This is a genomic window from Enterovibrio nigricans DSM 22720 (assembly GCF_900167155.1).
Classification (GTDB): Bacteria; Pseudomonadota; Gammaproteobacteria; order Enterobacterales; family Vibrionaceae; genus Enterovibrio; species Enterovibrio nigricans.
This window is the reverse complement of sequence record NZ_FUXU01000003.1, coordinates 1-57671: the sequence shown is the minus strand read 5'-3', so window position 1 is coordinate 57671 and position 57671 is coordinate 1. Positions and strand designations below refer to the sequence as shown.

Genomic DNA, 57671 nt, shown 5'->3' with positions numbered 1-57671 from the left:
TGTTGCGATACTGCACCATGAGCAGGCTCATTTTCCAGTGCTAACGCAACGCTTGAAGCGATGTCCCAGCTTAGTTCTTTCGGGGCATCTCCGCGCATTACATCTCGGGTGGCAGCATAACTTTTCCATGTTTGCTGCATTTCCAGATCCAGTTCTATACCGTCAAGGGACGTTGAATCTGTCATATCACCGTCGAAAAACGCAGAAATATTCTCTTTTCCAGCCATTTATTTCACCGTTATTAACAGTTAACTCTGTTACTGATTAATCAATGGACGAACACGCTTATCTACCGCTTCCCTGGCACGGAATATGCGCGAACGCACCGTCCCTACCGGGCAGTCCATTACTTCTGCGATTTCTTCATAGCTCAAGCCATCAATCTCTCGCAGCGTAATCGCCGTTTTCAAATCATCCGGCAGCGCTTCGATGGTACTGAAGACTACCTCTTTCAACTGTTCTGACAACATAAGGTTCTCAGGGTTCGAAATTTCTTTCAGCGCGCCACCATTTTCATAATTTTCTGCCTCTTCGGCATCAATATCACTAGAAGGCGGACGGCGTCCCTGAGCCACTAAATAATTTTTTGCTGTATTCACAGCAATACGATACAACCAAGTATAGAAGGCGCTCTCGCCTCGAAACCCGGGTAAAGCACGGTACGCTTTGATGAAGGCTTCTTGTGCCACATCAGGTACATCACCACTGTTACTCACATATCGGGAAATCAGGCTACACACCTTATTCTGATACTTGATGACCAACAGGTTAAATGCTTGCTTATCGCCACTTTGTACGCGCTCTATCAGGGCTTGATCAGTTAACTGCTCGCTCATTCGAGCGTTTACTCCTTATTATTGATACCAATATGTCTCTGCTACTTGACCGAGTCTGCATGGATTCAGTCAACGTAATGTCAGCATTTGGTATTTCTTTTCGCTCTTCGCCACTGTCTGCTACTTCATCGTTGAGTCGCTAGCCGTAAAGATTGAGCACGAAGGTATGAGTGACAAAATAAATGAAAGTTCCCGAATTTACAGAGAATCGTTTGATGATCAGATCTCTCTCGCAAAGTCTATCAGATTGTCGCCCCTTCCTGTATCCAAAGTCCTTTTGCGCATTGCGCATCTTTACGCCTTCCTCCCTCTAGAATGATTGGTGTACACTGACGCAATAACTATATCTCGTTGTTTCAAAGACGTGTGCGCTCAGATGCACTTCATGGCTTTGAGAGAAAGGAATGCGTATCAATGAGTACTCACAAAGAACACATCTGTGACGTTTTGGTCATCGGCAGTGGCGCATCAGGGTTGTCACTCGCTTTGCATCTTGCGTCCACGCAAAAAGTGATGGTCTTGAGTAAAGGACCGCGCAATGAAGGCGCGACGTATTATGCTCAGGGCGGTATTGCCGCTGTTTTTGATGAAAATGACTCCATAGAATCACACGTTGAAGACACACAAATCGCAGGGGATGGCCTTTGCAATGAAGATGTCGTGAATTTTATTGCAGAGAATGCCAAGGAATGCGTTCAGTGGTTGATCGATGGCGGTGTACCGTTCGATCTCGATGAAGACAGCAAAGAGGATGAACCCAAATTCCATTTAACACGGGAAGGCGGCCATAGCCACCGACGCATTTTGCATGCAGCAGATGCGACCGGGATGGCGGTACAAACATCGCTACAAGACAACGTGTTGCACCATCCGAATATCAATGTATTGGAGCGTCACAATGCGCTCGATCTCATCACTCGCAAGAAAATCGGCATCACTGGCGCAAACCGCATCCTAGGTGCCTACGTCTGGAACCGTGACAGAGAGGCCGTTGAAACCATTCGCGCGAAGTTCGTGGTGCTTGCAACCGGCGGCGCTTCAAAGGTATATCAATACACATCCAACCCTGATGTCTCCTCTGGCGACGGGATTGCAATGGCATGGCGTGCAGGCTGTCGGGTAGCCAATCTTGAATTTAACCAGTTTCACCCGACCTGTTTGTTTCATCCAGAAGCCCGAAACTTTTTACTGACCGAAGCACTGCGTGGAGAAGGCGCTTACCTTCGCCGCCCAGATGGTACACGTTTCATGGCCGACTTTGATGCACGTGCAGAATTAGCACCGCGTGATGTTGTCGCGCGTGCTATCGACTACGAAATGAAACGTTTGGGTGCAGACTGTATGTATATCGACATCAGTCATAAAGACCCCGAATTTGTCATCAAGCACTTCCCGACTATCTATGAAAAGCTGATGACGTATGGCTTTGATTTAACCAAGCAAGCTGTCCCTATTGTCCCTGCCGCTCATTACACCTGTGGTGGTGTGATGGTAGATAAAAATGGTCAAACCGATTTGGAAGGTTTGTACGCCATTGGCGAAGTCAGCTACACCGGCCTTCACGGCGCAAATCGCATGGCTTCAAATTCATTGTTGGAATGCGTTGTGTATGCTTGGGCTGCCGCCCAACATATTGGAGACAATGCAGCCAAAGCTGAAATTCCCCCGTCATTGCCACACTGGGATGAAAGTCAGGTAAGCTGCTCAGATGAAGAGGTGGTACTTCAGCACAACTGGCACGAGTTACGTTTGTTTATGTGGGACTATGTAGGCATCGTGCGTTCAACCAAACGACTGGAGCGTGCGCTTCGCCGTATTGAATTGTTAAAACAGGAAACGCACGAGTATTACAGTAATTTCCGCGTGTCTAACAACCTGTTAGAAATGCGAAATCTACTCCAGGTTGCCGAGCTCATGGTGCGATGTGCCATGGCGCGCAAAGAGAGCCGAGGCCTTCACTACACCATCGACTACCCCGATAAGCAGGAAGAAAGCGGCCCAACGATTTTGGTGCCTGACTTCCCTTGTTAAAAACAACGTCGTAGAGCTTAACGCAGCCTATGTAAAAAGCCCTCACGCATGAGGGCTTTTTCTTGTCTTCTGATTTTAACGTTTTGATTTTTACGCTTTGAAAGCCGAAATCGCAAACGCCAATTCTTTACTCTGCTCTGCCACCCTTTCAGCCGCCATCGCATTATCGCTGGTCGACGCGGTATTTTTAGCCGTGATCTCCTGAATAGAATGCACATTCAGGTTCACTTCTTTCGCCACCATACTCTGCTCTTCAATGGCCGCTGCAATCTGCGTGCTCATATCCATAATTTGCTGCATGTCATGCATGATGTTATCCAGCTCATTCGCAGCATCTTCTACATGTATTACAGACTCTTCACTGTCTTGCTGGCACTCGTAAATACGCTCAACAACCAGATTGGTTTGCTGCTGCAATGACGCAATCATGGTAGCTATCTCATCCGTTGATTTATGTGTGCGCGTTGCCAACGAGCGAACCTCATCTGCTACCACTGCAAAGCCGCGCCCTTGTTCCCCTGCTCGCGCAGCTTCGATGGCCGCATTCAGTGCCAACAAGTTAGTTTGCTCTGAAATATCTTTAATCACATGAACAACGGTTCCAATTTGCTCAGAGAGCGAAACCAAGCTCTGGATATCTCGGTTGGCATCACCAAGTCCTTGTGACAATGTGGCGATCGCCGATCGGGTGTTTTGCACCGTAGCATGACCTTTGCTTGCACGTTCCAGACTGTGAGAAGCATTCTCTGCGGCTCGCTCTGTCGCGACTTGCTCCATGGTCTGAGTTAGCGTTGTGATGCGGCGTTGGATAAAACGGTTCAGCCAAATACTGAGTGCGATCAGTACTATCGAGACAAAGGTCAACAGGGTTACTACGATTTTCACCACCGAATCTGACGCCTTTTCAAGCTCCTGTGTAAGCTGGCTGCGCATTGCATCAAAGTCGGCTTCAACCTGATGTGATTGTTGACGGATTGCTCCAAGAAGCCCTGATTTATGGTCTAAGCCCACTTTATTGCTTAAAGTGTAGTACTGCTCGATTAAGGCTTTTTGCGCCTTAAGGTTTGGCGCACTCCCTTCCACCAAGCGGTTCCATGTTTCAAGGTATTCGACATATCGATTTTCACTGATATCAGCAACGAACAAGCGCGCCAATGTGACAAGGTAGTCGGCATTGGGGTTGTCTGATTGTGCCAATACGTTTTCGTTTACTTGCGTAATCTCGCCGCGTAGCCCTGATTCACGATCTAGCCCGAGCTCCCGATAACCGTCAGACAACCTTAAAAAGCCCTTTTGGTAGTTGTCCATCGCTTGATCAACCGCTCCGATTTGAGGAAGCGTTAAGTCTAACTCTTCAGCGTATTGGCGCAGTTGAACTAAGTCGCTTTTAAAGCTCTCTCCCTGTTGCTCAAATGTCTCAATGTATTTCGCATCAAGACGCGCCAGGAAGTCTTTTTCGTTTCGTCTTAAATTCAATAGCCTCACTTCAAGATCACCCACCAGCGTCAGCTTCGTTTTAAGGTCAATCATACGATCAGACGCTTGCCAGCCGATTAATGCGAAAAGCACAAGAGAAGCTGCCGAAAAAGCAGTAAGTAAATAGAGTTTGGTTCGAATATTCATGGCATTTTCCCATAAGACTTTGGGGGGATTGCCCTGTTATCGGTCTAGGCGTTATATTTTTTAGGAATGGTATACAGTAAAGTTATGATACGTGAACAACGTCACTCTTTTAACTCTAAACATATTCGACTGAGATGACGAAAGTCTTGTTCTGAACAAGCATCGTACAGAAGCGGGATCCGTTTTATCTCACCCGTTCGATGCACATCCAACACAAACCCAACAGGGCTTTTAAATACGACAGACCTAACATGATAGTCGCAATGTTCCCAGTGACAGTGCCCATCGGTATGTAAGGAAAAGTCGCCCACAACCGCCAATGCGGCATGTGCGCTATGCTTTAGCTCTTTAGAGAGAAAGGCTATCAATAAGACTTTGATCTCTAATGGCCACACACCCGTAAACAACAACAGTGCTGCCACTGACATGTAGCCAAACACCACACTTCGTAACAGAAATGTAGAAGGAGTAAGGTGTGTATTAACGAAGTTTGCTGCGGTTATGCTCGACAATTTTGTCTGCCATTGCCGCAAGTTCAGGTTTTTCGCTGCGACTCTGTCCCATCATCCATGTAAAAAGGTCTGGGTCATCACATTCAAGCAGCGCAACAAAGTCCTGCTTTTCTGACTCCGTTAACGCGTCAAAACACTCTTCGAAAAACGGCATTATAATGACGTCAAGCTCCAACATGCCGCGTCGGCAGGCCCACTTGATTCGCGCTTTACCTTCTGCGCCCAGCATGATTACCTCTGAAATTACATCATAAAAACTGGCACAAATAGTATCAGTGGGTTGCCAGCCTTGCTATCGCTCCCTCAGTGAATCTTGTAAGCCTGTGATCTGACCCCATATCAGTGGTATATAGACGGCAGTCGCATTAACATAAGACCACTAACTTTAAAGCGAGAGACACCATGACTCACTGGTATTCAACGCACAACTTTTCTCGACTTCCACTTTCTTCGGACAGTGCCCTACCAGCACTGTCGGTGATCGCGCTGGATAATCTTGCACTTATTACTGCTGTTGGCGCAGACACCATCAGCTACCTGCAAGGCCAACTGACGTGTGATTTGATTTCGCTGGATAAAACCCAATCTACTCTGGCCGCACATTGTGATGGCAAGGGTAAAGTCTGGTCTGCGATCCGCTTGTTTCGTCACAACGACGGCTTTGCTTACGTTCAGCCGAAAACAGTGGCAGAAAAGCAGCTCACCGAGATTAAAAAGTACGCCGTGTTTTCCAAAGTTACTTTCGACCTCAGTGAGCAAGTACTGATTGGTGTTGCCGGAGAGAAAGCAGACATCGCCGTACAATCACGCTTCACCGGTGACGGTAACGTCCGAGCAACCCAAACAGGCACCGCGGTTAAAATCGAAGATAATCGCTGGTTATTGGCCATTGATGCGACGGAAGCTGACACCTTGATTCATGAAATCGGTGATCGCGGTGTCCTTAGCGACAGTTCTCTGTGGGACTTACTGGAGCTTCGCGCAGCCATTCCAGCGATTGAGCTGGTGAACACCAACGAATTCATCCCGCAAGCCCTTAACTTGCAAGCCCTTGACGGTATCAGCTTTAAAAAAGGCTGCTACACAGGCCAAGAAACAGTGGCTCGCGCCAAATACCGAGGCATTAATAAACGTGCGGCTTACCTGCTTGAAGGTGACGCATCCGACGCGCCAAAAGCCGGTGATGTTTTCGACCGCAGCGTGGGTGAAAACTGGCGTACCGGAGGTACTGTGCTTTCAGGATATCGCTTTGACGATGGCAAAGCACTGGCCATGGTTGTACTGCCAAACAACTTGGATGAAGACAGCATGTTCCGCCTGCCAGACACCGATATTCTTTGGCAGAAAGTGGCGATGCCATATAGCCTCGAAGACGATGCCTGAGTTTAACCATGTCTGAGATCGATACTCCCATTCTCTCCATCCTAAGAGATGCCAACATTGCATACCGCATTTTGCCGCACCAACGTGCGGCAACATCTGTACTGGATGCAGCGGAACAACGGGGCGTAAACCCAGATCAAATGGTTAAATCCATGCTATTGCGGGACATGGGCGGTGTATTGGCACTGGCTTGCCTACCTGGAACCGCTTCAGTAGATCCTCGCAAGGTACGAGACATACTAGGCTGTCGCCGCATGACCTGCGCTGACAGTGGGCATGTCCAAAGTATCACGGGCTATTCGCCGGGTATGGTTACACCACTTTCCGTGATGGGGTTTATGCCAATCTTCATTGACCCGTCTCTCGAACAATATGAATTCGTCAACATCAGCAGTGGCTCGCCGATGGCGGGCGTAGAACTGAAGTTTAGCGACCTTGTTACGCTGTGCTCGCCCACAGTTGCAGATATTCGCCGAGAAGCGAAAGAGGACTGAGCAATGAAACGGGTCAACTGGCGCAGTGTCGACTTAAACCTGCTTGTGGCATTTTCCGCATTGATGGAAACGCGCAGCGTCACCCGAGCAGCCGAAAAGCTGTCCATCGGCCAGTCAGCGATGAGTCACAATCTGTCTCGCCTTCGCACCTTGCTGGATGACCCGCTTTTTCATCGTCAGGGCAATGAAATGTTGCCCACCTCTCGCGCCTTCGAGCTAGAGCCCATCATCAATCAGCTTCTCGAAACCATTGCGCTTGATGTGCTGACACCTGTGCAATTTGACCCGCAGCAATACCACGGGCCGGTTCGTATTGGACTAACCGATTACGCAGAATTGGTGTTTGCGCCTGTGCTGTTTGATGTCTTTCGCGAGCAAGCCCCAAACTGCCAGCTGAGTTGTCGCCCTGTCGATAGAGCAAGTTATAAAGAAGCATTGAAAGCCGATCACGTGGATGTGGTACTCGGTGCCGTCGAAACTGAAGACGCGTTATTGATGATGGAAGATCTCTACACAGAACAGCACGTGTGTCTTTTTGATCCCGCATCTACAGGGTTAGCCAATCCTATATCGTTGGCAGATTACACCTCTACCCCCCATGCGCTCGTGACGGTCGATGGGCAACTTAGCAGCCCCGTAGATACAACGTTGAAAGCACTCAACTGCGATCGACAGGTTGTCATGGGCTCACAGCGATTTCTTACCGTCAGGCATTTGCTGTCGGGGCGAAACCTGATATGCACGGTTGCAGAGCTCATGGCCAAATTGGACATGTTCAAAGACACACTGGAGATCAGCCCTACGCCGGTTGATGTGAGCTGTTTTGATATTCGCCAGATTTGGCATAAAAAAAATGTCACCAGTGCTAAAAACACATGGATACGACAAACCATTCATCAGACGGTCATTCAACAAGTGCAGGATTTACGTGCCAGATAATCGGACTGCTCACAACATTGATGGAATGTGACACCCACCTTATTCATTGACTTGCATAGGCGAAATTTGAACTAACTGTCTGTCATGTCACATTGTCGTCACACCCTCGTCGTTATAATGCCGCGCGCCAGAATTTCAGACGTTTTTACTGGGATTTTGGAAGTTGGCTATACAAAAAACGATAAAGGAATAATAAATGCGGATGTTTAATCGATATGTCCCAACCATGATTGCAAAGCACGTTTACCGATTATTTAAGGGACGTATTTCCATCCATGGTCGAGGAGATTTCGAGTTTCATCAGGGATTGGTGCAATCTCAATCAAACGCAGATATTCAGCATTACCAGACCGTTAAGGAAATCAATGCTGAGATCCGCCGCTTGAAAGAGCAGTGATTGGCGTTAGAAAACTTCGCTTGAACAAAAACACCGCGCTGATACGCGGTGTTTTTTATCGCAACAGTCCAGCTCAGCGCTATTCTTCTTCGTCGAGAGTGTCTTGGTAAGACTCGGCATCCAACAGCTCATCGAGCTCAGCGTCATCGCTAATGCGGATTTGAAATAACCACCCATCGCCATACGGATCAGAGTTTACGAGCTCTGGTTGCCCTTCAAGCTCCTCATTGATTGCCACTATCTCGCCCGTCAGTGGCGTATAAATGTCTGACGCTGCTTTCACAGACTCTGCCACAGCACAATCATCACCCGCATCCACCGTATCACCGACATCCGGCAAGTCCACAAACACCATATCACCCAACATTGCCTGTGCATGATCGGAGATACCAATTGTATATACTCCGTTACCTTCCGGTCTTACCCATTCATGGGAGTTGGTGAACTTCAGCTCAGATGGGATATTGCTCATAAGTCGGATTCCTTCTAAAAATCATGCTGCAGACTGTCTGTAATTATTAATAGCTTACATTTCTAGTTAGGCAAATTAGGAAAGCATTGAGCACTAAGCAAGAAAAATCAGCGTCCGAAAATCAATAATTTTAACTCGGTCAAGGGATTGCAACATTACCCTGTATTGGCAAAAAAGTGGCAACAAAAAAACGCCAGCTCTAAATCCAGAAACTGGCGCTTATTTAGATGGCGAGTTTAGCCTTCGCTTTTTGCCATATGTACATCCATTTGCGGGAATGGAATTTCAATGCCTTCTTTATCAAGCTCCTCTTTGATGGCTTGCAGAAGATCAAAATACACGCCCCAATAATCAGACGTACGTACCCAAGGGCGTACCACAAGGTTGACGGATGAGTCTGCCAGCTCAACGACGCCAATCGTTGGCTCAGGTGTTGAAAGCAAGCGAGATTCTTCTGACAGAACACGGGCTAATACCTGCTTGGTTTTATGCAAGTCAGCACTGTATGACACGCCAACCACGTAATCGATACGGCGGGTGTCATGCTTTGAATAATTGGTGATTGGGCTAGAAATGATCGCACCATTCGGCACAACAACCATCTTGTTGTCAGGTGTGGTCAATACCGTAGAGAAAATCTGAATGGAATCCACAGAGCCTGAAACACCGCCAGCCTCAACATAATCGCCAGATTTGAACGGACGGAACGTCACAATAAGCACACCCGCAGCAAAATTGGACAGTGACCCTTGCAGTGCCAAGCCTACGGCTAAACCCGCAGCACCGATAACCGCCACAACCGACGCGGTTTGAACACCGAGGCGCCCAAGTGCTGCAATGATAACGATAACGAACAACAGGTAACGAACAAAGGTGTGAACAAAACTCACAACGGTTTCATCAAGCTGTTTTTTACGCATCATCCCAGCGATGCCATTTGCAATCGCTTTAACGACCCAATTACCAATAATGAGAATAAGAATGGCAGCGATAATATTCACTGCATATTGGAGTAGGAGTTCCTGATTTCCGTTGAACCAACTCATGGCTTCATTTGTTGCATTTTCCATTGCGATTTCCTTGATGTTGTAATGGCTTTACATTGATCAATCCGAGATCAGACCACAGAATATCTAACATACCTGACTCATCCACTCAGATATAAAAACAGAGCAGAGTGTACAGTTTAAGCAGCGAAATCCAGTGTCTCAAATGTAGAACAACAGGGTTCCATCCTTCTTTAATGCCGAAGGATCGCATAAAAAAAACCTGCCAGTTGGCAGGGTTTCATCAAAACAGTGCGTGTTATGCCACTTGTCTTGGTTCGGAATTCACTTGTTCTTTTGCGTTTGCATAGTAATGAACGTCCATTTGCGGAAATGGAATCTCAATACCTTCCTTGTCTAATTCTTCTTTAATCGCTTGAAGAAGGTCAAAATACGTTGACCAATAGTCAGCAGTGTTCACCCAAGGACGAACCACGAAGTTTACAGAAGAGTCCATCAGGGCATGTACACCCACTGTAGGTTCAGGATCTTTCAGCACACGCTCGTCAGCCATCACAACACGCGTCAGCACTTCTTTAGTTTTTTGCAAATCCGCTTTGTAAAACACACCAATAATGAAATCAATACGACGCGTTTCGTGACGCGAGTAGTTCGTGATTGGGCTAGAAATAACTGTGCCATTTGGCACAACTACCATCTTATTATCGGGTGTAGTCAGTACAGTAGAGAAGATCTGGATCGACGCCACAGAACCTGCAACACCACCAACTTCTACGTAATCGCCCGACTTGAATGGACGGAAGGTTACAATCAACACGCCCGCAGCGAAGTTTGACAGTGAACCTTGCAGAGCCAGACCAATCGCCAAGCCCGCGGCACCAATCACTGCAACGATTGACGCGGTTTCAACACCTAAACGGCCCAGTGCAGCAATCAGTACGATTGCAAACATCACGTAACGCGCCATGTTCTCGATAAAATCGACAACAGTTTGGTCAAGGTTACGTTTTTTAAGCACGGTTCCCACTGAGCCCGCCACTTTCTTCACTACCCAGTGGCCAATCAACAAGATCAAAACAGCGGTCAGGATATTCATCGCATACTGAACCATCAGTTCTTGGTTTGAAGCCAGCCAGTGCATTGCTTCATTTGCTGTTTTCTCAACAGCGTGCGCAGCATTTTGCTCAGTCATTTTTTTTCTCACTTCTAAATAACTAAACCATCTCGATATCCAGCGTAAAAAAGACACGCTATCAAGATGGTTTAGGGACTTCTCACTATGGCCTGAATTTCAGCCATAAAAAAACCCGCTAAATTTAGCGGGTTTTATCATTTTTTGTAATAAGTTTTTTAACTAAACTTAAATTACAGAACGTCAATCGCGTTCAAATCAGCAAATGCTTTCTCAAGACGAGTAACCATAGAAGCTTGACCTGCACGTAGCCATACGCGTGGATCGTAGTACTTCTTGTTTGGCGCAGATTCGCCAGTTGGGTTACCGATTTGACCTTGTAGGAAATCACGGTTTTCAGCTTCGTAAGTACGGATACCGTCCCACGTTGCCCACTGAGTATCAGTATCGATGTTCATTTTGATAACACCGTAGCCGATAGACTCTTGGATTTCTGCTTCAGAAGAACCAGAACCACCGTGGAATACGAAGTTCAGCGCATTAGGTGCGATACCGAATTTCTCTGCACAGTAAGCTTGTGAGTCACGCAGAATGGTTGGAGTCAGTACAACGTTACCTGCTTGGTAAACACCGTGTACGTTACCGAAAGATGCTGCGATAGTGAAACGTGGGCTGATTGCGCTCAGTTTCTCGTAAGCGTATGCAACGTCTTCTGGAGAGGTGTATAGCTCAGACGCGTCCATGTGAGAGTTGTCTACGCCGTCTTCTTCACCGCCAGTACAACCCAGTTCGATTTCCAGCGTCATACCCATTTTTTCCATGCGAGCCAAGTACTCAGCACAGATAGCGATGTTCTCTTCCAGTGACTCTTCAGACAGGTCAATCATGTGAGAAGAGAACAGTGGCTTGCCAGTTTCAGCGAAGTGCGCTTCACCCGCGTCCAGCAGACCGTCAATCCATGGCAGCAGTTTCTTCGCTGCGTGGTCAGTGTGCAGGATAACTGGGATACCGTAAGATTCAGCAACAGCGTGAACGTATTTTGCGCCAGCAACTGCACCAAGGATTTGTGCACCTTGACCATCTAGCTTAACACCTTTACCAACGAAGAAGCCTGCGCCACCGTTAGAGAACTGAACAACCACTGGTGCTTTAACTTTAGATGCAGCTTCCAGAACACCGTTGATTGAGTCAGTGTTTACCACGTTTACCGCTGGAAGAGCGAACTTGTTCTCTTTAGCAATTTCAAACACTTTCTGAACGTCGTCACCAGAGATAACGCCAGGCTTTACAAAATCAAAAATCTTAGACATAACAATAGTCCTATTTACTCTGTTGTCTTTGAAGAAATTAGTACCGAGCTGGCTCTATCCTGGCCAACTCAGCTAAATCGGCAAACGTTTGCGATCAGCGCTGCGCATTGTACCCAAACGTGATTCCAAACACATTAATTTTTGTCTTTGGAAATGCATCTAAGTCATTAAAACATGGAGTTAGACGCATAAAAAACGGGGGTAATAACCCCCGTCTATCATTACGCTTTCGCGCGAGCTTCCAGCATTTCAACCGCTGGCAGAACTTTACCTTCAACAAACTCAAGGAAAGCGCCACCACCAGTAGAGATGTAAGACACATCTGCTTTAATACCGAACTTGTCGATGGCTGCCAAAGTATCACCACCACCTGCTACAGAGAAACCTGCAGACTCAGCGATTGCTTTAGAAATGCCCGCAGTACCTGCTTCGAAGTTTTTGAACTCGAATACACCAACAGGGCCGTTCCAAAGGATAGTCTTCGCGTTGCTGATGATTTCAGCCAGTGCCGCAGTTGAGTCTGGACCCAGGTCGAAGATCATGTCGTCATCTTGTACTTCAGAAACGTGCTTGATTTCAGCTTCCGCGTTTTCATCGAATGCTTTCGCACATGCAACGTCAGTCGCAACAGGAATTGCACACTCTTTCATCAGTTTCTGAGCAGTTTCAATCAGATCCGCTTCGTACAGAGATTTACCCACATTGTGGCCTTCTGCCGCGATGAAGGTGTTTGCGATACCACCGCCAACAACCAATTGGTCAGCGATTTTAGAAAGAGACTCAAGAACAGTCAGCTTGGTAGAAACTTTAGAACCACCAACGATAGCAACCAGTGGACGCTCTGGGTTGTCCATTGCTTTACCCAATGCTTCCAGTTCAGCAGCCAGCAGAGGACCCGCACATGCGATTGGTGCAAACACACCTACACCGTAAGTAGATGCTTGTGCACGGTGCGCAGTACCGAATGCGTCCATCACGAATACGTCACACAGTGCAGCGTATTTCTTAGACAGTTCGTCTTCGTTTTTCTTCTCGCCTTTGTTAAAGCGAACGTTTTCCAGAACAACCAACTCACCTGCGTTCAGCTCTAGGCCATCGACGTAGTCTTTTGCCAGCTTAACGTCACAATCCAATGCATCGTTCAGGTAGTTAACAACAGGTTGCAGAGAGAATTCTTCCGCGTACTCGCCTTCAGTAGGACGACCAAGGTGAGAAGTCACCATTACTTTCGCGCCAGCTTCCAGGCAGTGCTTGATAGTTGGCAGAGACGCAAGAATACGCGCGTCAGAAGTCACTTTACCGTCTTTTACTGGTACGTTCAGATCAGCACGGATAAACACGCGTTTGCCAGCCAGATCCAGATCGGTCATTTTGATTACAGACATTTTCGTCCTCTCTCTAAGTTGCAAAAATTAAAAATTTGCTTGTGCTTTCTTTACTGCAGAAAGCCGTGGCTCAAGCCTTCGAGCCACCAGTAACTGTTGCCATGGCCAACGCCGTATCTAACATACGGTTGGCAAAACCCCACTCGTTATCACACCATACCAACATCTTGATTAAGTTATGATTACTAACCCGAGTTTGAGAACCATCAACGATGGCGCTGTGAGGGTCATGGTTAAAATCTATCGAGACAAGTGGCGCCTCGGTATAGTCGACAATGCCGCTTAATGTACACCGAGCAGCATCTTCGAGTGATTGATTTACGTCATTAACTTTCACTTTTGTGTTAACTGTGACACTTAAGTCCATTGCTGTGACGTTAATTGTTGGCACTCTAACCGAAATAGCTTCAAATTTGTCAGAAAGTTTCGGAAAGATTCTTCCAATTCCCAAGTGCAATTTGGTATCAACCGGAATGATGGATTGACTCGCTGCGCGAGTTCGGCGCAAGTCTGAGTGATACGCATCAATCACTTGTTGATCATTCATGGAAGAGTGAATCGTGGTAATGGTGCCTGACTCAATACCGAACTGCTCATCAAGAACCTTGATGACAGGGACAATGCAGTTGGTGGTACAGGAACCATTAGAAACAATGCGATCAGAGGCTTTCAGGGTTTCTTCATTCACACCAAAGATAATGGTGTTATCCAAATCATTGCCCCCCGGGTGCGAGAACAACACTTTTTTTGCCCCCGCATCAATGTGTGCCTGTCCATGCTCACGATTGCCAAACACACCGGTGCAATCGAGCACAATATCGATGTCTAAATCGCGCCAAGGCAGTAAATTGATGTCGCGGAGGTGAAGAATGCGGATATTGTCATCACCGACAAACAGGTATTCCTGACTGTTCGTGACTTTCTTGAAGAAGCGGCCATGGCTGGAGTCGTACTGCAGAAGGTGAGCCATAGCGTCAGGCTCTGCGAGCTCATTGACCGCAACGACTTCGATTTGATCTCGTTTGTGACTTTCATACAGTGCACGCAGTACACTGCGACCAATCCGGCCAAATCCATTAATTGCAACGCGTAGTGCCATGTTCCCTGACGTTCTTGATTTGCTAATGATATGCGGCCACAGTCTATCTCAAGCACGTGAAATACGCACGTACAATGTGATTCGTCTCTCACACATCATACTGAAAAAAATAGCGAGCAAAGCTCGCTATTTATGACATAATCATCAGAAAGACTATTCCGCTGGGTCAATAATTTCTCACACTGACCGTTGGCAAAAGTCTTACATCAACCACTTCCACCAGATAAACAATGCAAGGAAGCCAAACAGGTAGATCAGACCGGTAATTGACAGCCACTTCATCGGCGTGCTCAGTGACAACGCCTTTGGCAAATTTGTTCGCGTCACTAAAATGTAGTTTAGCAATGCAAACACTGGCGTCGTGACAAATGCCATGACCATAGCAAAATCCAACATCGGGATAAGCGCCTTACCCCAAAACATAATGATGCCCATCGCCACTACCGACACGGCAAAGATCCACCATTGCAGTACGCGTGGGTGCTGTGTTTCCTGCTTGAGCAATAAACGCTGGGACTCTGCCACCACACGAGAGTAACCATCAATCACGGTGATCGTACTGCCAAAGATGCAGAAAAAGGCAATCACCGCAATCAGGTAACGAGACCACTCTCCTATCGTTGATGAGTATAAACTCACGAGTTGGTGCGAGAAGCCGACTCCCGATTTAGCAAATTCCACGCCAGAGCCATGCAACACCAATGCTCCCAGCGCGAGGAAAACAATCGCCAATATCGCGGTGCCAATATAGCCGACATTGAAATCAAACAGTGCAGAGCGTGCCGTGACTTCCTGCCGACGCTGCTGACTTTTCAACCACATCGACGTGATGCTGGACACTTCAATCGGCGCGGGCATCCAACCCATGGTCACGACCAGAAAACCGATGGCTGCCAACGTCCACGGTGATGGAGAGATTGCCACATCTGAAACGGGTGACGGATTAACAAAAGCAATCGTCACGGCGGCAACTGTCGCGACAGTCAGAACGGCCATAATCACTTTTGATAGCACATCGAGTGCTTTGTAATGACCCGCGAATAAAATGCCTAAACAAACCACCACGACAACCGCGGACAAGACAACAGGCGATAACGTAAAAGGAATGAAGTAGCTTAGCAAACTGGCACTAAACAGTAACAGTGCGGCGATATTTACCACGGCAGAAAACAAACAAAGAAGCGCAAATACCCAAAGATACGGGCGTCCTAGCTTGGCATACCCTTCAACAAGGCTCTCGCCTGTCCCTAATGTGTATTGGATGCCCGCTTTAAAAAATGGATATTTAAAGAGATTGACCAGCAGAATGAGACCTGCTAATTGCCAACCATAAATAGCGCCAGCCTGCGTTGACGCCACCAAATGTGAACCACCAACGGCCGCTGCGGCCATCATGATACCCGGCCCCATTGACCGGATTAATTGGCGTAAGGTCTGCGCACCACCTTGTGCCGAGGAAAGGGAGTTTTCCATTATCGTTCCTTGTAAGAATTATGTTGTGTTTGGGTGTCTCTGTTTGTCTTTTTGAGTGATTTATCATTGTCAAGACACATAACAAATATCACAAAAAAACACAGCGTCAACATAAAGTTACAGGCTTTTCAATAGAAATCTGAGGGCGACGATTTCACCTGCCAATTCAGATTGTTTAGGTATAAAAAAACCCGCAGACAATGTCTGCGGGTTTTGTGTAAAGCGTAGCCCGAATTACGCGAGTAATTCTTTCGCCGTCTCAACCACGTTTTCAGTGGTGAAACCAAACATCTTGAACAGCTGATCAGCTGGCGCAGACTCACCGAAGGTGGTCATACCGATGATGCGACCGTCAAAACCGACGTACTTGTACCAGAAGTCAGCGATGCCCGCTTCAACAGCAATACGTGCTGTTACGTCGGAAGGCAGTACTGCTTCGCGGTAAGCTGCATCTTGCTTATCGAACACATCAGTCGCTGGCATTGAAACCACGCGAACTGCTTTGCCTTCTGCTGAAAGCTGTGCTGCTGCTTCTACTGCCAGTTCAACTTCTGAACCGGTTGCGATCAGGATAAGCTCTGGCTTACCTGCACAATCTTTCAGGATGTAACCACCCTTCGCGATGTCAGCCACTTGCTCTGCACTGCGATCTTGTTGTGCCAGATTCTGACGCGAGAAGATCAGCGAGGTTGGGCCGTCTTTGCGCTCAATCGCCAATTTCCAAGCAACCGCAGACTCAACTTGGTCACATGGACGCCATGTGCTCATGTTTGGCGTCAGGCGCAGTGATGCGATTTGCTCAACAGGCTGGTGCGTAGGACCGTCTTCACCCAGACCGATTGAATCGTGGGTGTAAACTTGAATGTTCTGCACTTTCATCAGTGCTGCCATGCGCATTGCGTTACGTGCGTATTCCATGAACATCAGGAAGGTTGCGCCGTAAGGAACAAAACCACCGTGCAGCGCGATGCCGTTGATGATCGCCGTCATACCGAACTCACGCACACCGTAGTGAATGTAGTTACCTGATGCGTCATCTGCAGTCACCGCTTTTGAACCAGACCACATGGTCAGGTTTGACGGTGCAAGGTCAGCGGAGCCGCCCATGAATTCTGGCAGCATCGCACCGAACGCTTCAAGCGCGTTTTGTGACGCTTTACGTGATGCGATGTTTGCTGGGTTCGCTTGCAGGTCAGCAATGATTTGGCTTGCTTTCGCTTCCCACTCAGCTGGCAGGTCACCGTTCAGGCGACGCTTAAGCTCAGCAGCTTCTGCGGGATATGCCGCTGCGTATGCATCAAACTTGGTGTTCCAAGAAGCTTCTTTTGCTGCGCCCGCTTCTTTGGCATCCCATGCGCCGTAAACGTCTGCAGGGATTTCAAATGCTGGATGTTCCCAACCCAGGAACTCACGCGCTGCTTTGATTTCTTCTGCGCCCAGTGGTGCGCCGTGGCAATCGTGTGAACCCGCTTTGTTTGGTGAGCCGAAACCAATGATGGTTTTGGTACAAATCAGAGTAGGACGACCTGTTTCCGCTTTCGCCGCTTCAATCGCTGCGTTGATCGCGTTTGCGTCGTGACCGTCTACTGCTGGAATAACGTGCCAGCCGTAAGCTTCAAAACGCTTCGGCGTGTCGTCAGTGAACCAGCCTTCAACATGACCGTCGATAGAAATGCCGTTGTCATCCCAGAATGCAATCAATTTGCCCAGACCAAGGGTACCAGCCAGTGAACACGCTTCGTGAGAGATACCTTCCATCAGACAGCCATCGCCCATGAACACGTACGTGTTGTGGTCAACGATGTCGTGGCCTTCGCGGTTGAATTGCGCGGCCAGTGCTTTTTCAGCCAACGCCATGCCCACTGCGTTAGTGATGCCTTGACCCAGAGGGCCAGTGGTCGTTTCGATACCCGGTGCGTAACCGTATTCTGGGTGACCTGGGGTTTTCGAGTGCAGTTGACGGAAATTTTTCAGGTCGTCGATAGACAACGCATAACCGGACAGGTGCAGCAGAGAGTAAATCAGCATAGAGCCGTGGCCGTTTGACAGCACAAAGCGGTCACGGTCAGCCCACTCTGGGTTTTGTGGGTTGTGGTTCAGGTGGCCACGCCACAGGACTTCGGCAATGTCTGCCATGCCCATAGGGGCACCTGGGTGGCCTGAATTGGCTTGTTGTACACCGTCCATGCTGAGGGCACGGATCGCATTAGCTAGAACCTTGCGAGAAGACATGTCTGCTCCTGACTTCTTTAGACGTTTTGTGTAATACACAATCCGGCACAATACTTAAATCGAATTGCCGAATCGTAAAACTTGGCGGGCGAGTATTGTCGCAAGTCTCTCACGGCTCTGCAAACGATTTACATGTCTGATTTCAGAGCTTTTGCGGTGTTTCACGGTCAGTTTTTATTCATCTAGTTGTAATCATTGACCTAGGCACGCAAACGATTACTTGAGAAAACCGCGATCTATGTCTGGTTGCTTTTAAAAATCACCAGAGTAGAATAGACGTCCAGATGGAAAAGCATCCATCCATTTATACATATAAACGTATATACGATATCAACCTTAAGGGAAACGTTATGGCTAAGCACCTGTTTACTTCTGAGTCCGTGTCAGAAGGTCATCCAGACAAAATTGCAGACCAGATTTCTGATGCGGTTCTTGACGCGATTCTGGAGCAGGATCCAAAAGCGCGTGTTGCTTGTGAGACTTACGTAAAAACCGGCATGGTGATGGTGGGTGGTGAAATCACGACCACTGCATGGGTTGATATCGAAGAGCTGACGCGTCAAACCGTACGTGAAATTGGTTATGTTCACTCTGATATGGGCTTCGACGCGGACTCTTGTGCCGTTCTGAACACTATCGGTAAGCAATCTCCAGACATCAACCAAGGTGTTGACCGTGCCGATCCTAAAGAGCAAGGCGCAGGCGACCAAGGCATCATGTTTGGTTATGCATGTAACGAAACCGATGTTTTGATGCCAGCACCTATCACTTACTCTCACTTGCTTGTTAAGAAACAAGCGGAAGTACGTAAAAGCGGCAAACTAGACTTCCTGCGTCCAGATGCAAAATCGCAAGTGACCTTCCAATACGACCAGGGAAAAATCGTCGGTATTGATGCGGTTGTTCTGTCTACGCAGCATTGTGATTCAGTCACTACCGAGCACCTGCGTGAAGCGGTTATGGAAGAAATCATTAAGCCAGTACTGCCTTCAGAGTGGCTGAACAAAGAAACAAAATTCTTCATCAACCCAACTGGCCGTTTCGTTATCGGTGGCCCAATGGGTGACTGTGGTTTGACTGGTCGTAAAATTATCGTTGATACCTACGGCGGTGCCGCACGTCACGGTGGTGGTGCATTCTCTGGTAAAGATCCATCAAAAGTTGACCGCTCTGCAGCTTACGCAGCGCGTTATGTAGCGAAAAACATCGTTGCTGCGGGCCTAGCAGATCGCTGTGAGATCCAATTGTCTTACGCAATCGGTGTAGCAGATCCAACGTCTATCATGATCGAAACCTTCGGTACTGAGAAAGTGTCTCACGACATTATTATCGAAGCAGTTCGTCAGCACTTCGACCTGCGTCCATACGGCCTGCAAGAAATGCTGAACCTGCTGCAACCTATCTACAAGAAAACAGCAGCATACGGTCACTTCGGTCGCGAAGAGTTCCCATGGGAAAAGACCGACAAAGTGGCAGCACTACGCGATTTTGCTCAAATCAAATAAGCAAATCCAACATTCAAAAGGGAAGCTCAGGCTTCCCTTTTTCATTTCTATTCCCTACTCTGATGGCGTTATCTCAGAGCCTCAAAACCATGAACGAACTCCACTACCGAATTACGCAACGCGTCAGCGAATGCATCGCTATCGCCAATCAGCAATTAGGCTGTGACATGCCCGTACCTGCGATTCGGTTTGATATTCGCGGTAAAACTGCGGGTATGGCGTTACTTCAACGTTGGGTATTGCGTTTCAATCCGGTTTTGCTTGAGGAGAACAGTGACGCGTTTTTTCGTGAAGTGGTACCCCATGAAGTCGCACATCTCATCGTGTTTGCACGATTCGGAAAAGTAAAACCCCACGGCAAGGAATGGCAAGCCGTGATGCTTCGTGTTTTTGGTATTCAGCCTCAAACCACACACAGCTTTGACGTGTCGTCTGTAGAAGGAAAAACGTTTACTTACCAGTGCGCCTGCGATCACATGCAGCTTTCGGTTCGTCGCCACAACAAGGTCCAACGCCAGCAAGCACAATACATTTGTCGCCGCTGCAAGCACCCCCTCACCTTCACCCAAACGATGCAATAATCATCACGTTTACTATCGATAACATCATAAATTGGCACTAATTTGATGAGATTTATCTCGCAATAGTCTGTAATAATCAGGTCTCTCAATTTCCTCAAACAAACAGACGACCTGATAATGAAACGACTTCTGATGCTGATGTCAGCATTGCTTTTTACCTTTCCTGCACTCGCAGAGCATCCCCAGTCCTTTTCAAAAGCTAAACGCATCGCTCTTAAAATCTATGATGACTATCCGGTTTCTTTTTACTGTGGTTGCGATATTGAGTGGAAAGGAAAAAAAGGCATTCCCGACTTAGAGGCTTGCGGCTACACCGTGCGTAAACAAGAAAAACGTGCCAGCCGCATCGAGTGGGAACATGTTGTACCTGCATGGCAATTCGGCCACCAGCGTCAATGCTGGCAAGACGGCGGTCGCAAGAACTGCAGCCGCAACGATGTCGCTTTTAAACTCATGGAAGCTGATCTCCATAACCTTGTCCCTGCGATAGGAGAAGTGAACGGCGACCGCTCTAACTATCGCTTTTCACAATGGAATGGTGATAAAGGTGCGTTCTATGGACGCTGTGAGATGAAAGTAGATTTCAAGCAACGCGTGGTAGAGCCACCAACACAAAGTCGCGGAGCCATCGCGCGTACTTATAAGTACATGAACAAACAGTATGATTTCAGGCTTGCATCAGCCCAAAAAAAACTGATGGACGCGTGGGATAAAACCTACCCAGTAACAGAATGGGAGTGCGAGCGAGACCGTCGCATCGCCCGTGAACAGGGCAATCATAATCCGTTTGTTCTCTCTGCCTGCCAGAAAGCCAACCTCTAAAACTACAGTCTTTGAGCAGCAGCGTGATACACTGCTGCTCATTGTCATCCAGTCATTTAAATACCATGCGTATCCCTAGAATTTTCCATCCTGAATTGTTGCCAAACACGGGCCGAGTGTCGCTAAGCGATGAGGCTGCTAACCACGTAGGTCGAGTCTTGCGAATGCAGGCGGGTCAGGAAGTGTTGTTGTTTGATGGCAGCAATGCTGAATTCCCAGCCGTCATTGCAGAAGCGGGGAAAAAGTCAGTCAGCGTTGATATCGTTGAACGCGTGGAGAACAGCATCGAGTCCCCCCTTGATCTGCATTTAGGTCAGGTCATCAGCCGCGGCGACAAGATGGAATTTACGATTCAGAAATCCGTGGAGCTTGGTGTCAACGTCATCACCCCACTCATTTCTGAGCGCTGTGGTGTGAAACTCAATGCCGAACGCTTTGACAAAAAGCTTCAGCAATGGCAAAAAATTGCGATTGCTGCGTGTGAACAAAGTGGCCGAAACAAAGTACCAGAGATCCGTCCTGTGATGTCGCTGGATGACTGGGCACAGGAGGCATTCGACGGCTTAAAGCTCAACCTTCACCCTCGTGCGAAATACTCTATCAATACGCTGCCACAACCAGTAAACCGTGTGCGCTTGTTGATTGGTCCTGAAGGCGGCCTATCGACAGAAGAAATTGAAAGAACCCGCGAGTTTGGATTTGAAGAAACACTGCTTGGCCCCCGCGTACTTCGCACTGAAACAGCAGCATTAACCGCAATTACAGCACTGCAAGTTCGCTTTGGTGATCTTGGTTAATAAGGACAGATACATGATCAAACTTGGCGTTGTGATGGATCCGATTGAATCCATCAACATTAAAAAAGATTCCTCCTTTGCCATGATGCTCGAAGCACAGCGTCGAGGCTGGGAAATTCACTATATGCAAATGAACGACTTGTCGCTTGAGCAAGGCAAAGCACTGGCTCGCACCAAGATCGTGACGCTAGAAGAAAACCCAGAAAAATGGTTTGACGTACAAAGCGAACAAGAAATCGCACTGGCTGATCTCGATGCCGTTTTGATGCGAAAAAATCCGCCATTTGATACCGAGTACATCTACGCCACATACATCCTTGAACGAGCAGAAGTTGAAGGTTGTTTGATCGTCAATAAACCGCAGAGCCTGCGTGATTGTAACGAAAAGCTCTTTACTGCGTGGTTCCCGGAGCACACCCCCATCACGCTAGTAACGCGTCGCGCTGACCAAATCAAAGCATTCCATGAAAAGCACGGTGACATCATCCTTAAGCCTCTTGATGGCATGGGCGGTTCATCCATTTTCCGCGTGAAGAAAGGCGATCCCAACCTGTCAGTGATCATCGAAACGCTGACGGCCCTTGGCAACAATTACTGTATGGCACAGACGTTCGTGCCTGATATCAGTAATGGCGACAAACGCATTCTGGTCGTTGATGGCGAGCCTATGCCATATTGTCTGGCACGCATTCCAGCAAAAGGCGAAACGCGTGGAAACTTGGCTGCTGGCGGTCGTGGTGAAGCGCGTCCTCTTAGCGAAACAGATTGGGCAATTGCTCGCGCTGTTGCGCCTACGCTAAAAGAAAAAGGCCTGATTTTCGTTGGTCTGGACATTATCGGTGACAAGCTGACCGAGATTAACGTAACCAGCCCTACGTGCATCCGAGAGATTGAAGCCGCGTTTGACATCAACATCAGCGGCAAATTGATGGATGCAATTGCAGCGCGTATTGAAAAGTAACAGAATGACAACTGGACGGAATTGCCCGTCCAGACCTGACATTCACACACTTACTGCGCATACTTTCAGTAAGCTCACGAATTATGAAGGGCGCCATGAATCTTAAAAATCATTTCCTTGTCGCCATGCCCAGCATGGTTGATGAGCGTTTTAAGCATAGTGTCGTCTACATGTGCGAGCACAATGACGACGGTGCGATGGGGCTGATGATCAACCAGCCTATCAATATTTCTGTTGCCAGCATGTTGGATCAGATTGAGGTCGATCGTGAACAAGATATCACGCACCCGATTAGTCTAGATCAACCCGTTTTATTTGGCGGCCCCGTGTCTGAAGACCGTGGTTTTGTACTGCATAAAAACGACAAACAGTTTAGTTCAAGCATTCACCTAACAGAAAACCTGACCGTCACCACATCTAAGGATATTCTTAGCATTCTCGGTACCAACGAGGAGCCCGACCAGTTTATTGTTGCGCTGGGTTATGCAGGATGGGAAGCCGGACAACTTGAGCTGGAACTGGCGGAGAACAGTTGGCTAACCATTGAAGCTGACCCCGCGGTGATCTTCGACACGCCCATTAATGAGCGTTGGGAAAAGGCGTTGAAACAAATGGGGATCAGCGCGCTAAATCTATCGTCCGATATAGGACATGCTTGAGAAACACACCATGAGTAACATTCAAAGCGTGCTGGGTTTTGACTACGGCACAAAAAGCATTGGCGTCGCCATTGGCCAAGCTATCACGGGTACTGCACGCCCACTTAAAGCCCTGAAAGCCAAAGATGGCATTCCAAGTTGGGACGCAATCGAAGCCATATTGAAAGAGTGGGTGCCTGATCTGGTCGTTGTCGGCTTGCCGTTGGACTTGCATGGTGGAGAACTTGCTACCATCACTCCTCGCGCCCGCAAGTTTGCTAACCGCCTCAAAGGCCGTTTTGGGGTAAACGTTGAGTTGCATGACGAGCGCTTAACCACCACCGAAGCGCGCTCATCTCTTTTCGAGCATGGTGGCTACAAAGCTCTCGGGAAAGGCGAAATCGACAGCCAGTCGGCGGTGATCATTGTCGAAAGCTGGTTCGAAAGTCAGTATCAATAACGCGTAAAAAGGTGCCATCGGCACCTTTTTCATTTCAGCTTATTTCCCTTCAATACTGACGTCAGCCATCGCGATAGAATGGGTTGGCGCTTGCTCTTCCATCTTCATCATTAATTTCAACTCATTACGAGAATCTGCATGATGGAGCGCTTCATCTTTTGATATCTTGCCGCTCTTAAACAAGTCAAACAGCGACCGATCAAAAGTGCACATTCCTGCATTGTTACCTTTGCGGATACACTCTTTCAGCTCATGTAGCTCTCCGCGTCGAATAAGGTCGGAAACGTTAGAGGTATTGAGCAGCAGCTCATAGGCACCATGTCGCCCCACACCACTGATATCAGGGATCAGCTGTTGAGCTAATACCGCTTTCAAATTCAGCGACATATCAAACAAGAACTGCTCTCGGCGTTCTTTAGGTACCAAATGCAATACCCGCTCAAGAGCTTGGTTTGCATTGTTTGCATGTAAGGTCGCAATACACAAGTGGCCCGTCTCTGCAAACTGCATGGCATATTCCATGGTTTCACGGCTGCGGATCTCACCGATCATGATCATATCTGGCGCTTGACGCAGCGAGTTTTTGAGTGCCACTTCGTAGCTTTCGGTATCGATCCCAATCTCACGCTGGGTCACAATGCACCTGTCGTGGGGATGGATAAACTCAATCGGATCTTCCACCGTTAATATATGACCGCTGCGCGAGTTGTTTCTAAACCCGACCATTGCCGCCATCGACGTGGATTTCCCCGACCCCGTAGCACCGACAATCAATATCAACCCACGTTTTGCAATGGCTAAATCCTGCATAACACCGGGTAAGCCCAATGCATTAATCTGAGGAATCTGGGTTTCAATCCTTCGAATCACCATGCCAGGAAGGTCTCGTTGCCAAAAAGCACTGACACGGAAACGGCCAGCCTCTGTCATCAGTGCGAAATTGGCTTCCCTATCACGAAGATAGTGTTGATAGCGTTCATTCCCCATGGCCTGCTGAACCAGTGATCCCACTTCGTTTTCATTCAGCGCGTCCCCAACAGGTTTTAAACTGCCATCAACTCTTAGCATGCATGGCGCACCAACAGTAATATATCCATCCGATGCACTCATGCTTTTCATGTCGTGCAATAACCCTGTCAGTTCGATTCCATTCGTCATGCGTTACATTCCTGTTCCAGCGTTATCCTTCGCTTTCGTTGCTTCAGCCGCATCAATCATGCCTTGCGCCACTAAGTTCCTGAGTGATTGATCCATGGTTTGCATACCCAGCCCTGCCCCGGTTTGGATCATAGAGAACATCTGGGCCACTTTGTCTTCACGGATCAAGTTACGAATTGCGGGCGTTGCAATCATGATTTCATGCGCCGCCACACGCCCCCCCGTCACTTGCTTAACCAATTTTTGAGAAACCACGGCTCTGAGGGATTCAGACAGCATAGAACGTACCATAGGCTTATCCGCGCCAGGGAATACATCAATAATACGGTCGATGGTTTTCGCCGCACTCGACGTGTGGAGCGTGCCAAAAACCAAGTGACCGGTTTCTGCTGCCGTTAGCGCAAGGCTGATAGTCTCTTTATCGCGCAGCTCACCCACCAAAATCACATCCGGATCTTCACGCAATGCGGAACGAAGCGCATTGTTAAACGACAGTGTGTCTCTGTGAACTTCACGTTGGTTAATCAAACAGTTTTTCTGCTCGTGAATAAATTCGATCGGGTCTTCTATGGTCAAAATGTGGCGATGCTGCTCATTGTTAATTTTATTGACCATCGCCGCTAACGTGGTGGATTTACCGGAGCCGGTTGGCCCCGTGACTAACACCAAGCCTTTTTGATATTGCGTGAATTGTTCAAATACTGACGGGGCATTAATGGCTTCCAATGACGGGATCTTAGAGGGAATCGTCCTGAATACTGCCGCGCAACCCCTTGATTGTTGAAATGCATTAACGCGGAAGCGGCCAACAGAGGCCAGTTCAAATGAGAAGTCGACTTCGAGGTTTTGCTCAAACTCACGCTGCTGCCCGTCATTCATCACATCAAATATCAGACGGTTCACCTCATCATTGCTCAGTGGCGGCAAGCTCAGCTTGCGAACATCACCATCTACGCGGACCATTGGAGATACCCCTGCAGAAAGATGTAGATCTGAGGCATTATGCTTTACACTAAAGTCCAATAATTCCGTAATATCCATTAATACGTTTCCTCGCAGAATCAACCATGTGTAGTATCAAACAAAACCTAGAACAGGTCACCAGCCAAATTGACAGTGCCGCACAAAAATGCGGGAGAGACGCCTCTGGCGTGCAATTATTGGCGGTAAGTAAAACCAAGCCCATAGAGGCGATCGCTGAAGCCATTAAGGTTGGGCATCGTCAGTTTGGTGAAAATTACGTGCAGGAAGGCATCGAGAAGATTGCCCATTTCTGTGAAACACACCCTGAATTGGAGTGGCACTTTATCGGGCCAATTCAATCTAACAAAACCAAACCCATTGCAGAGAATTTCGACTGGGTACACTCCATTGACCGAGCCAAAATTGCACGTCGATTGAGTGAACAACGACCAGAGAACATGAAACCTCTGCAGGTACTGATTCAAATCAATACCAGTGGTGAAGACTCAAAGTCTGGTACTGGGTTTAATGACGTACGTGAACTGGCATCCATCATTGATGATCTGCCAGGTATGACTTTGCGTGGTTTAATGTGTATCCCGCAGCCAGAGTCAGATGAGGCCAAACAACGCGACGCGTTTGCACCGATTTCAGCGTTGTTTGAAGAAATGAAAGCATCGCGTCCCGCGTTCGATACCCTTTCCATGGGAATGAGCGGTGATATGGATGCCGCCATTGCCTCAGGAAGCACCATGGTGCGCATTGGCACCGCAATTTTTGGCGCGCGTGATTATTCAAACCGCCAGTAACATAACAACCCGGGGACAACGTTACCCAATCAAAGGAGCATAGCTGGATGGAACAACGCACAATCGCCTTTCTAGGTGCTGGGAACATGGCACGCTCGATCATTACAGGTCTGCTTCAGTCCGGTTATCCCGCAGACAAAATTATCGCCGTGGACCGCACGCCAGAGACGAGCGCAGCGTTTCGTGAAACCTATGGCGTAAACGCCAACGAAAATGCGGTAGAAACGGCCAAACAGGCAGATGTGGTTGTACTGGCAGTTAAACCGCAAGACATGGCAACGCTGTTATCCTCAATGCAAGACGTTGATTGGTCGAACAAACTCGTCGTTTCTATTGCTGCAGGCATCTCAGTGGCTCGCCTATCAGAAATGGCGGGCGCTCCCCTTAAACTGGTTCGTGTGATGCCAAACACACCTTCGCTGGTTAGTGAAGGTATGAGTGGGCTTTATGCACCAAACTCAGTATCAGAAGATGATCGAACGTTTGCAGGCGAATTGCTACAAGCCGTAGGTAAAGTGTGCTGGGTCTCTGAAGAAGCCGGCATCAATGCCGTTATTGCTGCCGCTGGCAGTGCACCAGCCTACTTCTTCCGATTTATGGAAGCCATGCAAGCAGAAGCAGAACGCCAAGGTTTTGATAAGGCCACCGCACGTCTTCTCGTGCAGCAGTCCGCCCTCGGCGCAGCTAAAATGGTAGTTGCCAATCCGGACATTGAACTGGCAACCTTAAGAGAACAAGTCACATCCAAAGGCGGTACTACCGCTGAGGCATTGAACGTATTTAATAACAACCAACTGTCAGAGACGGTAGCAGAAGCCATGCAGGCTGCTGTGCGCCGCGCTGAAGAAATGGAAACGCTATTTTAGGGCAAAATTATGAACGCAATGTACTTTCTCGTTTCGACGCTTTTCAATCTCTACATAATGGTGGTGTTGCTGCGAGTATGGCTGCAGTGGTCACGCGCTGATTTTTATAATCCATTCAGTCAGTTTGTCGTAAAAGCAACGCAGCCAATTGTTGGGCCGTTACGTCGAATTATTCCGTCCATCGGCAACCTAGACCTAGCAACACTGCTCCTTGCTTTTGCTGTGTGTGTGGCGCAGATGGCAGCCTATGAATACTTAGGATTCATGACGTTTAACTTTCCGATAGTACTGGCCGCTGTCGTCGCGTTAGTAAAAGCCGCGGGTGGCCTTCTGTTTTGGGTGCTTATCCTTCGTGCAATTTTAAGCTGGGTAAGCCAAGGCCGCAGCCCTATTGAATACGTGATGGGTCAACTGACCGAACCTTTGGTCGCACCTATCCGCAGAGTGATTCCTTCGTTGGGCGGCTTGGATCTGAGCATTCTGATCCTATTTATCGCCCTTCAGTTTCTGAACTATGTGATTGGCGATATGCTGAGCCCATACTTCGGCAACCTGTGGTTCGTGCTGTAATTCATGACTCGTACCGCGCGTCCGGCTTGGCTGGAAGACGAAGACCTGATTATTCGGCTCTACATCCAGCCTAAAGCCAGCCGCGATCAGTGGATGGGGCAACATGGCGAGGAAATCAAACTCGCCATTACCGCACCACCGGTTGATGGCAAAGCCAACGCCCACCTTACCAAGTTTCTATCAAAGCAATTCAAAGTTGCAAAAGGACAGATAGACATTGAAAAAGGGGAATTAGGGCGTCACAAACAAGTCAGAATACACACACCAACTATCTACCCCGAGGTCATCAGTGTTCTGATTGCAGTCTCAACGCAGTAAATATATCGCGCACCTTTCCACGGTGCGTTTGTTTCATCAGACAAGGATTATGCGTCATGAAACGTTATCTACTCCCTCTTGTTAGCCTGCTTTTTATGGCAATGTCTCCAGCCTCTCACGCTGAGCAGAAAAAAGACATTGGCTCATTGGAAGTCCATTACTCTGCCCTAAACACCACCTTTGTCCCCCCTGTTGTTGCCAAAACCTATGGCATAAAACGCAGCAATGTAAACGCGCTTTTAAACGTTGCTATCTTGGACAAAAGTCGTGCGGGGAAACCAGCTGTAACCGCCGTCGTTACCGGAGAAGCCCGAAATTTTCTTGGCACCAAAAAGGCACTCACCTTCCGTGAAGTACGAGAGGGTGACGCTATTTATTATCTGGCAGAGATTCGATTTGCGAACGAAGAGAACTACGTCTTTGATATAGATATCAACGCCAAAGGAAATCGTGCAGGCAAACTGACGTTTCAACAGACCTTCTATGTCAACTGACATCCGACACGCGCCCTATCAATGAAAGATGACACGCAATGACTTTCCGGTATCATGGCGCCAATTAAGGCGCCGTTTTTCTATGGTCGGTGCACATACACTCAGGAGCTCAAGATGACAAAAGTGGTTCTGGCGACAGGTAACGTCGGCAAAGTAAAAGAGATGGCTGATTTGCTGCAAGACTTCGGTCTGGACGTGATTGCACAAAGTGAATTCGCCGTTGCTGATGCGGACGAAACGGGCACCACCTTTATTGAAAATGCCATCATTAAAGCTCGCCACGCTGCCAAGGAAACTGGCTTGCCCGCCATTGCAGACGATTCCGGTCTGGAAGTGGATTACCTGAATGGAGCGCCTGGCGTTTACAGTGCGCGTTATGCCGGTGAAGGTAAAGGCGACCAAGCAAATCTTGAGAAACTACTGACATGCATGGCAGACGCGCCGGACGACCAACGTACCGCGCGTTTTCACTGTGTGTTGGTATACATGCGCCACGCGAATGACCCGACGCCAGTGGTTTGCCACGGCGTGTTTGAAGGCAAGATCGCGCGTGAAGCTTCTGGCTCGCATGGCTTCGGCTATGACCCCGTGTTCTATGTTGAAGAGCAAGGTTGTACGCTGGCAAACATTGAGCCAGCAATTAAAAAACAAATTTCTCACCGTGGTCAGGCACTGAAGAAGTTGTTTGCCGCAATGCGCACAGAGAAGAAATAAGAAAACATGTCTGTTCAGATCCCTCTCAGTCTTTACGTGCACATTCCTTGGTGTGTGCAAAAATGCCCCTATTGTGATTTTAACTCGCACACCCTCAAAGGAGAGGTACCCGAGCAAGATTACATCTCGGCATTGTTGGATGATTTGCGAAAGGATTTAGCGCGGTTTAATGGTGTCAGTGGCCGTCTCCTGCATTCCATATTTATAGGTGGAGGCACACCGAGCCTGATGTCACCGGAAGAAATATCGCGCTTACTACGTGGCATTGACGCCGAAATTCCTTTTGCGGAAAACATCGAAGTCACGATGGAGGCCAACCCGGGCACGGTAGAAGCTGATAAATTTATCGCTTATCGCCAAGTTGGCGTAAACCGTATTTCCATTGGCGTACAGAGTTTTGATGACGAAAAGCTCCATCGTCTTGGCCGCATTCACGGCAGCGATGAAGCTAAACGTGCAGCAACACTAGCGCATGAAGCGGGACTGAACAGCTTTAATCTTGATTTGATGCACGGCCTTCCCGAACAAACGTTAGACGGCGCATTGGACGATCTTAAGCAGGCAATCGCGCTCAACCCGCCGCACCTGTCTTGGTATCAGCTGACTATCGAGCCGAATACGCAATACTACTCAAAACCCCCAACATTGCCTGACGACGATGACCTTTGGGACATTTTCGAACAGGGACACAAATTGCTGACAGATGCCGGTTATGTCCAATACGAAACCTCGGGTTACAGCAAGCCGGGTTACCAGTGTCAACACAACCTGAATTACTGGCGTTTTGGGGATTATTTGGGGATTGGCTGTGGTGCGCACGGCAAAATAACCCTCGAAGACGGTACCGTACAACGCACAGTAAAAGTGAAACACCCGCGCGGATATCTCGATTCTGAGAAAGAATACCTCAGCGAATTGCATATAGTGGAAGCAGATGAACTGCCGTTTGAGTTCTTCATGAACAGATTCAGATTGGTGGAAGCTTGCCCGAAAGAAGACTTTCCCGCTCGCACAGGTTTGCCTCTTGATGGAATTCAAGATGCTATCGCCAACGCGATTGAACAAGGCTTACTGGCTGACAATGACACCCATTGGCAAGTCACACAAAAAGGCCGACTGTTCTTGAACGACCTGCTCGCCGGCTTCATCGACGAATAAGACAGCCAATGCTGTCTTCGGCAAGGGAGTGGTTCCCTTGCCTTTGTTCTCTGTAGCAAAGGACAGCGTTGTAGATGAAGAAGTATCTGTTTGCCCTAGGTTTTCCTTTACTCACTTTGAGTACGGCTTACGCCGATGAAAGTCTTTACTCCCCACGCCCACATTGGGTGGTTCCTATTGGAGAGTTACCAGCCTATTCCAAGCAAGGTCACCATTACGATCAGCAATATTTGCTGGTTGATCGCCAGCTTGATCTTACCCAGCCGATCCCCACTGAATACAAACGTTACACCAGCAAGATCGTATCCATTGAAGGCGTAGAGTCCGCCTCTCAGTTATCGATCGACTTTGATCCTAGCTACCAGACGGTCAGCATTCATCGCTTAGAGATCGTTAGAAATGGCCAGATTATCGACCGAAAGGCGACAGCGAAAACGTCCCAGTTTAAACGTGAAATCGACTTAGATGCCTTGCTCTACAACGGTGAAGAAACCCTGCATTTGGTACTCGACGATGTAAGAGTCGGTGACATTATCGACTTCAGTTACAGCATTTCTGGTTTCAATCCGGTATTTGGAAATCATCGAGAGTGGTATATCAAAACAGGCTGGGCAACCAGTGTTTCCCTGGTAAACACCCGAATTCTCACGCCTAAAGACAGTACCATTCACGTCACGAACCTCGACGATAAGGGGCAAGGGAAGGTGTTAGAAACCGTCGACGGTGATGTACGAACCTTCTCTTACCAAGAAACAAACGGTCTCTATGATTTTGACGAGTCTGAGCAGCCTCGTTGGTTCAACCCCTACCCTTACTTGCATATTTCAAGCTACCAGAACTGGCAGGATGTCGTGAATTGGGCACTGCCACTTTACAACGCCCCAGAAGATGATGATGAAGTTCTCGCTATCGTCGAAGACATCAAAGAGACCTATCCAGACAATGTGGAGAAACAAATCGTCGCGGCCATTCATTTCGTCCAAAATAACATTCGTTATCTCGGTATTGAGAATGGCATTGGCTCACACAAGCCTCGACCGCCCGCCCAAATCATTTCCCAAGGCTATGGTGACTGCAAAGACAAGACCCTGCTGCTGGTTTCCATCTTAAAAGGAATGGGGATCGACGCCTTTCCTGCATTGGTCGACACCTTTTGGCGTGACCAACTCAGCGAGCAACCTGCGGCACCCTTTAGCTTTAACCACGTTATCGTGCAGATGAATTACGACGGCAAGTCTTGGTGGATTGATGCCACACGTACCCATCAAGGCAACCGCCTTGCTTCCATGGCACAATCACGGTTGGGCTATGCGCTTGTCATCAAACCCAACAATGACGCGCTAACTGAAATGGCACCACCCACTATCCCTGTCACTCAGGATGTCGAACAAAAATATGTCGTTAACCATGCCAACACACAGAGCTACCTGACCGTTAAAACCACCTATCGCGGCATTGAAGCAGAGCGTTGGCGTCGGTATCTTGAGTCTAAGCCACTGGTTGAACTCGGAGAGGAATACGCCAATTACTATGCGGCCTTCTTCAATACGCTCGATTTAATGCGCCCGCTGAGCGTATCTGACAACATGGAAAGCAATGAAGTTACAGTAAGCGAAGCCTATATCATTGATGGGTTGTGGTCGAAAAACGAAGACGCGTACACCTTCGTGATCTCAGGAGATATTGTCGATGACTACCTGACAAAGCCTGATTTAATCCGAAGAAAAACGCCGTTCAGATTTGGTACCGAAGGTGCGGTAAGGCAAAAAATAAAGCTAAGCTTGCCAGAAGCTTGGGATGTTGAGCCGACAAATCACACCATCAATGGGCCTTACTTTGAGTTTAAAAGCTCACTAAGCAAAGTATCAGCCCCCGGCGAGACCTTGTTTGATAAAACTTACGTCGAAGCCAATTATTTCTATCGTGCCAAGAAGCGACACGTTGAAGCCAAAGAGCTTCGGCAGTACTTAGGGGATATTGACGACGCATGGAACAGCGTCGATTACGAATTCACATACCGCCCGTGAGAAAACAACAGATATAAAAAACGCAGCGAAAGCTGCGTTTTTTTGTACAATCGTACGAATGAACGGACACTATCTGATCGTTACCGTTTTCAGGCCTGACAACGCCGGGATCAGATGCGATATCGCTTCTTCATGCTGCTGCCAAGCATTAAGGCGCTGGCAAAGATCTTTTTGCAGTGTCTTGGTTCTGTCTCTTTGCAATTTCGCCTCACCCACTAAACGATCTTGTAAAACGGCCATTTTCTCTGACATAAACTGCATTTTGTTTGTTTGCCCTTCGCTAAGCACAGCAATATCCATTAAGCCACGACTGCTTACTGTTGCGACGATTTGCGGAACACTCGCTTCAACTTCTCGAACCGTCTGCTTGAGTAATGTGTGGTTAAGCTGCGGTGCCTCTCGCTCAGCATTGAAGAGCGATGCATTGACCCGTGTTTGTAGGTACTGATGATATTGTCCTAGCTCACTGCGAAGGCTGCTTGTATCACCAAGCTCATCGGCGATAACTCCATCCAACGCCAGCCAAGAAGTCTGAAGCTCTTGAGATAACGTGCGGCCAATATAAGGCAAATCGTTTCTTACGGCTTTACTGTAGGCAGACAAGGACGCCTTTTGCTCATCATTCAGGTCTATCCGGTGAACATTCACAAAGAGTGTGCCCGCGGGTTCTATGCGAAAGCGGTTATTGTTACTTTCGATGATCACATTGTCCGCTTCAATAGCGATATCACTGTGTAAATCCGGACTGCAAACAGCAGCCTCTGAAAGAAACGGCAACGCCAATAACGCCAGTCCAAAGACGCTCCAAGCGCGTGTATCACTCAATCTACCCATAATCACCTCTCCATCACTTGTTTCTGGAGACCGCACTCAGTGCGTCAACGTCACGGCTTGAGCCGTAAAAATTTAAAATATCGAACGACCAATGCGCTCAGCAAGCAACTCCAATACCGCCGTGCCCGCTAGCGAATTACCCGAAGCATCAAGTTCAGGGGACCACACAGTGATAGACATCTCCCCCGGTACGATAGCGACGATACCGCCACCGACACCGGATTTACCCGGCATGCCCACACGGTATGCAAACTCACCCGCACCGTCATACAAACCGCACGTCGCAAGCAGTGCATTCAACTGCTTACATTGAGTCTGGTTGATAATTGTTTTTTCTGCGCCTAAAGGAAGTCCTTTGTTTGCCAGATAGTTAAATGTCTTCGCCAAATCCACACAGCTCATACGCAGCGCACAGTAGTGAAAATAGTTAGCCAGTACGGGCATAACATCATTCTCGAAATTTCCGAAAGCCCGCATCAAATAGGCGATCGACGCATTTCGATCCGCATGATCCATTTCTGATGCCGCGACCACTTTGTCGTAGCAAATATGCTCGTTACCTGAAAGGTGGCGAACAAATTCAAGCATACGCTGGCGAGGCGCAGACTGTCGGCTATGCAGCATGTCACACACAACCAACGCCCCCGCATTAATGAATGGGTTTCGTGGGATCCCCTGCTCCATTTCAAGCTGGATCATGGAGTTAAACGCCTGACCAGAAGGTTCCTTACCAACACGCTGCCATAACTCTTCAGGACTATAGTTTTGCAAGGCGAGCGTCAAACTGAGGACTTTAGATATCGACTGGATAGAAAAAGGTTCATGTGCGTCTCCCGCCGCAATGATTTCTCCATCGTTATAGCAAACGGCCACACCCAATCTATTCGCTGGCACTTCTTTTAAAGCAGGAATATAGCCAGCAACGTTTCCCTGCCCAATAAGTGGACGTACTTCTTCGAGGATGCCGTTTAACAGCTCTGGGATGGGTTTCATTACGATCTCCAATGGTCAAAAAAGCCAACACGAGGTTGGCTTTTGCGATTTTTCGTCGCCACCACTTTAGACGAGTGAGGCAATGATAATGTACGAGTTTTGTATTATTCGACGCGTGCGTATTTCATGTCCCATACGCCATGACCCAGACGGTGGCCACGTGCTTCGAACTTCGTCAAAGGACGCTCTTCTGGACGCTCAATGTACGAGCCATCAGTTGCCGTGTTCTTGTAACCCGGTGCAACGTCCATGACTTCCACCATATGCTCTGCGTAGTTTTCCCAGTCAGTCGCCATGTGGAAAATGCCGCCGATTTTAAGCTTATCACGCAACATTTGAACAAACTCAGGTTGAACAATACGACGCTTGTGGTGACGCGCTTTATGCCAAGGGTCTGGGAAGAACAGTTGAACCGTTTCAAGGCTGGCAACTGGCAGCATGTGTTCGAATACTTCAACCGCATCGTGGCACATGACTCGAAGATTCGTAATACCAGCGTCACGTGCAGCCATTAAACAAGCACCTACACCAGGGCTGTGCACTTCAATACCAATGAAGTTTTTCTCTGGCGCATTCTTTGCCATTTCAACCAAGGATGCACCCATGCCGAAGCCAATTTCCAGCACAACAGGGTTGTCGTTGCCGAACACTTCTGTCCAATTGAGTTGCTTCTCTTCGAAGTCAATACCCATTGTCGGCCAGCAGTCATTCATTGCCTGCTCCTGACCTTTAGTGAGTCGTCCTTCACGACGTACAAAGCTTCTGATTTTACGAAGAACTTTACCGTCTTCGGTCATTTCGGGTTTGATGACTTCTGCCATGGTTTTATGCCTGCAACTCAATAATGAAGAAAAGTTAAGCGGATCGCGCATTATCCAAAGATTACGGCTCGGTGCAAGCCCTGTGCATTGGAGTTCTGAATCTTTCAATGAATCGCTGCCTTTTTCAGCAGTCAAAGCATTGATAGAATGCTCGTCAATAAAGATAACAAAGAGCAAGCAATGTGAGTCAGTCTTTTTCCGATGCCATCCTGAATTGGTATGATAAATACGGCCGTAAAACCCTGCCATGGCAGCAGGAAAAAACACCTTACAAGGTGTGGCTGTCTGAAATAATGCTGCAACAAACGCAAGTAGCGACAGTGATCCCCTACTTTGAACGTTTTATGGAACGCTTCCCGACAGTCAATGATCTTGCGAATGCGGAGCTTGATGAAGTACTGCATCTTTGGACGGGACTGGGGTACTACGCACGCGCGCGAAACATTCACAAAGCCGCCAAAATGATCGCGACCGATTACCAAGGCCAATTCCCAACGGACATTGATGATGTGATGGCTATGCCCGGTATCGGCCGCTCAACAGCAGGAGCCGTTTTGTCGTTATCATTAGGACAGCATCACCCAATCCTTGATGGTAACGTCAAACGAACGCTGTCACGCCACTTCGCAGTTGAAGGCTGGCCCGGCAAAAAGCCCGTGGAGAATCGCCTATGGGAGTTGGCAGAGAAGAATACACCCGCAACCGGCGTACAACGTTATAACCAAGCAATGATGGACATGGGCGCGATGATTTGTACGCGCAGTAAGCCCAAGTGCACACTTTGCCCCGTCAATTTCAGCTGTGAGGCCAATGCCCTAAATCGCCAAGCAGACTTCCCAGGTAAAAAACCGAAAAAGATCCTGCCGGAAAAAAAAACCTGCTTTGTTCTGTTTCAATATGAAGATCAAGTTTGGCTAGAACAACGTCCACCAGCCGGGCTTTGGGGAGGCTTGTGGTGCTTGCCTGAAACCCTTGAAACAAAAGCTGGGGAATTTATTGGTAGCAAACTGAACCAATCCGGCCATGATAAACCAGAACACCTAACGGCGTTTCGTCACACTTTCAGCCATTTTCACTTAGATATCGTACCTGTTCGCGTCAAGTTACACAGTAAACCTGAAATGATTGGGGATAATGGCATTATGGAAGGCAGTGGCGGCCTTTGGTATAACTTAACCCAACCAGCAAAAGTTGGGCTGGCTGCTCCGGTACAAAAACTGCTGGAAAGTCTTACCCACGAACTGCAGACAACAATTTAGACAGACAGAATATTACTTTAGGAGCTTAATGATGAGCCGTACTGTTTTTTGCCAACGTCTTCATAAAGATGCTGATGGCTTGGATTTCCAACTCTACCCTGGTGAGCTTGGCAAACGCATTTTCGATAACATCTCTAAAGAAGCTTGGGCACAGTGGCAAAGCAAGCAAACCATGCTGATCAACGAAAAGAAACTCAACATGATGGAACCTGATCATCGTAAGCTGCTTGAAGAGGAGATGGTGAAGTTCCTGTTCGAAGGTCATGAAACAGTGATCGAAGGCTACACACCGCCGTCTGAGTAAGACAATTTTCCCTGTCGATGTAGGGAGTGTGGGCATAAGCTCACAATTTAGCGATAGCATTTTGTAAATTAAGGCATCCTGATTACCCTAATCAGGATGCCTTTTTATTTTGATGCGAACGAGATGAAATTTTACCGATACCTCGCGTTTTTGCTGATCCCACTTCTGACCTCTGGTTGTAGTCGAGAAATGATCGAGTCGATCTACCAAATTGACTATGACGCCACGAACCGATTTGCCAAAAATCTTGCGCCGCTTCCCGGTCAGTTTGAAAAAGATTTTGCCGCGCTGGACACACTCATCAACAGCTTTAATGGCAATATCGAAGTCCGTTGGGGCAAAAACGAAATCTACGTATCCGGTAAACGCGACTACGTTAAGTACACCGATAACTACATGAGCCGTGCCCGCGTTGATTTTGCCAATGGTTTGGTCACCATAGAAACCGTCGCGACAACAGAACCCAAACAGCATCTAAAGCAAGCCATTGTCACGACACTACTGACGCCGAATGATCCTGCATCTGTTGATCTTTACTCCGCCGCAGACGTACCGATAAGTGGCACTCCATTCTTACAAGGTCAGGTCTTGGATCAAGACGGCAAGGAAGTCGCATGGGAGTGGCGAGCCAACCGTTATGCCGACTATTTGCTAGCAAACAAGCTCAAGACGAAGTCTTTGCGCTTCCAAAAAGTCTTCTATGTCGAAATCCCCATGGTCAAAGACCACTCCAGCAAGCGACGCTATCAATACGCTGACATCATCCGTGATGCATCTCGTCGTTATGGGATTTCCGAAGAGCTGATTTACGCCATTATCAAAACCGAAAGTAGCTTTAACCCCTACGCCGTGAGTTGGGCGAATGCGTACGGCTTGATGCAGGTTGTCCCCAAAACAGCAGGTCGCGATGTCTTTAAGCTGGTGAAGAAGCGTTCTGGAGAGCCATCGCCAGAGTATTTGTTCGACCCTGCCAAGAATATAGATACCGGCACTGCGTATTTTTATATTTTGAAAACGCGATACCTCAAAGATGTCAGAGATCCACTGTCCAAACACTACAGCATGATTTCGGCATATAACGGAGGATCCGGCAATGTGCTGAAAACCTTCCACCGCTCAGACCGAAAACGCGCGATGAATGATTTAAATCGGTTAAATCCCAACCAGGTTTACTGGGCATTAACCAATAAACATCCCTCTTCGGAGTCTCGACGCTACCTTCAGAAGGTCACTAACTTCCAAAAAGAATTTAGTCGCATGCAATAAAAATGCGGAAAAGACGAGAAAAGCCGTGTGTTTTTAAATCAAAGCGATGAAAAAGACAGCAAACGGTCTTATTTGGCGTTTTTTTTAAAAAAAGGTGTTGACGATAAGGCTCAAAATCCGTTTAATGCACCTCGTTGCCTCGATAGCTCAGTCGGTAGAGCAGGGGATTGAAAATCCCCGTGTCGGTGGTTCGATTCCGCCTCGAGGCACCATATTTAGTGAGATGGTGTTAAGTACGCAACGTTTCCAAAGTTTGTGTGCCGGCTTAGCTCAGTTGGTAGAGCAACTGACTTGTAATCAGTAGGTCACCAGTTCGACTCCGGTAGCCGGCACCATTATTTTGATATTGAGTTAATGACTCTCTTATCAAAGCCTCGATAGCTCAGTCGGTAGAGCAGGGGATTGAAAATCCCCGTGTCGGTGGTTCGATTCCGCCTCGAGGCACCATATTGCAAAATGGTGATTAACTTAGCTTCGGCTAAATTGGTTTCCAGCAATTCCCCCTTAGTTCAGTCGGTAGAACGGCGGACTGTTAATCCGTATGTCGCAAGTTCAAGTCTTGCAGGGGGAGCCACTTAAGAAACCTAGTCTTCGGACTGGGTTTTTTTTCGTCTGTCGTTCAGTGCACTGCACTGATTGTCGCAACCCTAGGCGGGCCCGTTAAGTCTTGCAGGGGGAGCCACTTAAGAAAACCTAGTCTTCGGACTGGTTTTTTTTTCGTCTGTAATTCAGTGCGCTGCACCACAAAAAAGCCCAATCGTCGGATTGGGCTTTTCATTATCGACTGAGAATATGGTTTCTCAACGTCAGTGTATGGTTGTGTCTTCGGGCAATCCCGCACTGAGCTTATATGTCCCTCTTGCCGTGCAGCCAGAGTCCTCATAATAAAACTCGTGGCACAATTCACGCACTAAGGCGATTCCTCGTCCACACACAGCAGCTGAATCATCCAATCGGCTCTCTGACCCTGTATTGTTAAAGCCGGCGCCATTATGGGTTATGTAGAAGTGCAGCAATCTTTCTCTCGGCTTAAACGACACACCGAGCCCCATATATGCATGCTCTCCGAGATTGTCGAGCCGCGATTGTCGCTCTAGGTAGTAATCCAGAAAGCCTTCGCCATCATTTTTAAGATCAGACTCAAACTGAAGTAAGCCATGTTCAAGCGCATTATTGGAAAGCTCTGACAATATGGTGCACATCAAATCCAAATCAATATTGCTGCCAATTGGCCCTTTCAGCACGCGGCGAAGCTCGCCAACAATATTCACCTTACGTAACTCTTGTGCACCAAAGAACACCGTGAGTTGAGACGGTGAGCGTCTGTCGTAGTAATCTGGCTCACCGGGCATAGACTCAATGCGACTTTTGATGGGTGCCGTCATTTCCAACATAGACATGTCATCGCCAACACCACCGCCGCTGGTGAAGCTGGTGACTCGTTCACGAACTACATCAATCAAGCAATGATATGACTCCGAAAACAGGGCTTCGACTCCCTCCTCCCCCAATTCTGCGCCACTTGCGTTTCTCGCTTCCGTTACGCCATCCGTGAAGAAAAAAAGTTTATCTCCCACATCAAGTTTAAGTGACACCAAATTGGCTTCAAACTCATCGGGTTCCATCGCGCCTAATGCCATATGTGCTGACGGCAAGCGCTGCTTCATTTCACCCTGACTATCTATGATATAGCCATCCGGCATACCGCCCCCCCACCAATTAATATCAACCCCATTGGCAGAGACTTCCAGCAAATTCGCAGCGACCAACATGCCTGGTGGGAGAAAACGTTTTAGCGTGGCATTCATTTCTGACGCGATATCGCCTAAAGACATGCCGTTTTTCGCCATAGCAAAAAACGCTTTGGTGGCAGGAATAGACGAAATTGCAGCAGGCAAACCGTGCCCTGTCGCATCGGCAAGCATGGCATAAATGCCCCCCTGAGGACGCGGCGTAACCAATACAACGTCACCGTTAAAATTGGTATAAGAACTGGTGTAGAAATTAACCCCTTCCGCTTCTTGATAGCAACCTTGCATCAAATTGCCGAAAATGGTTTCTGCCATCGTGTGCTCATAAAGCGTATGCGCATGAAAATGTTCTAATTTATCCCTCTGAACGGCGACTTCGTTGTAAAGCCGTATATTTCGGGAGTGCGCACGCACTTTGGCCACAATCGTCGTACGACTGATAGGCTTGGTGAGAAAGTCATCCCCCAACGTCATACAGCGATTAAACGCATCGTTGTCCGTGATACCGGTTAAAAAGATAATGGGCAAATAATGTGTTCGGTAAATCGTTCGGATTTGTTTAGCGGCCTCAAAGCCATCCATCACGGGCATTAATACGTCCATGACAATCAAGCTCGGAAGCTCGTCTAAGGCCTCCAACATTTCCAATGCCATCTTGCCATTATCAGCAATTAGCAGCTCGTCAAACTCGTCTTTTAATACATGTTCGAGAAAACATTGAAGCGAGATGTCATCTTCTACAATGAGAGCTTTCACTCGCATCCCCCCTTATTTTGTCATTATTCAATAAGGAATTTTTTCTCAAAGCGAGCGATGACCAATACACGCTTAATTTGCGGCATCGTATTGATCAGGCGAACATCCCCTTCATTCTTATTCAGAAATGTTTGCATGTTGAGCAACATCCCTAAACCCGCACTATCAATGTATTCTGTGCCACGAAAATCAACCACCATGTCTTTTCCTTGGCAGTCTTGATAAGCATCTCTGAATTCTTGAACAACACTGAAATCAAATTGCCCATTCACATGGATCACCACTGACTTACCGTCATTTTTCATTTCACGACTAATGGCCATACCGCCTCCTAAAACAGTTCGATGTCGCCCTCATCGGCAGACATTTGTTTAGCCGGGGCACGCTCCGCAGAACCTGCCATCTCTTCAATCTCATCTACTGCTTTATGTAATGCCACCCAATCAACACTTCCTTCCTGCAACTTTTCCATAATGAGGACATTGAGATCTTCCAATATATGAAGGTTATTCAGCACATGCTGCCCCTGTTGAGACACGATGTCGGCAAACTGCAACCCTTGAATACTCTTAGCAACCTCACCCCGTACCACTTCACCTTGCTCCGTCACTCGCGAGATCTCTTTTGTGACTTCCATATTGACGGCCTGTACGCCTGTCAAAAGCTCTTCAATCCGTGTTTTAGATTCAATTGCCGCCGTCATATCCAACGTCGCTATTTCTCCGACAATTGAATTCGTTTGCTTCACAGTGTCTTGCGCTAAATTGATGTCTTTGTGAATTTGACTATTCAGCTCCGTCGCACGGTTCGCCAAATCTCTGACTTCAGCAGCCACTACACCAAAACCTCGTCCTAAATCACCCGCGCGTGCCGCTTCAATCGCTGCATTGAGTGCCAGTAAGTTGGTTTGATCCGACATCGCCTGAACCTGATCAAGCAAGTTAAACACAGCATCGAGCTTATCGGACATGTCGTGAATTCGGTGAATCGCCGTAATACTTTTCTCCGAAACCTGCACCAAGATATCGATGTAGGTATCGATGGCCGTCTCGGTTTCAGGAAGTACCTTCGTCAGGCTGTATTCACTTTCCTCATTGTTCAGCAAATCCTTAATCATGTGCCGCGAAAGCTCGGCCTGATTGCTCACAGCCCTTTCCATGCCGAAGAAACTAGAATTCAGGTTGTGAACGGAGTTCTCAATCACCTCTTGTTGGCGATCCAATTGCTCGCGAATAGGGATGAGTTCCAGATTCAAAATACTGTGGATCTTGCGAAGAATCGCCGTTGATTCATAAGAAATGTTGGCATTGCTTTGGCCTACCTCATCATCAACTGGCATGTCTTCACTGTGTGGCTTTCTCACAAACAACAACACGAAAACCACAACAAACAAAGAGGAAAACAGGGTAATGACTGATTGCTCCACCAACAGTGGCGCACTGGCGGCCACAATGGCAAGCAAAGCAACAAGCGCTCTTAAACTAAACTTATCCATACACTTTACCCACAAGGTAAGTGGCAACTTTATTCAGCGGCATAACATGCTGGGCAGCTTCCAACTCAACGGCCGCTTTCGGCATTCCCCAAACGACGGAGCTTTTCTCGTCCTGCGCGACAGTCACGCCTCCTGCCTCTCGTATCTCCAGCATGCCTTGCGCCCCATCTTTTCCCATTCCAGTTAAAAGGATGCTGAAGCAACGGCCGCCTGCCGCCAATGCGATGGAAGAAAACATCACGTCGACAGATGGCTTATGCCGCTGAACATGCTCACCATCATCACGCACACAATAGTATTTCCCTGCTCTCTTCACGACGCGAAGGTGCTGGTCTCCTGGCGCGACGTAAACGCGCCCGCTCACCAGCGGGGCTCGGTCTGTGGATAGTTCCTCGACGTGAAGTTTTGAAGCACGGTTGAGGCGTTCAGCAAACGATTTGCTAAACACGGGTTTGATGTGCTGCGTAATGACGATGGGAGGCATCTTTTCTGGAAGTGACTCCAAAATGATTCGAATCGCTTCAGTGCCGCCAGTGGATGCGCCAATGGCAATCACATCAAACTCAGATTTGCATTGCCGACCGGATACACTGATTTCAGATGGTGATTGATGAGTGGCTCCTGCAATGTTTGCACTGGCCGCCATTTTGACTTTTTCAATCACGAGCTCTCGATAGCTACCCATTTCAGCCGCCACATTTTCTGTTGGCTTTGGAAAGTAATCGACCGCCCCAATCTCTAATGCCGCAAGGGTTGCGTCTGCGCCATGTTGAGTCAGAGTAGATATCATCACCACGGGCATAGGATGCAGTCTCATCAGATTTCGAAGAAACTGAACACCGTCCATTTTGGGCATTTCGATGTCTAACGTGATGACATCTGGTTTGTATTTTTTAATCTTTTCTCTCGCCTCATAAGGGTCGATGGCTGAAGCGACGACTTCTAAGTGAGGGTCTGAATCAATAATTTCACTGAGCAATGCTCTAAAAACTGCAGAATCATCAACAATCAGTACTTTATGTACTTTTTTAGTCATTAAAATAGCTCCGCACTGTCGTCGTCTTCACGTTTCGCTTCTTTCACCAGACGACGTTTGTAGTTGCTTTCTTCGGCTTCTACTTCTCCACGATAGCCTCTCAGTTTCTTCACCCAGGCCTTGCCTGTCATGGGGTCAAAGACCACTTTTCGGGGAAATTCCGTTCCTAAATCTTCACTAACCAGCACCAGTCCTTCGCTCTCTACATAGCTTCGAATGAACTCGATATTTTTTTTACCAATGGCAGCTTGTTTCCCCATGACCATGCCGCCACCAAACAACTTCACCCTTAATCGGCTTTTTACTGCGCCTTGCTGGATCATCGTATTGATGAGCAGCTCCATCGCATAGTTACCGTATCGCGCGGCATTCGAACGCCACTGTGTTGGATCCCAACCTTCAATGTTGTCAGCATCGCCAAACGGCAACATAAAATGGTTCATGCCCCCCAATTCAATGAACGGATCCCACACACAAGCAGAAATACAAGACCCGAGTCCTGTCGAAATCAGCTCACGCTCAGACGTCACATAGACCTCTCCGGGCTGTATTTTTACCATCATCATTTGCTTTCCGGGGTGAAAGAAACGCCTCGCACCAGCCCCAATAGGGCACCCAGTCAGCTCCAGGATTTTATGCATATAGAGCTCGTTACCCGTTCAAAACGCCAACTAAGGCTTGCGAAACATTGTCTGCCCTAGGTTCTCAAATCGACTGCCCATTTCACCGATACTTTCCGAATGCCCGATAAAGAGAACACCGCCACTTCGTAGCATTTCCCAGAACCTGAAAATAAGTTGCTGCTGCATGTCTTTTTCAAAGTAAATCATGACATTGCGACAGAAGATCACGTCTAGTGGTCCCTTATGGGGCCAGGGCATCGTGAGATTGAGTTGCTTAAACGAAATTGCGTTTTGCAATAACGGCTTAGCTTTTAATAATTCGTGTTTCTTGCCTCTACCGCGAATGAAGCCGTGTCGTAGCATTTTCTCCGGAATCACCTTCGTAACATCAATACCATACGTCCCATTCCTTGCGACATCGAGAACCTGAGTATCTAAATCTGTCGCCAATATTTTGCAGTCATAGTTAGGGCCTAACATCCCACCAGCTGCGAGTATGGACGCGATTGTGTAAGGTTCTTCGCCTGTCGAACAACCCGCAGACCAGAGGCGAATCCGCTTCTGTTTATTTTGTTTCCACTCAGGTACCAAAACATCCGATAGAAAATCAAAATGGTGTTTTTCACGAAAAAACTGCGTTTTGTTGGTGGTTAGTGCGTTGATGAAAGCAACGCGTTCATCCAAATCCGAGCTAACTCGCTCAAAATAATCTTTAAAGTTATTTATCCCAGAGCGCCGTAGTCTTCTCGCTAATCGGCCGTAGACCATAGAGGTTTTACGCTCAGAGAGAGAAATTCCGGTTTCTCTGAGCATAAATGCCTGAATCTGCTTGAAGTCTTCATGCGTAAACTCAAATTCTCGTTCTTCCTCAATCTGACTTAACGCCTCCATTGCTCCCACTCTTAGAACTCCTCCCAGTCATCATCTGACATCGAGGTAGAGCCTCCATTAGCGACACTTTTTGCGGCACTCTTGGCGGCAGGAGATGGCGTAAGCACTTTGGCTGGCGCTTTTTGCCTTCTAAGATCGGGCGTTCGTATGGGCGCTGAACCTGCACGTACACCCTCGACTTGGAAGAAGCTGATCAAGTTAATTAACTCACTGCCCTCATCTCGCAATGATTGGCTAGCGGCAGAGGCTTCTTCCACTAAAGCGGCATTCTGCTGCGTCATCTCGTCCATCTTGACGATGGCTTTTGAAATTTCATCGATGCCCGCCGCTTGATCTTGGCTGGCAGAGTTGATCTTGCTTATCAGGTTGGTGACTTCACCAACGGCCGTAACAATCTCATTGAGCATCTCACCGGATTCATCAACAAGACGAGAACCTTCCGATACCTTATCAACACTGTCTTTGATCAAGTCTTTGATTTCTTTTGCCGCGCCAGCGCTTCGCTGCGCGAGGTTACGCACTTCGCCGGCAACAACGGCAAACCCGCGTCCTTGTTCACCGGCACGCGCCGCTTCCACCGCCGCATTCAGGGCAAGCAAGTTGGTTTGGAAAGCAATTTCATCAATCACACTGATGATGTCAGCAATGCGTTTGCTGGCTTTATTGATTTCGCCCATCGCGGACACGGTCTGCTTAACGACTTCGCCGCCTTTTTCTGCTTTACCGCTGGCATTTTGCGACAAGCGGTTCGCCGCCTCAGCACTCTCGGCATTTTGTTTAACGGTAGAGGTCATTTCCTCCATGCTAGCGGCGGTTTCTTCTAGGCTGGCCGCTTGCTCTTCCGTACGCTCACTAAGGTCCGTATTACCATCCGCAATCTCACCAGACGCTGACGCAACCCGTGTCGACGATGCAGTGATCTTCTCAACCATATCTCGCAAGTTGATGATTGACGTGTTCACGGCATTGCTTAGCTCGGCAAAATCCCCTTCGTAGTTTTCCGGCATACTGACCTTCAGGTTCCCCTGAGAGACGCTAGACATGACCTCTTTACAGTTATTCAGCGGGCCAACGATGCTGTCGAGAAGGCCATTAACCCCCTCACTCAGATTGGCCATAAAGCCTGAATATTTTCCGGGATCCATTCGGCTGCCTAAGCGACCTAACGACGCATCACCAATCAAACTCTCCACGTCTCTTTGACCCTGCATTTGTTCGGTGATATCCACCCATTGCAAAGCTGGTCCTATGTAGTTACCGGCAGCGTCATACATCGCGATACAGGTTAATTCAAACTCTAACTCGCCGACCTTTATCGCTGCGGTATAGGGCAGACGGTCAGGGTTACTAATTATCGAACGTTGATGAGACGGATTCTTGTGGAAAATATCGATGTTCTTGCCCACAAGGTCATCTGCTTTAAACCCCGGAAAGTGTTGGCGTAACGTATCTTCGCGGCTGGAGAGAAGTTTCATCAACGCGGGGTTGTAATAGGCAATGTTGCCGTCTTTATCCGCCATCATCAGGTTTGTTGTCATCCCTTCGACAGCCGAAACAAGGCGCCCAACTTGCGTATCTCTGGCGCGCTCTTCTGTCACGTCACGCCATTCCAGGCTATTACCGATGTATTTCCCTTTGGCATCCGTGATGGCGGCCACATTCAACTCAATAATGAGGTCAGCAACCGTGATGTCTGTTTTGTAAGGCAGATTCGAAGGGTTCGATAAAAGCTGGCGTTGATGCGCTGGGTTTTTGTGGAACTCATCAATACAGCGCCCCATCAGCCACTCTTCGGTTGCATTAAAACCCGACCAGATTTGGCGGAACGAGCTTTGGTGCTTGTCAAACAGCCTAATGGTCTCTTCATTGACATAGGTGATCTGGAAATCTCGGTCAATCAAGACCATCGCCGTCAAGGATTGATCGACCGCGGCTTGCAAACGGGCAAGCTCATTGTCTGCTTTTAGCTGGGCGGTTACGTCATCCCACTCCAGCGTGTTCCCGACATACTCGCCCTTGTCATCAATCACGGCCCCCACAACCAGACGTAAAGACACATCCTCGACAGATATGATTGTCTCATGCGGCAAATTGGCAGGGTTCGATAACATTTGACGCTGATGACTCGGATTAGCGTGAAACATGTCGATGCTGCTTCCCACTATCCAGTCTTTCTCCGCGCGGAAATTTGGCCATTTCGATCGAAACAACTCTTCGTGGACTTTCAACAAATCCATCGATTTTTTATTGACGTAGAAGACTTTGAAATCGCGGTCAACCATCATCAGCGCGGTTTGGGCCGTATCCAACGCCGATACGATGTGCGCCTTTAAACCCTGATCTTCTTGTGTGTTTTCAGTTACAGCTACTTTACTTTTATTCCACCAGGACATAATCCTTAACCCTCGCTAACCAAGTCTGGCTGCGCTACTTCATGCAACTCGTCAAAATCAAAAAGTCTTTCCAGTTTAATCAGCACCACGTGCTTACTGTCTACTGACGCAATACCTTCAATAAATCGTTCATCAATTTTCACGTACCCTGGAGCCGCCTTAATTTGTGCCGTCGACAATTGATAAACCTCAGCAACAGCATCAACGATAATGCCCAGTGATTGCCCACTCTCATTCCTCACAATCACGACCACGGTTGTTTTGCTCAGTGTGGCGGCATCCATGTTGAAACGCTGTCTGAGGTCCACGATGGGGATGTACTCTCCTCGCAGTTCCAATACACCTAGCAGGTGACTTTCACTGTTTGGTAGCTTCCTGACATCAGACCAACCTCGGACTTCCTTCACATCCAAAATGTTGACGCCGTATTCCTCACCATCAATCAGAAAGCTGAGGAATTCCTTAATTTCATCTGCCATCTTTGCCCCCTAGTGCACCAATCCTTCGATATTGAGCAATGAATCAACATCTAAAAGGCTCATCACTTGTGCATCGACATTGAGCAAGCCACTTACGTAGGGCATCACATCTGAATCCCCTATTGGTGGCATTAAGCTGTTGTCTCCCATGTCGATAACATCTGACACGGCGTCAACAACCACCCCCATCATTCTTCCACCTACACAGTCACTCGATTTCAAAATGAGCACCACAGTGGTAGGAAGGTATTCGATCGTTCCGATGTTGAAACGCAAGCGGAGATCCATGATGGGAACAATCATTCCTCGAAGGTTGATTACCCCTAAAATAAACTCTGGTGCGCGAGGCATAATCGTGGGCACTTCCCAAACCCTAATCTCCTCAACCGCTTTAATATCAACACCATAAAGCTCGTGCGCCAAATCAAAACTCAGGAAGTCAGATCCTTTTAAGCGCTCTTCTCCGGTATCACTATTCTCTACCAACTCAGCCGTCGCTATAACTTGATCAGTCATGGATCCCCCTACGCCGCTATGTGACTGTTCGTTTCGCCAACTCGGCTTAAGAAACCCGTCATCAGACCTTGCACGTCGAGGATCAGTGACACTGAGCCATCACCAAGGATTGTCGCGCCCGAAATGCCATTTACGCGTGTGTAATTAGATTCGAGGCTTTTAATCACCACTTGTTGTTGTCCCAACATTTCATCAAGCAGCAGGCCAATGCGGTTGCCACCTGCCTCAACAAGGCACAAAAGTTGCTTATCGAGTGCGCCCGTTTCACCTAAGCAAAACTCTTCTTTCAAGCGAAGAATGGGAATATTTTCATCTCGCAATCGGTACAGCTCTACGCCGCCCGTCGCGACGATAACGCGCTCAGACTCTATCTGGATGGACTCAATAATTGAGATAAGCGGTACGACAAAGACTTGATTAGCGAGCTTAACCAGTTGCCCATCTAGAATGGCCAGTGTTAAAGGCAAGCTAATACGGAAAACACTGCCGACATTAGGCTCGGAGTCGACTTCAATGTGCCCACCAAGCTCTTCGATATTTCGCTTCACTACATCCATACCCACACCGCGACCAGACACGTCAGATACCTGTTCTGCGGTTGAAAATCCGGGGGCGAATATCAAGTTGTAAACTTGGTGATTTGAAAGATCGTCAAGTGCGGTTTCATGATGCAACAAGCCTTTTTCAATGGCTTTTTTCCACACTTTTTCTTTATTTAAACCTGCGCCATCATCACGCACTTCAATGACTATCGAGCCACCTTGGTGATAAGCCGTTAGAGACACGCGTCCGGTTTCAGACTTTCCTTTTTCTGCCCGGATTTCCGGCGATTCAAGACCATGATCAACCGCATTTCTAACGAGATGAACAAGCGGATCTGTAATACGTTCAAGCACCGTTTTGTCCAGCTCAGTCTGCTCACCTTCAATCAACAGCTCGACAGTTTTTCCAAGCTGAGAGGACAAGTCTCTGATCAGGCGAGGGAAGCGGTTAAATGCAAAACTGATGGGAAGCATGCGTATATTCAACACACTTTCCTGCAATTCTTTGGTGTTTTGCAGAAGCTGATCCAGCCCTGCTTGTAACCGTTCTAATTTGCTCTCAGAAAAGTTCTGGCTTAGTTCGGTCAACATGGATTGTGTGATCACCAACTCACCCACTAAGTTGATGAGATTGTCGACTTTGTCAATTTCCACGCGAATGGAAGAAACAGCATCAGCCTTGGATGGTGTTTGCTTGGACGGTGATTTTGCTGTCGCTGCAGAAGGAGCAGGCTGACTATTAGGGACACTGGAAACAGCCGCGTTTGTAACGGGCGTTTCAGACTCCGATTGAGACGCGCTGCCCTTCGCACCCGTTTTTGAGATATGAAGGTCACATTCGTCCTCGACCCACTCAAATATTTCTTCGATCAAGGCTCTGTCGACATGCCCATCTATCGTAATGCGCCAGCTGAGGTAGCACATTTCAGGCTCTAATTCACTTAACGTCGGCAACGCATTTGTTATGCATTCAATATCGCAGTGGACACCAAGAGCAAAGACTTCCCGAAGTATGCGGACAGGGTCATTCCCAGAAAAAAACATGTCTCGATGTGGCATAAACAGAACGAGCCAATCACCATCACCTCTGTCTAATACCGCACTCTCTGCTGCTTCTGAATGAGTAGGCTCAGCGGAAGTCTGCCCACCCGAATTCCCCTCTAGTAGTAGATTGAGTTGGTCCGTCAGCGCGTCTCTGAGCCCATGATCAAAATCACTCCCAGTCTCATAGGCGACCAGCATACTGTTGATGCAATCGCCACCTTTGAGAAGTAGATCTATAGTATCCGCGTCTAAACGCCGCTTGCCTTCCCTTGCTTCATCCAGCAAAGTCTCCATGACATGTGTGAACTGGCTGATTTCATTGAGATTGAATGTCGCACCACCCCCTTTAATGGAGTGAGCAGCTCGAAAGATGGTGTTGATGATATCGGGATCTGCTTCACCATTTGGGTCAAGGGCAAGTAGTTCGCGTTCAAGGATCTCTAAATTTTCACGACATTCCTCGTAGAAAATCCTGCGCAGTTGGTCCATGTCCAAAGCCATAATGATCTCCTCGTTAGAACGTTAAATAACACGTTGCAACGTTTTAAGAAGGGTATCTGGATTAAACGGCTTGACTATCCAACCTGTTGCGCCTGCTGATTTCCCCATGCTCTTTTTCTCAGCAGACGTTTCCGTAGTGAGCATTAATATTGGCGTGAACTTGTACTGCGGAACCGCACGTACTTGGCGTACAAACTCCAGACCATCCATATTCGGCATGTTCACATCTGAGATGATTACGTCGTACTGCCCCATTTTGGCTTTTGATAACGCTTCAGCACCGTCATTGGCTGTTTCTACTTGATAACCCGCTTCTTTCAGTGTGTGGCTCACCATCTGACGGATAGAGACGGAATCATCTGCAGCTAGGATTTTTCGCATACTGTCACCTTGATTGAACTACGTGAGAAACTAATCAGCAAAATCGTTCAAGCCTAAAGGCTCAACCAACCCAAGCGTTTTTGCTGCCGCTACTAACTCACTTGAAGCCCCCTGCCATTTCCAACTAACGGATTGAATCTGACAAACGTTTTTCGCTGTGAGTAATAACTGCAATCCTGGCGCATCTACTCGCGAAACTTCACTACCATCGATTAGCAAGCTGTCGGATTGCTCCAATTCGACTTGCAGGCGATCCTTTATCTCCATCACCTGCGTAATATCCAGTTGTTCTCCTAATGAGAATCCCATCGCAGAATTCACTCCAATATCTATTGACTTGCGTCAAAGGAATATATGTACCTGTAAGTGTAGCAATAACGAGAAAAATGATAGTTTTTTAGTCAAATGGTTTTAATTTGAAGGAATACCTCCATAACGAGCGCACTTAAAAAGAATGAACGACCACACAAACGAGGAATTTGTGGTTTTTTGTTTTGTAGGCATGCAAAAAAGAGGGATATTTCGAATGAGATTACGATCGCAATAATTTGAAACTGATTAATAGAACAGCATACCGGACGCATTCGCATCAAATTAGACAAAAAAGCAGCAAACAAACCAAAGTGATGCGAATTTATTTTGACAGAAACACGGCTCTGCTATTTAATAGCCCTCGTTGCCTCGATAGCTCAGTCGGTAGAGCAGGGGATTGAAAATCCCCGTGTCGGTGGTTCGATTTCGCCTCGAGGCACCATATTCGTGAAATGGTGTTTTAAGACAAGCAACGTTTCCAAAGTTTGTGTGCCGGCTTAGCTCAGTTGGTAGAGCAACTGACTTGTAATCAGTAGGTCACCAGTTCGACTCCGGTAGCCGGCACCATCTTTACGAAGGCCTCGTCATTGACGAGGCTTTTTCGTATCTGTCGTTTGAGAAACAACAGAGACAAAAAAAAAGCCTGATTGCATGCGCCATCAAGCCCCTCTTTCCTCGCCCCGTCTATTGTCAGTTAAACAAACCGCTGAACCAGCCAATGGGATCTGACTTTTCACATCGTTTACGCCAACTTCCTTTCGGGTCCCACATCGGGATTTTACTCTCGCTGACACAATCCGTGACAAATTGCCCATCATGCACACGATAAGGCACACTGGTGAGCTGCGATGGCCAACTCAGAATAAGGCGCTCCGGCTGCCTCGCTTTAATGTAATCCGCATACACGCGCAATGCCCCTGACGAGCCTGTCAGCTTCATCGGTTTGTTGTCGTCACGTCCTAACCAGATAGTCACAACCTCTCGGCCATCAATACCCACATACCAGCTGTCACGGTTGTTATCCGTTGTGCCTGTTTTGCCTGCTAAAGACGCCCAAGCAAAAGAGGAATTCAGGTACCGTGCTGTCCCATCTTTGACAGCTTGCTTCATGGCGTACAAAGTCAGCCAGCTTGCCTGCTCAGATACCGTCTGGCTCGATTTCGGCCAGTTGCGATAGAGCACTTGCCCCTGGCGTGTCACGACCGCTCTAAGGGCTGTTAACTCTGCCTGACGCCCACCACTCCCTAAGGTCTGGTACATTTGGGTAACTTCCATAGGGGTCAGGGTAAATGCGCCCAACAATAAGGAGGGAACCCGTGTGATTTGATCTGGGTCTACACCTAACTGGTCAAAGGTATCGATCACTTTATCCAGACCAAGCGCTAAGCCCAGATTTACCGTGGGGATGTTGTAAGAATTCGCCAGTGCACGCAGCAACGGTACCTCACCACGGAATTTTCGATCGTAGTTACGAGGCCGCCATTCACTCCCTTTGTCCCCTTTCAACACGACTGGCTTGTCATCCAAAGGCGAACCCAGGTTGTATTGATTTGGCTCACTCAACGCTGCGAGGTACACGGCAGGCTTTGCTAGAGAACCAATCTGGCGTCTGCCGTTTAACGCTCGGTTAAACCCCGCATATCCCGGACGGCTTCCACCCACCATTGCGCGAATTTCCCCACTTTGTCGATCTGCAATGACCACCGCCGCTTCTAACTTCTTACCCGCGACGCTCTTTAGCTCTCCCACTTTTTTCACGACTGTCTTTTCAATCAATGACTGAGACAAAGAATCTAACGTAGTGAAAACACGCAAGCCACTTTCAGGGTCAAACTGATTGCCGACACGCTCACGGATCTCCATGGTCAACTGTTCAAAATACGCGGGCTGTCTGCTGTTCAGATTTGGAGAGGTCTGTACATCCAGTGAACGACCTGCCGCCTGAGCATATTGCCCTGATGTGATGATGCCGTTCTCCATCATCATCTTCAGTACCAGATCCCGTCGTACCTGAGCACGTTCAGGATAACGCCAAGGGTTGTAATACGAAGGACCTTTAACCATGCCCACCAGCATCGCTAGCTGATCGATGCGCAGTTCTTCAATCGGGCGACCAAAGTAAAGACGCGCACCTAATGGAAAACCATGAACGGCCTGCCCTTTCGTTTGCCCCAAATACACTTCATTCAGGTAGGCTTCCAGTAGGCGATCTTTGCTGTAGCGGTAATCCAGAATAATGGCGATATACGCTTCCTGCACTTTACGCCACAAGGTTCGGTCGCGAGTTAAGAAGAGATTCTTTGCTAATTGCTGCGTTAAGGTAGAACCGCCCTGAACCGTTCGTCCGGCTTTGATATTCACGATCAGTGCGCGGGCTATCGCGAGCGGAGAAACGCCGTCATGATGATAAAAATTACGGTCTTCCGTCGTGAGTAGAGCATCAACAAGAAACTCAGGGAAACGTTCGCGCGGCAAGAAGAGTCGCTGCTCATCCGTGTTGGATTCCATCATCCCTAAAAGCTTTGGTTCGATCCGCAGATAGCCTCTTTGCTTGCCATCGTCGAGTTGTTTAATGGCTTTCACACCCTCACTACTAAACGTCACCATCACGTGCTTCGCAGGCTGTGGGCCATCTTCAAATTCAAATGAACGACGAATAAGCTCTACACGGGATGACGACGAGGAATACTCTCCCGGTCGGCTTGGCGTTCTTACTTTGTTGTAATTCAGTAAGTCTAATTCTCGCTTAAGTTCATCGATAGTGACCTCATCACCCGGCGCAAGGTGCAGTATGCGCCCATACACCACCGCTGGAAGTTGCCAAATCTGACCATCAAAACGGTCACGGATTTTGCCATCAAGGTAAATACCAAGAATGGCGAGCGCAGCAAGGCCCACCAGCGTCAGTTTAAAGCCAAGAGAGAGTAGCTTTTTCGTCCAACCTCGCGAAGCCGTAGGCTTCTTTGTTGTCGAGGTTTTCTTTTTGCTAGCCGGGCGTTTTTTCGGTGTTTGTTTTGTCATGAATCTCTTGCTTATCAAGCATCAGGTTTAAAGTGACGCTTTGTTAATTTTGTCGGTTGGTGGTTAGCCGGATCATCAGGCCAAACATTATTATTAGTGTGCGAATGTATAGAAGATTGACAATGGTAAATCCGCTCTCACTTATAGATAACGTTGATTTCGGTTACCCAATAGTATTGACTGTCAAATAGGTGAAAAATGTTTGACAACTATTGATAAAGTCCCCCCAGTGATTGACACATCTCACAACTTCACTTAAAGGCACATGACGTTACTATACTAATATTTTCAATCCATATGGAACATCCTTTCCCCAGCCCTTTAAAGAACATTTGATTACTTTAGGGGAACGTCGATTTTTTTAATCAAATTCACGTGGCAAGTAGTTATTCGAAACAAAGTCAAGTCATTAAACTCGTCACACGAAAATTTTCATAGTCGTGTCAGGCTGGTTTTTTCTTTCACGTACCTATCCCACTCCTTGTTTTATGGCTGACTTTTGATTAGTGCTAACTGCTCATTATGCTATGAATTATCTAATTTTATTCTAAAATTATATGCACGAAGTTGACCAACCCTATAGGGTACTATTTATAATAAATGGGGATTGGTCGTTCACTAGAGAAACTTGTATGTAACCGCTTCGAGTTAACAGTTCGTTTAATAGGGCAAACTTAGGTGATGTGTAAAAATACAAACATCACCCTAAAGATGATATATAGTTTCTAATGCTGCTTATTGATATGTTTTTCGCACATGTTCCTTTTTGATTTTCTAAAACCCATTCTTTTTTATGCAAAGGCCAATGATCGAGAAATGTTGATCTAAGTTTACTATCAAGAAATCTCAATACAATTATACAATCACTCACTATAACTGAGTCACTATCTAAGAAAACTGTTTTGCCCACGTTACGCCCCACACGGTGAATCAATATATCTCCTTTGAGAGCATATTTAAAACCTACAACAAGTTCGGCATTTATTTCATAACTAACTCCAGACAACTCACCAATGCCAGAATAATTATGATGAAAAGGCCTCCCTGATAATCGACACTCCTTACTGCTATTTGAACCTCGGAATATCGTATAGCCAACCCCTTCATCTAAATTTAACTTACTAAATGTGGAGTTTATTTTAATTTCCTTATTTTTTATCCCCCCAGAGGATAGCATTGCATAAGGAACGCTATAATTAACATTCTTAGGGTCACACTTTCTTATAAATAAGATGTAAGTTTTCGCCTCTGTTCTCTTAAAACTCTTGTGCTCACACTCAACAACCTGGGACAAGGTAAACTTAGAGAAAAGAATTTCCCTGAAGTTAGACAATGCATTAGATGTAAATATAAAGTCAGGGACAATAATGGCTAGAGTTGCCCCTTGCTTAAGGAAGGTAAGATTTCTCAGAATGAACAAAACTTCCATTCTAATTCTTGAGCTTCCATTAAATATAGGGGTAAAGTCTCTTCCTAATAATTGTCTGTAACTTTCGCTTAGTTCAGCATATGAAAATGGAGGGTTACAAACAGCCAAGTCAAAGGAGTTAACATTTAAATTTAAATTAAGATCAAGAGCGTCGCCACATATATGAGTATCTTCAGGGTACTTTGCTTTCAACTTATCGGTGTTTTGGGTATCTAAATCAACAGTTGTGAAGCGAACCAATTGATTTAGTTTTTTGATAGGCTCAATGAGTGCTCCCTCGCCCGCGCTTAGCTCCAAACATGACTGAACATGCGCGATGTCGAGCATGGATGCGAGTAAAAAGCTAGTGGCTTCAGATGTATAGTATTGATTTAATTCGACCACTTTTTATGATAACCTTGTAAAACAACAGTTTATTCTACAGTATTAATCAAGAGATTAAAAGAATTACTCCTATGACAGACCAATTAGAAATAGACTTATCTTTTTTCGATAGTAGCGAGTATGAAGAAAGAGCTGATTACTTAACAGACGAGCAATTACATGATTGGACTGCGAATAGTGAGCATTTCCAGCATATTCAAAAAAAACTCATTCAAGTAGGCGCCAAATTAATAACAGGACCGAGGGGGACGGGTAAAACGCACCAAATGCGTTGTGCATATAATACATGCATCAATAATGATAAGTTGCCGCTTCCAATTTATGTTACATTCAATCACTACTTAAGATTGGAAACATACCTTCATAATAAGTCAAATGCTTTAGATATATTTCACGCCTGGGTTCTTTGTAAAATATCGTATGATGTCATAGAGAACTTCGATGTTGAGTACAATAGAGATTGCTTAAGTAAGAGTAACCTCTATAGCTTCATTAAAGATATGGAACGGAATATTTATAATGAAAATTACGATGAAATAATATCAACCATAAGTATATCTTTAACTCAAGCGCTTATCCATAGAGCACTAGATAAAAAGAGTAGAAAAAGAGCCATTCTATTATTAGATGATGCGGCTTTGACTTTAACTAGAGATTATATGGTTGAATTCTTCGATATTTTTCGTAGTATTAAATCAATTAAAATCTCACCTAAAGCTTCTGTGTACCCAGGAACCACTCAGTATGGACCAAGATTTCATGTTGGTCAGGATGCAGAGCAAGTATCAATATGGATGGATGTTCAGGATAAAGACTACATTCCATTCATGAATACTATTATAAATAAAAGATTTAGAGAGCATGTTAATATTGATGAGCAAGTTTTAAACTTATTAATGTATGCGTCTTTCGGCATTCCAAGAGCCTATATATCTTTAATAAGGTCTTATGTAGACTCTGATAATTACAAGACACAGCAGCAGCGCATTAACTCAGTTATACAATCCAGATGTGAAAATATCATCCAAGAGTATTTGTCAATAGCAGAAAAAATTAAGCAATACGGAAGCTTTGTTAATGTTGGAAACAAATTTTTATTCAGCTTAATAAAAACAGTGAAAGAGTTTAATTATGACAACTATGAAAAAAAAGGTGATGACTATCGGAAGAACATCATTGTTGGGATAGTAGATATTGATGAAAAAGCTGAAAGAATGATTAAGTTTCTTGTCGAAGCTGGTCTTCTTTTTGAGATGCCAATGGTCTCACATGGACAGGAAAGGAAGTTAAGGCGTTTTGTTCCTCATTTGGCCCTTTTAATTAAAGAGAAAGCTTTGATTAAAAGTAGAGGTTTTAATGTTGCTCAGTTAGTGACGGTTTTGGCGAGCCAATGGCTTTGTTGCTTAAATCGATGGAACTAAATCTAGAAGCTACGATCTGATCGGCTACACCCATCAATCGTCGTAGTCTCATG

The 57671-nt window shown here is 47.3% G+C and carries 56 protein-coding genes and 6 tRNA genes (1 of these 62 running past the window's edge); 30 read left to right on the top strand and 32 right to left on the bottom strand.

The annotated features are described in order from the left end of the window. Together B5D35_RS01890 and rpoE are read right to left on the bottom strand one after the other, a co-directional pair. Positions 1 to 227 carry the 5' portion of an RseA family anti-sigma factor gene (locus tag B5D35_RS01890; protein ID WP_078750929.1) on the bottom strand. Its footprint begins 400 nt before the window's first position, so 227 of the gene's 627 nt are visible here — the first part of the coding sequence; the start codon lies at positions 225 to 227; the stop codon falls past the left edge of the window. A gap of 30 nt (positions 228 to 257) precedes the next feature. Further along, positions 258 to 836: an RNA polymerase sigma factor RpoE gene (rpoE, locus tag B5D35_RS01885; protein ID WP_078750928.1), complete on the bottom strand. Its 579-nt coding sequence runs from the start codon at positions 834 to 836 to the stop codon at positions 258 to 260. Between the two features lie 414 nt (positions 837 to 1250). Between rpoE and nadB the strand changes: the two genes are divergently transcribed. After that, positions 1251 to 2867, top strand: coding sequence for an L-aspartate oxidase (gene nadB / locus B5D35_RS01880; RefSeq protein WP_078750927.1), 1617 nt, complete (start codon positions 1251 to 1253; stop codon positions 2865 to 2867). Positions 2868 to 2957: 90 nt separating this feature from the next. Here nadB and B5D35_RS01875 read toward each other — a convergent pair whose 3' ends face one another. From B5D35_RS01875 to B5D35_RS01865, 3 genes are all read right to left on the bottom strand, one after another. Continuing rightward, positions 2958 to 4490, bottom strand: coding sequence for a methyl-accepting chemotaxis protein (locus B5D35_RS01875; protein WP_078750926.1), 1533 nt, complete (start codon positions 4488 to 4490; stop codon positions 2958 to 2960). 101 nt (positions 4491 to 4591) lie between these two features. Beyond that, complete coding sequence (locus B5D35_RS01870) at positions 4592 to 5002, bottom strand: protein YgfX (RefSeq protein WP_139367714.1); 411 nt, start codon at positions 5000 to 5002, stop codon at positions 4592 to 4594. Continuing rightward, positions 4971 to 5231, bottom strand: a complete 261-nt coding sequence (locus B5D35_RS01865; RefSeq protein ID WP_078750924.1) for an FAD assembly factor SdhE — start codon at positions 5229 to 5231, stop codon at positions 4971 to 4973. Before B5D35_RS01865 ends, B5D35_RS01870 begins: the two co-directional genes overlap by 32 nt. A 173-nt stretch (positions 5232 to 5404) precedes the next feature. Between B5D35_RS01865 and ygfZ the strand changes: the two genes are divergently transcribed. From ygfZ to B5D35_RS01845, 4 genes are all read left to right on the top strand, one after another. After that, positions 5405 to 6385, top strand: coding sequence for a tRNA-modifying protein YgfZ (gene ygfZ / locus B5D35_RS01860; RefSeq protein ID WP_078750923.1), 981 nt, complete (start codon positions 5405 to 5407; stop codon positions 6383 to 6385). 8 nt (positions 6386 to 6393) lie between these two features. After that, positions 6394 to 6879: an aminoacyl-tRNA deacylase gene (locus B5D35_RS01855; protein ID WP_078750922.1), complete on the top strand. Its 486-nt coding sequence runs from the start codon at positions 6394 to 6396 to the stop codon at positions 6877 to 6879. A gap of 3 nt (positions 6880 to 6882) precedes the next feature. Further along, positions 6883 to 7818 (top strand): LysR family transcriptional regulator, encoded by a 936-nt coding sequence (locus B5D35_RS01850; RefSeq protein ID WP_078750921.1) that lies wholly within the window; start codon positions 6883 to 6885, stop codon positions 7816 to 7818. A 196-nt stretch (positions 7819 to 8014) separates the two neighbouring features. Further along, the gene (locus tag B5D35_RS01845) at positions 8015 to 8215 is read left to right on the top strand and encodes a DUF1107 family protein (protein WP_078750920.1); all 201 of its coding nucleotides are present in this window, start codon (positions 8015 to 8017) and stop codon (positions 8213 to 8215) included. 79 nt (positions 8216 to 8294) lie between these two features. Here the strand turns inward: B5D35_RS01845 and gcvH are convergent, their stop codons facing one another. From gcvH to tkt, 8 genes are all read right to left on the bottom strand, one after another. Then, positions 8295 to 8687, bottom strand: coding sequence for a glycine cleavage system protein GcvH (gene gcvH, locus B5D35_RS01840; RefSeq protein WP_078750919.1), 393 nt, complete (start codon positions 8685 to 8687; stop codon positions 8295 to 8297). A 236-nt stretch (positions 8688 to 8923) separates the two neighbouring features. Beyond that, on the bottom strand, positions 8924 to 9757 hold the full coding sequence (gene mscS / locus B5D35_RS01835; protein WP_078750918.1) for a small-conductance mechanosensitive channel MscS: 834 nt from the start codon (positions 9755 to 9757) through the stop codon (positions 8924 to 8926). 235 nt (positions 9758 to 9992) lie between these two features. After that, positions 9993 to 10886 carry a small-conductance mechanosensitive channel MscS gene (mscS, locus tag B5D35_RS01830; protein ID WP_078750917.1) on the bottom strand — a complete coding sequence of 298 codons (894 nt, stop codon included), beginning with the start codon at positions 10884 to 10886 and terminating at the stop codon, positions 9993 to 9995. Between the two features lie 173 nt (positions 10887 to 11059). Beyond that, positions 11060 to 12136, bottom strand: coding sequence for a class II fructose-bisphosphate aldolase (gene fbaA, locus B5D35_RS01825; RefSeq protein ID WP_078750916.1), 1077 nt, complete (start codon positions 12134 to 12136; stop codon positions 11060 to 11062). 221 nt (positions 12137 to 12357) lie between these two features. Further along, complete coding sequence (locus tag B5D35_RS01820) at positions 12358 to 13521, bottom strand: phosphoglycerate kinase (RefSeq protein ID WP_078750915.1); 1164 nt, start codon at positions 13519 to 13521, stop codon at positions 12358 to 12360. Positions 13522 to 13591: 70 nt separating this feature from the next. Continuing rightward, complete coding sequence (epd, locus tag B5D35_RS01815) at positions 13592 to 14620, bottom strand: erythrose-4-phosphate dehydrogenase (RefSeq protein ID WP_078750914.1); 1029 nt, start codon at positions 14618 to 14620, stop codon at positions 13592 to 13594. 201 nt (positions 14621 to 14821) lie between these two features. Continuing rightward, positions 14822 to 16093: an NRAMP family divalent metal transporter gene (locus tag B5D35_RS01810; RefSeq protein WP_078750913.1), complete on the bottom strand. Its 1272-nt coding sequence runs from the start codon at positions 16091 to 16093 to the stop codon at positions 14822 to 14824. A 234-nt stretch (positions 16094 to 16327) separates the two neighbouring features. Further along, positions 16328 to 18325, bottom strand: coding sequence for a transketolase (gene tkt, locus B5D35_RS01805; protein WP_078750912.1), 1998 nt, complete (start codon positions 18323 to 18325; stop codon positions 16328 to 16330). A gap of 350 nt (positions 18326 to 18675) precedes the next feature. Here tkt and metK point away from each other — a divergent pair, with 350 nt between their 5' ends. The 7 genes from metK to ruvX all read left to right on the top strand — a co-directional run bounded on the left by metK (position 18676) and on the right by ruvX (position 24089). After that, positions 18676 to 19830 (top strand): methionine adenosyltransferase, encoded by a 1155-nt coding sequence (gene metK, locus B5D35_RS01800; protein ID WP_078750911.1) that lies wholly within the window; start codon positions 18676 to 18678, stop codon positions 19828 to 19830. Between the two features lie 89 nt (positions 19831 to 19919). Beyond that, positions 19920 to 20411 (top strand): SprT family zinc-dependent metalloprotease, encoded by a 492-nt coding sequence (locus tag B5D35_RS01795; RefSeq protein WP_078751004.1) that lies wholly within the window; start codon positions 19920 to 19922, stop codon positions 20409 to 20411. A 117-nt stretch (positions 20412 to 20528) separates the two neighbouring features. Next, positions 20529 to 21233 (top strand): deoxyribonuclease I, encoded by a 705-nt coding sequence (gene endA, locus B5D35_RS01790; protein WP_170915110.1) that lies wholly within the window; start codon positions 20529 to 20531, stop codon positions 21231 to 21233. A 65-nt stretch (positions 21234 to 21298) separates the two neighbouring features. Continuing rightward, positions 21299 to 22030: a 16S rRNA (uracil(1498)-N(3))-methyltransferase gene (rsmE, locus tag B5D35_RS01785; RefSeq protein ID WP_078750909.1), complete on the top strand. Its 732-nt coding sequence runs from the start codon at positions 21299 to 21301 to the stop codon at positions 22028 to 22030. A 13-nt stretch (positions 22031 to 22043) separates the two neighbouring features. Continuing rightward, entirely contained in the window at positions 22044 to 22991 is a 948-nt protein-coding gene (gene gshB / locus B5D35_RS01780) for a glutathione synthase (RefSeq protein WP_078750908.1), read from the top strand. Between the two features lie 95 nt (positions 22992 to 23086). After that, entirely contained in the window at positions 23087 to 23650 is a 564-nt protein-coding gene (locus B5D35_RS01775) for a YqgE/AlgH family protein (RefSeq protein ID WP_078750907.1), read from the top strand. A gap of 10 nt (positions 23651 to 23660) precedes the next feature. Then, positions 23661 to 24089, top strand: coding sequence for a Holliday junction resolvase RuvX (ruvX, locus tag B5D35_RS01770; RefSeq protein ID WP_078751003.1), 429 nt, complete (start codon positions 23661 to 23663; stop codon positions 24087 to 24089). Positions 24090 to 24128: 39 nt separating this feature from the next. Here ruvX and B5D35_RS01765 read toward each other — a convergent pair whose 3' ends face one another. Together B5D35_RS01765 and B5D35_RS01760 are read right to left on the bottom strand one after the other, a co-directional pair. Next, positions 24129 to 25247, bottom strand: coding sequence for a PilT/PilU family type 4a pilus ATPase (locus B5D35_RS01765; protein WP_078750906.1), 1119 nt, complete (start codon positions 25245 to 25247; stop codon positions 24129 to 24131). Positions 25248 to 25250: 3 nt separating this feature from the next. Continuing rightward, positions 25251 to 26288 carry a type IV pilus twitching motility protein PilT gene (locus tag B5D35_RS01760; RefSeq protein WP_078750905.1) on the bottom strand — a complete coding sequence of 346 codons (1038 nt, stop codon included), beginning with the start codon at positions 26286 to 26288 and terminating at the stop codon, positions 25251 to 25253. 26 nt (positions 26289 to 26314) lie between these two features. On the opposite strand from B5D35_RS01760, the gene B5D35_RS01755 reads away from it, so the two are divergent. The 8 genes from B5D35_RS01755 (at position 26315) to B5D35_RS01720 (ending at position 33166) form a co-directional block, all read left to right on the top strand. Continuing rightward, positions 26315 to 27019, top strand: coding sequence for a YggS family pyridoxal phosphate-dependent enzyme (locus B5D35_RS01755; RefSeq protein ID WP_078750904.1), 705 nt, complete (start codon positions 26315 to 26317; stop codon positions 27017 to 27019). Between the two features lie 47 nt (positions 27020 to 27066). Further along, positions 27067 to 27885 carry a pyrroline-5-carboxylate reductase gene (gene proC, locus B5D35_RS01750; protein ID WP_078750903.1) on the top strand — a complete coding sequence of 273 codons (819 nt, stop codon included), beginning with the start codon at positions 27067 to 27069 and terminating at the stop codon, positions 27883 to 27885. 9 nt (positions 27886 to 27894) lie between these two features. Next, a complete protein-coding gene (locus B5D35_RS01745) occupies positions 27895 to 28455 on the top strand; it encodes a YggT family protein (RefSeq protein ID WP_078750902.1) in 561 nt (186 codons plus the stop codon). A gap of 3 nt (positions 28456 to 28458) precedes the next feature. Then, positions 28459 to 28773, top strand: a complete 315-nt coding sequence (yggU, locus tag B5D35_RS01740; protein ID WP_078750901.1) for a DUF167 family protein YggU — start codon at positions 28459 to 28461, stop codon at positions 28771 to 28773. A gap of 56 nt (positions 28774 to 28829) precedes the next feature. Further along, complete coding sequence (locus B5D35_RS01735) at positions 28830 to 29267, top strand: DUF4426 domain-containing protein (RefSeq protein WP_078750900.1); 438 nt, start codon at positions 28830 to 28832, stop codon at positions 29265 to 29267. Between the two features lie 114 nt (positions 29268 to 29381). Then, positions 29382 to 29981, top strand: a complete 600-nt coding sequence (locus tag B5D35_RS01730) for an XTP/dITP diphosphatase (protein ID WP_078750899.1) — start codon at positions 29382 to 29384, stop codon at positions 29979 to 29981. 6 nt (positions 29982 to 29987) lie between these two features. Then, a complete protein-coding gene (hemW, locus tag B5D35_RS01725; RefSeq protein ID WP_078750898.1) occupies positions 29988 to 31139 on the top strand; it encodes a radical SAM family heme chaperone HemW in 1152 nt (383 codons plus the stop codon). A gap of 74 nt (positions 31140 to 31213) precedes the next feature. Next, complete coding sequence (locus B5D35_RS01720; RefSeq protein WP_078750897.1) at positions 31214 to 33166, top strand: DUF3857 domain-containing transglutaminase family protein; 1953 nt, start codon at positions 31214 to 31216, stop codon at positions 33164 to 33166. A gap of 69 nt (positions 33167 to 33235) precedes the next feature. Here the strand turns inward: B5D35_RS01720 and B5D35_RS01715 are convergent, their stop codons facing one another. From B5D35_RS01715 to trmB, 3 genes are all read right to left on the bottom strand, one after another. Then, positions 33236 to 34000 carry a DUF2884 family protein gene (locus B5D35_RS01715; protein ID WP_078750896.1) on the bottom strand — a complete coding sequence of 255 codons (765 nt, stop codon included), beginning with the start codon at positions 33998 to 34000 and terminating at the stop codon, positions 33236 to 33238. 72 nt (positions 34001 to 34072) lie between these two features. Further along, positions 34073 to 34993, bottom strand: coding sequence for a glutaminase B (glsB, locus tag B5D35_RS01710; RefSeq protein ID WP_078750895.1), 921 nt, complete (start codon positions 34991 to 34993; stop codon positions 34073 to 34075). 104 nt (positions 34994 to 35097) lie between these two features. Continuing rightward, a complete protein-coding gene (gene trmB / locus B5D35_RS01705; protein WP_078751002.1) occupies positions 35098 to 35814 on the bottom strand; it encodes a tRNA (guanosine(46)-N7)-methyltransferase TrmB in 717 nt (238 codons plus the stop codon). Between the two features lie 182 nt (positions 35815 to 35996). On the opposite strand from trmB, the gene mutY reads away from it, so the two are divergent. The 7 genes from mutY to B5D35_RS01670 all read left to right on the top strand — a co-directional run bounded on the left by mutY (position 35997) and on the right by B5D35_RS01670 (position 39217). Continuing rightward, entirely contained in the window at positions 35997 to 37073 is a 1077-nt protein-coding gene (mutY, locus tag B5D35_RS01700; protein WP_078750894.1) for an A/G-specific adenine glycosylase, read from the top strand. 31 nt (positions 37074 to 37104) lie between these two features. After that, positions 37105 to 37377, top strand: a complete 273-nt coding sequence (locus B5D35_RS01695; RefSeq protein WP_078750893.1) for an oxidative damage protection protein — start codon at positions 37105 to 37107, stop codon at positions 37375 to 37377. A gap of 123 nt (positions 37378 to 37500) precedes the next feature. Next, complete coding sequence (gene mltC, locus B5D35_RS01690) at positions 37501 to 38643, top strand: membrane-bound lytic murein transglycosylase MltC (RefSeq protein WP_078751001.1); 1143 nt, start codon at positions 37501 to 37503, stop codon at positions 38641 to 38643. Between the two features lie 136 nt (positions 38644 to 38779). Next, a tRNA-Phe gene (locus B5D35_RS01685) sits at positions 38780 to 38855 on the top strand. Between the two features lie 47 nt (positions 38856 to 38902). Beyond that, a tRNA-Thr gene (locus B5D35_RS01680) sits at positions 38903 to 38978 on the top strand. A 36-nt stretch (positions 38979 to 39014) separates the two neighbouring features. Further along, positions 39015 to 39090: transfer RNA gene (locus B5D35_RS01675), tRNA-Phe, on the top strand. Between the two features lie 51 nt (positions 39091 to 39141). Beyond that, a tRNA-Asn gene (locus B5D35_RS01670) sits at positions 39142 to 39217 on the top strand. A gap of 232 nt (positions 39218 to 39449) precedes the next feature. Here the strand turns inward: B5D35_RS01670 and B5D35_RS01665 are convergent. From B5D35_RS01665 to B5D35_RS01610, 12 genes are read right to left on the bottom strand one after another with little or no spacing between them, the layout of a single operon-like run. Next, on the bottom strand, positions 39450 to 41150 hold the full coding sequence (locus B5D35_RS01665; protein ID WP_078750892.1) for a SpoIIE family protein phosphatase: 1701 nt from the start codon (positions 41148 to 41150) through the stop codon (positions 39450 to 39452). 23 nt (positions 41151 to 41173) lie between these two features. Further along, a complete protein-coding gene (locus tag B5D35_RS01660; RefSeq protein ID WP_078750891.1) occupies positions 41174 to 41473 on the bottom strand; it encodes an STAS domain-containing protein in 300 nt (99 codons plus the stop codon). 8 nt (positions 41474 to 41481) lie between these two features. Then, positions 41482 to 42645, bottom strand: coding sequence for a methyl-accepting chemotaxis protein (locus B5D35_RS01655; RefSeq protein ID WP_078750890.1), 1164 nt, complete (start codon positions 42643 to 42645; stop codon positions 41482 to 41484). After that, positions 42638 to 43681 (bottom strand): protein-glutamate methylesterase/protein-glutamine glutaminase, encoded by a 1044-nt coding sequence (locus tag B5D35_RS01650; RefSeq protein WP_078750889.1) that lies wholly within the window; start codon positions 43679 to 43681, stop codon positions 42638 to 42640. The genes B5D35_RS01655 and B5D35_RS01650 overlap by 8 nt, the downstream gene beginning before the upstream one ends. Then, entirely contained in the window at positions 43681 to 44322 is a 642-nt protein-coding gene (locus tag B5D35_RS01645) for a chemotaxis protein CheD (RefSeq protein WP_078750888.1), read from the bottom strand. The genes B5D35_RS01650 and B5D35_RS01645 overlap by 1 nt, the downstream gene beginning before the upstream one ends. 30 nt (positions 44323 to 44352) lie before the next feature. Further along, positions 44353 to 45195 carry a CheR family methyltransferase gene (locus tag B5D35_RS01640; protein WP_170915111.1) on the bottom strand — a complete coding sequence of 281 codons (843 nt, stop codon included), beginning with the start codon at positions 45193 to 45195 and terminating at the stop codon, positions 44353 to 44355. 11 nt (positions 45196 to 45206) lie between these two features. Next, positions 45207 to 47588: an aerotaxis transducer Aer2 gene (aer2, locus tag B5D35_RS01635; protein WP_078750886.1), complete on the bottom strand. Its 2382-nt coding sequence runs from the start codon at positions 47586 to 47588 to the stop codon at positions 45207 to 45209. A gap of 5 nt (positions 47589 to 47593) precedes the next feature. Next, positions 47594 to 48067 (bottom strand): chemotaxis protein CheW, encoded by a 474-nt coding sequence (locus B5D35_RS01630; protein ID WP_078750885.1) that lies wholly within the window; start codon positions 48065 to 48067, stop codon positions 47594 to 47596. Positions 48068 to 48076: 9 nt separating this feature from the next. After that, a complete protein-coding gene (locus B5D35_RS01625) occupies positions 48077 to 48583 on the bottom strand; it encodes a chemotaxis protein CheW (protein ID WP_078750884.1) in 507 nt (168 codons plus the stop codon). 8 nt (positions 48584 to 48591) lie between these two features. After that, a complete protein-coding gene (locus B5D35_RS01620) occupies positions 48592 to 50670 on the bottom strand; it encodes a chemotaxis protein CheA (RefSeq protein ID WP_078750883.1) in 2079 nt (692 codons plus the stop codon). Between the two features lie 21 nt (positions 50671 to 50691). Next, positions 50692 to 51051, bottom strand: coding sequence for a response regulator (locus B5D35_RS01615; RefSeq protein WP_078750882.1), 360 nt, complete (start codon positions 51049 to 51051; stop codon positions 50692 to 50694). Positions 51052 to 51081: 30 nt separating this feature from the next. Next, complete coding sequence (locus B5D35_RS01610) at positions 51082 to 51360, bottom strand: STAS domain-containing protein (RefSeq protein ID WP_078750881.1); 279 nt, start codon at positions 51358 to 51360, stop codon at positions 51082 to 51084. A gap of 369 nt (positions 51361 to 51729) precedes the next feature. Here B5D35_RS01610 and B5D35_RS01605 point away from each other — a divergent pair. Beyond that, positions 51730 to 51805: transfer RNA gene (locus B5D35_RS01605), tRNA-Phe, on the top strand. Positions 51806 to 51854: 49 nt separating this feature from the next. After that, a tRNA-Thr gene (locus B5D35_RS01600) sits at positions 51855 to 51930 on the top strand. A gap of 123 nt (positions 51931 to 52053) precedes the next feature. Here B5D35_RS01600 and mrcB read toward each other — a convergent pair. Further along, positions 52054 to 54384, bottom strand: a complete 2331-nt coding sequence (mrcB, locus tag B5D35_RS01595; RefSeq protein WP_078750880.1) for a penicillin-binding protein 1B — start codon at positions 54382 to 54384, stop codon at positions 52054 to 52056. Between the two features lie 700 nt (positions 54385 to 55084). Continuing rightward, on the bottom strand, positions 55085 to 56197 hold the full coding sequence (locus B5D35_RS01590; protein ID WP_078750879.1) for an N-6 DNA methylase: 1113 nt from the start codon (positions 56195 to 56197) through the stop codon (positions 55085 to 55087). Between the two features lie 71 nt (positions 56198 to 56268). Between B5D35_RS01590 and B5D35_RS01585 the strand changes: the two genes are divergently transcribed. Continuing rightward, positions 56269 to 57618, top strand: a complete 1350-nt coding sequence (locus B5D35_RS01585) for a hypothetical protein (RefSeq protein WP_078750878.1) — start codon at positions 56269 to 56271, stop codon at positions 57616 to 57618. Positions 57619 to 57671: the final 53 nt, after the last annotated feature.

Bases quoted from the DNA above. Each gene is read 5' to 3' on its own strand.
- tkt (WP_078750912.1), bottom strand. From the start codon at position 18,325: ATGTCTTCTCGCAAGGTTCTAGCTAATGCGATCCGTGCCCTCAGCATG.
- B5D35_RS01865 (WP_078750924.1), bottom strand. From the start codon at position 5,231: ATGCTGGGCGCAGAAGGTAAAGCGCGAATCAAGTGGGCCTGCCGACGC.
- B5D35_RS01625 (WP_078750884.1), bottom strand. From the start codon at position 48,583: ATGACTGATCAAGTTATAGCGACGGCTGAGTTGGTAGAGAATAGTGAT.
- B5D35_RS01745 (WP_078750902.1), top strand. From the start codon at position 27,895: ATGAACGCAATGTACTTTCTCGTTTCGACGCTTTTCAATCTCTACATA.
- endA (WP_170915110.1), top strand. From the start codon at position 20,529: ATGAAACGACTTCTGATGCTGATGTCAGCATTGCTTTTTACCTTTCCT.
- yggU (WP_078750901.1), top strand. From the start codon at position 28,459: ATGACTCGTACCGCGCGTCCGGCTTGGCTGGAAGACGAAGACCTGATT.
- mscS (WP_078750917.1), bottom strand. From the start codon at position 10,886: ATGACTGAGCAAAATGCTGCGCACGCTGTTGAGAAAACAGCAAATGAA.
- metK (WP_078750911.1), top strand. From the start codon at position 18,676: ATGGCTAAGCACCTGTTTACTTCTGAGTCCGTGTCAGAAGGTCATCCA.
- B5D35_RS01630 (WP_078750885.1), bottom strand. From the start codon at position 48,067: ATGGCAGATGAAATTAAGGAATTCCTCAGCTTTCTGATTGATGGTGAG.
- mltC (WP_078751001.1), top strand. From the start codon at position 37,501: ATGAAATTTTACCGATACCTCGCGTTTTTGCTGATCCCACTTCTGACC.
- rsmE (WP_078750909.1), top strand. From the start codon at position 21,299: ATGCGTATCCCTAGAATTTTCCATCCTGAATTGTTGCCAAACACGGGC.
- B5D35_RS01875 (WP_078750926.1), bottom strand. From the start codon at position 4,490: ATGAATATTCGAACCAAACTCTATTTACTTACTGCTTTTTCGGCAGCT.
- gshB (WP_078750908.1), top strand. From the start codon at position 22,044: ATGATCAAACTTGGCGTTGTGATGGATCCGATTGAATCCATCAACATT.
- mrcB (WP_078750880.1), bottom strand. From the start codon at position 54,384: ATGACAAAACAAACACCGAAAAAACGCCCGGCTAGCAAAAAGAAAACC.
- B5D35_RS01755 (WP_078750904.1), top strand. From the start codon at position 26,315: ATGTGTAGTATCAAACAAAACCTAGAACAGGTCACCAGCCAAATTGAC.
- epd (WP_078750914.1), bottom strand. From the start codon at position 14,620: ATGGCACTACGCGTTGCAATTAATGGATTTGGCCGGATTGGTCGCAGT.
- B5D35_RS01850 (WP_078750921.1), top strand. From the start codon at position 6,883: ATGAAACGGGTCAACTGGCGCAGTGTCGACTTAAACCTGCTTGTGGCA.
- nadB (WP_078750927.1), top strand. From the start codon at position 1,251: ATGAGTACTCACAAAGAACACATCTGTGACGTTTTGGTCATCGGCAGT.
- rpoE (WP_078750928.1), bottom strand. From the start codon at position 836: ATGAGCGAGCAGTTAACTGATCAAGCCCTGATAGAGCGCGTACAAAGT.
- glsB (WP_078750895.1), bottom strand. From the start codon at position 34,993: ATGAAACCCATCCCAGAGCTGTTAAACGGCATCCTCGAAGAAGTACGT.
- B5D35_RS01585 (WP_078750878.1), top strand. From the start codon at position 56,269: ATGACAGACCAATTAGAAATAGACTTATCTTTTTTCGATAGTAGCGAG.
- B5D35_RS01855 (WP_078750922.1), top strand. From the start codon at position 6,394: ATGTCTGAGATCGATACTCCCATTCTCTCCATCCTAAGAGATGCCAAC.
- B5D35_RS01715 (WP_078750896.1), bottom strand. From the start codon at position 34,000: ATGGGTAGATTGAGTGATACACGCGCTTGGAGCGTCTTTGGACTGGCG.
- B5D35_RS01765 (WP_078750906.1), bottom strand. From the start codon at position 25,247: ATGACGAATGGAATCGAACTGACAGGGTTATTGCACGACATGAAAAGC.
- fbaA (WP_078750916.1), bottom strand. From the start codon at position 12,136: ATGTCTAAGATTTTTGATTTTGTAAAGCCTGGCGTTATCTCTGGTGAC.
- hemW (WP_078750898.1), top strand. From the start codon at position 29,988: ATGTCTGTTCAGATCCCTCTCAGTCTTTACGTGCACATTCCTTGGTGT.
- B5D35_RS01735 (WP_078750900.1), top strand. From the start codon at position 28,830: ATGAAACGTTATCTACTCCCTCTTGTTAGCCTGCTTTTTATGGCAATG.
- B5D35_RS01620 (WP_078750883.1), bottom strand. From the start codon at position 50,670: ATGGCTTTGGACATGGACCAACTGCGCAGGATTTTCTACGAGGAATGT.
- B5D35_RS01795 (WP_078751004.1), top strand. From the start codon at position 19,920: ATGAACGAACTCCACTACCGAATTACGCAACGCGTCAGCGAATGCATC.
- B5D35_RS01610 (WP_078750881.1), bottom strand. From the start codon at position 51,360: ATGGGATTCTCATTAGGAGAACAACTGGATATTACGCAGGTGATGGAG.
- B5D35_RS01720 (WP_078750897.1), top strand. From the start codon at position 31,214: ATGAAGAAGTATCTGTTTGCCCTAGGTTTTCCTTTACTCACTTTGAGT.
- B5D35_RS01810 (WP_078750913.1), bottom strand. From the start codon at position 16,093: ATGGAAAACTCCCTTTCCTCGGCACAAGGTGGTGCGCAGACCTTACGC.
- B5D35_RS01730 (WP_078750899.1), top strand. From the start codon at position 29,382: ATGACAAAAGTGGTTCTGGCGACAGGTAACGTCGGCAAAGTAAAAGAG.
- gcvH (WP_078750919.1), bottom strand. From the start codon at position 8,687: ATGAGCAATATCCCATCTGAGCTGAAGTTCACCAACTCCCATGAATGG.
- B5D35_RS01660 (WP_078750891.1), bottom strand. From the start codon at position 41,473: ATGGCCATTAGTCGTGAAATGAAAAATGACGGTAAGTCAGTGGTGATC.
- proC (WP_078750903.1), top strand. From the start codon at position 27,067: ATGGAACAACGCACAATCGCCTTTCTAGGTGCTGGGAACATGGCACGC.
- B5D35_RS01695 (WP_078750893.1), top strand. From the start codon at position 37,105: ATGAGCCGTACTGTTTTTTGCCAACGTCTTCATAAAGATGCTGATGGC.
- B5D35_RS01615 (WP_078750882.1), bottom strand. From the start codon at position 51,051: ATGCGAAAAATCCTAGCTGCAGATGATTCCGTCTCTATCCGTCAGATG.
- mscS (WP_078750918.1), bottom strand. From the start codon at position 9,757: ATGGAAAATGCAACAAATGAAGCCATGAGTTGGTTCAACGGAAATCAG.
- B5D35_RS01650 (WP_078750889.1), bottom strand. From the start codon at position 43,681: ATGACTAAAAAAGTACATAAAGTACTGATTGTTGATGATTCTGCAGTT.
- aer2 (WP_078750886.1), bottom strand. From the start codon at position 47,588: ATGTCCTGGTGGAATAAAAGTAAAGTAGCTGTAACTGAAAACACACAA.
- B5D35_RS01760 (WP_078750905.1), bottom strand. From the start codon at position 26,288: ATGGATATTACGGAATTATTGGACTTTAGTGTAAAGCATAATGCCTCA.
- B5D35_RS01640 (WP_170915111.1), bottom strand. From the start codon at position 45,195: ATGGAGGCGTTAAGTCAGATTGAGGAAGAACGAGAATTTGAGTTTACG.
- B5D35_RS01775 (WP_078750907.1), top strand. From the start codon at position 23,087: ATGAATCTTAAAAATCATTTCCTTGTCGCCATGCCCAGCATGGTTGAT.
- trmB (WP_078751002.1), bottom strand. From the start codon at position 35,814: ATGGCAGAAGTCATCAAACCCGAAATGACCGAAGACGGTAAAGTTCTT.
- ygfZ (WP_078750923.1), top strand. From the start codon at position 5,405: ATGACTCACTGGTATTCAACGCACAACTTTTCTCGACTTCCACTTTCT.
- ruvX (WP_078751003.1), top strand. From the start codon at position 23,661: ATGAGTAACATTCAAAGCGTGCTGGGTTTTGACTACGGCACAAAAAGC.
- B5D35_RS01820 (WP_078750915.1), bottom strand. From the start codon at position 13,521: ATGTCTGTAATCAAAATGACCGATCTGGATCTGGCTGGCAAACGCGTG.
- B5D35_RS01645 (WP_078750888.1), bottom strand. From the start codon at position 44,322: ATGCATAAAATCCTGGAGCTGACTGGGTGCCCTATTGGGGCTGGTGCG.
- B5D35_RS01655 (WP_078750890.1), bottom strand. From the start codon at position 42,645: ATGGATAAGTTTAGTTTAAGAGCGCTTGTTGCTTTGCTTGCCATTGTG.
- B5D35_RS01845 (WP_078750920.1), top strand. From the start codon at position 8,015: ATGCGGATGTTTAATCGATATGTCCCAACCATGATTGCAAAGCACGTT.